The sequence below is a fragment of the Streptoalloteichus hindustanus genome, assembly GCF_900129375.1.
Classification (GTDB): domain Bacteria; phylum Actinomycetota; class Actinomycetes; order Mycobacteriales; family Pseudonocardiaceae; genus Streptoalloteichus; species Streptoalloteichus hindustanus.
In genome coordinates, this window is record NZ_FQVN01000003.1 from 403701 (window position 1) to 460488 (window position 56788).

Annotated in this window: 52 protein-coding genes and 1 riboswitch (2 of these 53 only partly in view); of the genes, 20 read left to right on the forward strand and 32 right to left on the reverse strand. The window is 74.5% G+C overall.

Annotated features, from left to right (window positions below; translation table 11 throughout):
* The 4 genes from BUE43_RS11025 to dut form a co-directional block, all read right to left on the reverse strand.
* Positions 1 to 1837, reverse strand: the 5' portion of a protein-coding gene (locus tag BUE43_RS11025) for a putative cobaltochelatase (protein ID WP_073481734.1). It extends 278 nt beyond the left edge of the window; only the first 1837 of its 2115 coding nucleotides appear in the window; it begins with the start codon at positions 1835 to 1837; the stop codon falls past the left edge of the window.
* 80 nt (positions 1838 to 1917) lie between these two features.
* Positions 1918 to 2043, reverse strand: a riboswitch (cobalamin riboswitch).
* A gap of 151 nt (positions 2044 to 2194) precedes the next feature.
* Complete coding sequence (locus BUE43_RS11030) at positions 2195 to 2833, reverse strand: LysE family translocator (protein ID WP_073481736.1); 639 nt, start codon at positions 2831 to 2833, stop codon at positions 2195 to 2197.
* Between the two features lie 189 nt (positions 2834 to 3022).
* Positions 3023 to 3670, reverse strand: a complete 648-nt coding sequence (locus BUE43_RS11035; RefSeq protein ID WP_073481739.1) for a DUF3710 domain-containing protein — start codon at positions 3668 to 3670, stop codon at positions 3023 to 3025.
* A gap of 5 nt (positions 3671 to 3675) precedes the next feature.
* A complete protein-coding gene (dut, locus tag BUE43_RS11040) occupies positions 3676 to 4182 on the reverse strand; it encodes a dUTP diphosphatase (RefSeq protein WP_143174083.1) in 507 nt (168 codons plus the stop codon).
* A 24-nt stretch (positions 4183 to 4206) separates the two neighbouring features.
* Here dut and BUE43_RS11045 point away from each other — a divergent pair, with 24 nt between their 5' ends.
* Positions 4207 to 4734 (forward strand): DUF3093 domain-containing protein, encoded by a 528-nt coding sequence (locus tag BUE43_RS11045; protein ID WP_407697112.1) that lies wholly within the window; start codon positions 4207 to 4209, stop codon positions 4732 to 4734.
* A gap of 315 nt (positions 4735 to 5049) precedes the next feature.
* Here BUE43_RS11045 and BUE43_RS11050 read toward each other — a convergent pair whose 3' ends face one another.
* Positions 5050 to 5349, reverse strand: a complete 300-nt coding sequence (locus BUE43_RS11050) for a DUF4193 domain-containing protein (protein ID WP_073481745.1) — start codon at positions 5347 to 5349, stop codon at positions 5050 to 5052.
* Positions 5350 to 5812: 463 nt separating this feature from the next.
* Between BUE43_RS11050 and cei the strand changes: the two genes are divergently transcribed.
* Positions 5813 to 6511: an envelope integrity protein Cei gene (gene cei, locus BUE43_RS11055; protein WP_234995656.1), complete on the forward strand. Its 699-nt coding sequence runs from the start codon at positions 5813 to 5815 to the stop codon at positions 6509 to 6511.
* 188 nt (positions 6512 to 6699) lie between these two features.
* On the opposite strand, the gene BUE43_RS11060 is transcribed toward cei, so the two are convergent.
* Positions 6700 to 7548 carry an inositol monophosphatase family protein gene (locus BUE43_RS11060; protein ID WP_234995657.1) on the reverse strand — a complete coding sequence of 283 codons (849 nt, stop codon included), beginning with the start codon at positions 7546 to 7548 and terminating at the stop codon, positions 6700 to 6702.
* A 112-nt stretch (positions 7549 to 7660) separates the two neighbouring features.
* Between BUE43_RS11060 and ppgK the strand changes: the two genes are divergently transcribed.
* Both ppgK and BUE43_RS11070 read left to right on the forward strand, forming a co-directional pair.
* Positions 7661 to 8422: a polyphosphate--glucose phosphotransferase gene (ppgK, locus tag BUE43_RS11065; protein WP_073481751.1), complete on the forward strand. Its 762-nt coding sequence runs from the start codon at positions 7661 to 7663 to the stop codon at positions 8420 to 8422.
* Positions 8423 to 8641: 219 nt separating this feature from the next.
* Complete coding sequence (locus tag BUE43_RS11070) at positions 8642 to 10024, forward strand: RNA polymerase sigma factor (protein WP_073481754.1); 1383 nt, start codon at positions 8642 to 8644, stop codon at positions 10022 to 10024.
* A gap of 128 nt (positions 10025 to 10152) precedes the next feature.
* Here BUE43_RS11070 and BUE43_RS11075 read toward each other — a convergent pair whose 3' ends face one another.
* Complete coding sequence (locus BUE43_RS11075) at positions 10153 to 10950, reverse strand: EamA family transporter (RefSeq protein ID WP_234995692.1); 798 nt, start codon at positions 10948 to 10950, stop codon at positions 10153 to 10155.
* A 287-nt stretch (positions 10951 to 11237) separates the two neighbouring features.
* On the opposite strand from BUE43_RS11075, the gene BUE43_RS11080 reads away from it, so the two are divergent.
* Positions 11238 to 11420 carry a DUF7455 domain-containing protein gene (locus BUE43_RS11080; RefSeq protein WP_073481760.1) on the forward strand — a complete coding sequence of 61 codons (183 nt, stop codon included), beginning with the start codon at positions 11238 to 11240 and terminating at the stop codon, positions 11418 to 11420.
* A 129-nt stretch (positions 11421 to 11549) separates the two neighbouring features.
* On the opposite strand, the gene BUE43_RS11085 is transcribed toward BUE43_RS11080, so the two are convergent.
* A complete protein-coding gene (locus tag BUE43_RS11085; RefSeq protein ID WP_073481764.1) occupies positions 11550 to 12725 on the reverse strand; it encodes an ROK family transcriptional regulator in 1176 nt (391 codons plus the stop codon).
* 89 nt (positions 12726 to 12814) lie between these two features.
* A complete protein-coding gene (locus BUE43_RS11090; RefSeq protein ID WP_234995658.1) occupies positions 12815 to 14551 on the reverse strand; it encodes a DEAD/DEAH box helicase in 1737 nt (578 codons plus the stop codon).
* Between the two features lie 234 nt (positions 14552 to 14785).
* On the opposite strand from BUE43_RS11090, the gene BUE43_RS11095 reads away from it, so the two are divergent.
* Together BUE43_RS11095 and BUE43_RS11100 are read left to right on the forward strand one after the other, a co-directional pair.
* Positions 14786 to 15907: a YihY/virulence factor BrkB family protein gene (locus BUE43_RS11095; RefSeq protein WP_073481769.1), complete on the forward strand. Its 1122-nt coding sequence runs from the start codon at positions 14786 to 14788 to the stop codon at positions 15905 to 15907.
* A 219-nt stretch (positions 15908 to 16126) separates the two neighbouring features.
* Complete coding sequence (locus BUE43_RS11100) at positions 16127 to 16402, forward strand: WhiB family transcriptional regulator (protein WP_073482637.1); 276 nt, start codon at positions 16127 to 16129, stop codon at positions 16400 to 16402.
* An 85-nt stretch (positions 16403 to 16487) separates the two neighbouring features.
* Here BUE43_RS11100 and BUE43_RS11105 read toward each other — a convergent pair whose 3' ends face one another.
* Positions 16488 to 18176: a hypothetical protein gene (locus tag BUE43_RS11105; protein ID WP_073481772.1), complete on the reverse strand. Its 1689-nt coding sequence runs from the start codon at positions 18174 to 18176 to the stop codon at positions 16488 to 16490.
* Between the two features lie 666 nt (positions 18177 to 18842).
* Positions 18843 to 19112, reverse strand: coding sequence for a DUF3039 domain-containing protein (locus tag BUE43_RS11110; RefSeq protein WP_073481775.1), 270 nt, complete (start codon positions 19110 to 19112; stop codon positions 18843 to 18845).
* A 29-nt stretch (positions 19113 to 19141) separates the two neighbouring features.
* Between BUE43_RS11110 and BUE43_RS11115 the strand changes: the two genes are divergently transcribed.
* Positions 19142 to 20056 (forward strand): pseudouridine-5'-phosphate glycosidase, encoded by a 915-nt coding sequence (locus BUE43_RS11115; protein ID WP_073481777.1) that lies wholly within the window; start codon positions 19142 to 19144, stop codon positions 20054 to 20056.
* Between the two features lie 59 nt (positions 20057 to 20115).
* Here the strand turns inward: BUE43_RS11115 and BUE43_RS11120 are convergent, their stop codons facing one another.
* The 3 genes from BUE43_RS11120 to BUE43_RS11130 all read right to left on the reverse strand — a co-directional run bounded on the left by BUE43_RS11120 (position 20116) and on the right by BUE43_RS11130 (position 22328).
* Positions 20116 to 20457, reverse strand: a complete 342-nt coding sequence (locus BUE43_RS11120; protein WP_073481780.1) for a DUF3099 domain-containing protein — start codon at positions 20455 to 20457, stop codon at positions 20116 to 20118.
* A 101-nt stretch (positions 20458 to 20558) separates the two neighbouring features.
* Positions 20559 to 21134: an HhH-GPD-type base excision DNA repair protein gene (locus BUE43_RS11125; protein ID WP_073481783.1), complete on the reverse strand. Its 576-nt coding sequence runs from the start codon at positions 21132 to 21134 to the stop codon at positions 20559 to 20561.
* A gap of 69 nt (positions 21135 to 21203) precedes the next feature.
* Complete coding sequence (locus tag BUE43_RS11130) at positions 21204 to 22328, reverse strand: nuclease-related domain-containing protein (RefSeq protein ID WP_073481786.1); 1125 nt, start codon at positions 22326 to 22328, stop codon at positions 21204 to 21206.
* A 395-nt stretch (positions 22329 to 22723) separates the two neighbouring features.
* On the opposite strand from BUE43_RS11130, the gene BUE43_RS11135 reads away from it, so the two are divergent.
* The 3 genes from BUE43_RS11135 to BUE43_RS11145 all read left to right on the forward strand — a co-directional run bounded on the left by BUE43_RS11135 (position 22724) and on the right by BUE43_RS11145 (position 24930).
* Complete coding sequence (locus BUE43_RS11135; protein ID WP_073481789.1) at positions 22724 to 23956, forward strand: macrolide family glycosyltransferase; 1233 nt, start codon at positions 22724 to 22726, stop codon at positions 23954 to 23956.
* An 87-nt stretch (positions 23957 to 24043) separates the two neighbouring features.
* Positions 24044 to 24526, forward strand: a complete 483-nt coding sequence (locus tag BUE43_RS11140) for a helix-turn-helix transcriptional regulator (RefSeq protein ID WP_073481792.1) — start codon at positions 24044 to 24046, stop codon at positions 24524 to 24526.
* On the forward strand, positions 24523 to 24930 hold the full coding sequence (locus BUE43_RS11145; protein ID WP_073481795.1) for a VOC family protein: 408 nt from the start codon (positions 24523 to 24525) through the stop codon (positions 24928 to 24930). The genes BUE43_RS11140 and BUE43_RS11145 overlap by 4 nt, the downstream gene beginning before the upstream one ends.
* A gap of 127 nt (positions 24931 to 25057) precedes the next feature.
* Here BUE43_RS11145 and BUE43_RS11150 read toward each other — a convergent pair whose 3' ends face one another.
* Positions 25058 to 25888 (reverse strand): polysaccharide lyase family protein, encoded by an 831-nt coding sequence (locus BUE43_RS11150; RefSeq protein WP_200797458.1) that lies wholly within the window; start codon positions 25886 to 25888, stop codon positions 25058 to 25060.
* A gap of 158 nt (positions 25889 to 26046) precedes the next feature.
* Here BUE43_RS11150 and BUE43_RS11155 point away from each other — a divergent pair, with 158 nt between their 5' ends.
* From BUE43_RS11155 to BUE43_RS11165, 3 genes are all read left to right on the forward strand, one after another.
* Positions 26047 to 27564: a DUF7782 domain-containing protein gene (locus BUE43_RS11155; RefSeq protein ID WP_073481798.1), complete on the forward strand. Its 1518-nt coding sequence runs from the start codon at positions 26047 to 26049 to the stop codon at positions 27562 to 27564.
* On the forward strand, positions 27561 to 27986 hold the full coding sequence (gene dtd, locus BUE43_RS11160; protein WP_073481800.1) for a D-aminoacyl-tRNA deacylase: 426 nt from the start codon (positions 27561 to 27563) through the stop codon (positions 27984 to 27986). The genes BUE43_RS11155 and dtd overlap by 4 nt, the downstream gene beginning before the upstream one ends.
* 227 nt (positions 27987 to 28213) lie before the next feature.
* A complete protein-coding gene (locus BUE43_RS11165; RefSeq protein ID WP_073481803.1) occupies positions 28214 to 29191 on the forward strand; it encodes a sigma-70 family RNA polymerase sigma factor in 978 nt (325 codons plus the stop codon).
* Positions 29192 to 29439: 248 nt separating this feature from the next.
* Here the strand turns inward: BUE43_RS11165 and BUE43_RS11170 are convergent, their stop codons facing one another.
* Positions 29440 to 30180 (reverse strand): tyrosine-protein phosphatase, encoded by a 741-nt coding sequence (locus BUE43_RS11170; RefSeq protein ID WP_073481806.1) that lies wholly within the window; start codon positions 30178 to 30180, stop codon positions 29440 to 29442.
* 114 nt (positions 30181 to 30294) lie between these two features.
* Between BUE43_RS11170 and BUE43_RS11175 the strand changes: the two genes are divergently transcribed.
* Entirely contained in the window at positions 30295 to 30888 is a 594-nt protein-coding gene (locus tag BUE43_RS11175; RefSeq protein ID WP_073481808.1) for a hypothetical protein, read from the forward strand.
* Positions 30889 to 30983: 95 nt separating this feature from the next.
* Complete coding sequence (locus tag BUE43_RS11180; protein WP_073481811.1) at positions 30984 to 32645, forward strand: fumarate hydratase; 1662 nt, start codon at positions 30984 to 30986, stop codon at positions 32643 to 32645.
* A 183-nt stretch (positions 32646 to 32828) separates the two neighbouring features.
* On the opposite strand, the gene BUE43_RS11185 is transcribed toward BUE43_RS11180, so the two are convergent.
* Complete coding sequence (locus BUE43_RS11185; RefSeq protein ID WP_200797459.1) at positions 32829 to 33293, reverse strand: hypothetical protein; 465 nt, start codon at positions 33291 to 33293, stop codon at positions 32829 to 32831.
* Positions 33294 to 33552: 259 nt separating this feature from the next.
* On the opposite strand from BUE43_RS11185, the gene BUE43_RS11190 reads away from it, so the two are divergent.
* Entirely contained in the window at positions 33553 to 34731 is a 1179-nt protein-coding gene (locus BUE43_RS11190; RefSeq protein ID WP_073481816.1) for an RtcB family protein, read from the forward strand.
* 124 nt (positions 34732 to 34855) lie between these two features.
* On the opposite strand, the gene BUE43_RS11195 is transcribed toward BUE43_RS11190, so the two are convergent.
* From BUE43_RS11195 to BUE43_RS11250, 12 genes are all read right to left on the reverse strand, one after another.
* Positions 34856 to 35368: a GNAT family N-acetyltransferase gene (locus tag BUE43_RS11195; protein WP_073481819.1), complete on the reverse strand. Its 513-nt coding sequence runs from the start codon at positions 35366 to 35368 to the stop codon at positions 34856 to 34858.
* Between the two features lie 47 nt (positions 35369 to 35415).
* The gene (locus BUE43_RS11200) at positions 35416 to 36213 is read right to left on the reverse strand and encodes an ABC transporter permease subunit (protein WP_073481822.1); all 798 of its coding nucleotides are present in this window, start codon (positions 36211 to 36213) and stop codon (positions 35416 to 35418) included.
* The gene (locus BUE43_RS11205; RefSeq protein ID WP_073481825.1) at positions 36191 to 37102 is read right to left on the reverse strand and encodes a 2-aminoethylphosphonate ABC transporter permease subunit; all 912 of its coding nucleotides are present in this window, start codon (positions 37100 to 37102) and stop codon (positions 36191 to 36193) included. Before BUE43_RS11205 ends, BUE43_RS11200 begins: the two co-directional genes overlap by 23 nt.
* Positions 37099 to 38205: an ABC transporter ATP-binding protein gene (locus BUE43_RS11210; protein ID WP_073481828.1), complete on the reverse strand. Its 1107-nt coding sequence runs from the start codon at positions 38203 to 38205 to the stop codon at positions 37099 to 37101. The genes BUE43_RS11205 and BUE43_RS11210 overlap by 4 nt, the downstream gene beginning before the upstream one ends.
* Positions 38202 to 39236 (reverse strand): 2-aminoethylphosphonate ABC transporter substrate-binding protein, encoded by a 1035-nt coding sequence (locus BUE43_RS11215; RefSeq protein ID WP_073481830.1) that lies wholly within the window; start codon positions 39234 to 39236, stop codon positions 38202 to 38204. The genes BUE43_RS11210 and BUE43_RS11215 overlap by 4 nt, the downstream gene beginning before the upstream one ends.
* A 56-nt stretch (positions 39237 to 39292) precedes the next feature.
* The gene (locus BUE43_RS11220) at positions 39293 to 39970 is read right to left on the reverse strand and encodes a phosphonatase-like hydrolase (protein ID WP_073481832.1); all 678 of its coding nucleotides are present in this window, start codon (positions 39968 to 39970) and stop codon (positions 39293 to 39295) included.
* Positions 39967 to 41085: a TIGR03364 family FAD-dependent oxidoreductase gene (locus BUE43_RS11225; RefSeq protein WP_073481835.1), complete on the reverse strand. Its 1119-nt coding sequence runs from the start codon at positions 41083 to 41085 to the stop codon at positions 39967 to 39969. The genes BUE43_RS11220 and BUE43_RS11225 overlap by 4 nt, the downstream gene beginning before the upstream one ends.
* Before the next feature lie 253 nt (positions 41086 to 41338).
* Positions 41339 to 42109 (reverse strand): GntR family transcriptional regulator, encoded by a 771-nt coding sequence (locus tag BUE43_RS11230; protein WP_073481838.1) that lies wholly within the window; start codon positions 42107 to 42109, stop codon positions 41339 to 41341.
* A gap of 35 nt (positions 42110 to 42144) precedes the next feature.
* Positions 42145 to 42831, reverse strand: coding sequence for a hypothetical protein (locus BUE43_RS11235; protein ID WP_143174084.1), 687 nt, complete (start codon positions 42829 to 42831; stop codon positions 42145 to 42147).
* Between the two features lie 4 nt (positions 42832 to 42835).
* Entirely contained in the window at positions 42836 to 45541 is a 2706-nt protein-coding gene (locus BUE43_RS11240) for a bifunctional acetate--CoA ligase family protein/GNAT family N-acetyltransferase (RefSeq protein WP_073482640.1), read from the reverse strand.
* A 36-nt stretch (positions 45542 to 45577) separates the two neighbouring features.
* A complete protein-coding gene (locus BUE43_RS11245) occupies positions 45578 to 46795 on the reverse strand; it encodes an acetoin utilization protein AcuC (RefSeq protein ID WP_073481843.1) in 1218 nt (405 codons plus the stop codon).
* Between the two features lie 94 nt (positions 46796 to 46889).
* Positions 46890 to 47747, reverse strand: coding sequence for a sulfurtransferase (locus BUE43_RS11250; RefSeq protein ID WP_143174085.1), 858 nt, complete (start codon positions 47745 to 47747; stop codon positions 46890 to 46892).
* 189 nt (positions 47748 to 47936) lie between these two features.
* Between BUE43_RS11250 and BUE43_RS11255 the strand changes: the two genes are divergently transcribed.
* The 3 genes from BUE43_RS11255 (at position 47937) to galE (ending at position 50908) form a co-directional block, all read left to right on the forward strand.
* Positions 47937 to 48632: an iron-dependent transcriptional repressor DtxR gene (locus tag BUE43_RS11255; RefSeq protein ID WP_073481848.1), complete on the forward strand. Its 696-nt coding sequence runs from the start codon at positions 47937 to 47939 to the stop codon at positions 48630 to 48632.
* Positions 48629 to 49825 carry a galactokinase gene (gene galK / locus BUE43_RS11260; protein ID WP_073481850.1) on the forward strand — a complete coding sequence of 399 codons (1197 nt, stop codon included), beginning with the start codon at positions 48629 to 48631 and terminating at the stop codon, positions 49823 to 49825. The genes BUE43_RS11255 and galK overlap by 4 nt, the downstream gene beginning before the upstream one ends.
* Before the next feature lie 120 nt (positions 49826 to 49945).
* Positions 49946 to 50908: a UDP-glucose 4-epimerase GalE gene (galE, locus tag BUE43_RS11265; protein ID WP_073481853.1), complete on the forward strand. Its 963-nt coding sequence runs from the start codon at positions 49946 to 49948 to the stop codon at positions 50906 to 50908.
* Positions 50909 to 51078: 170 nt separating this feature from the next.
* Here the strand turns inward: galE and BUE43_RS11270 are convergent, their stop codons facing one another.
* The 3 genes from BUE43_RS11270 to BUE43_RS11280 form a co-directional block, all read right to left on the reverse strand.
* Positions 51079 to 52131, reverse strand: coding sequence for a DUF4192 domain-containing protein (locus tag BUE43_RS11270; protein WP_073481855.1), 1053 nt, complete (start codon positions 52129 to 52131; stop codon positions 51079 to 51081).
* A gap of 232 nt (positions 52132 to 52363) precedes the next feature.
* Positions 52364 to 55720 (reverse strand): phosphodiester glycosidase family protein, encoded by a 3357-nt coding sequence (locus tag BUE43_RS11275; RefSeq protein WP_073481857.1) that lies wholly within the window; start codon positions 55718 to 55720, stop codon positions 52364 to 52366.
* 288 nt (positions 55721 to 56008) lie between these two features.
* Positions 56009 to 56788, reverse strand: the final stretch of a protein-coding gene (locus BUE43_RS11280) for a Xaa-Pro dipeptidyl-peptidase (protein WP_073481860.1). 1065 nt of this gene lie beyond the right edge of the window; 780 of the gene's 1845 nt are visible here — the last part of the coding sequence; its start codon lies beyond the right edge, outside the window; it ends in the stop codon at positions 56009 to 56011.

Consider the following 56788-nt stretch of genomic DNA (forward strand, 5'->3'; position numbering starts at 1 on the left):
GCCGCTCGATCGTCAGCACCTTGCGCGCGGTCAGCAGACCGTCGGCCAGCGGCGTGCGCCCGCCGGTGCGCAGGTGGCGCAGGCGGGCGACGGCGGCGTCGACCGACGGGGTGGGCGGGAGCGCGACCTCGGCGCTCCTGCCGCGGAAGGTGACCAGGCCGACCTTGTCCCGGCGCTGGTAGGCGTCCCGGAGCAGGGACAGCACGGCGCCGCTGACGGCGGACATGCGCTGGCGGGCGGCCATGGAGCCGGAGGCGTCGACGGCGAACAGCACGAGGTTGCCCTCGCGCCCCTCGCGCACGGCCAGCCGGAGGTCGGCGGGGCGCAGCACCAGGCCGGAGCCCCGGCGTCCCCTGGCCGCCTGGTGCGGCGCGGCGGCGGCCAGCGTGCCCACCAGGTGCAGCCCGGAACCGTCCACAGTGGAGGAACGCACCACGCGGCCGGTGCGGGACCGGGCCCGGGATCGCCGACCCGGCGCGCCCTCGCCCACGCCGGGCACCTCCAGCAGGCGGGCCCGGAACGCCGGCGCGGGAACGGCCGGCGGCCGGTCCGCCGGCGCGCGGCCGTTGTCCGAACCGGACTCGCCGGGTTCGGCGGATCCCTTTCCGGAGTCCGGGGCCGAACCCTCCGGGGCCTGCCCCGGCTCCGGCGCGCCGCCGCCGTCCGGACCGGGGTCCGGCTGGTCGGGACCGCCGTCAGGGCCGTCCGGGCCGTCGTCGGGCCCACCCGGCGGCTCCGGGTCCTCGTCCGGCCCGTCCACTGTGTCTGCCTCGGACGTCTCGGGCATCTCGGACCGGGCGTCGCGCAGCGCCTGGCTGAGCTGCTCCTCGTCCAGCCCCGGCTCGTCGAACGGGTCCCGCCGGCGGCGGTGCGGCAGCGCGAGCCGCGCGGCCACCTCGACGTCCACTTCGGACACCGCGTCCGCGCCGCGCCACGCGGCGTGCGCCATGGCCGTGCGGGCCACCACGAGGTCGGCGCGCATGCCGTCCACCTCGAACGCCGAGCACACCGAGGCGATGCGCCGCAGCTCCGCGTCCGGCAGCGCCACCGCGGCCAGCGCCCGGCGCGCGGCGGCGATCCGGCCGGCCAGCTCCGCGTCGGCCTCGGCCCACCCCGCGGCGAACCCCTCCGGGTCGGCCTCGTAGGCCAGCCGCCGGCGGATCACCTCGGTGCGGGTCGCGACGTCCCTGGACGCCGCCACGTGCACGGTGAGCCCGAACCGGTCGAGCAGCTGCGGCCGCAGCTCGCCCTCCTCCGGGTTCATCGTGCCCACCAACAGGAACGACGCGGCGTGCGAGACGGACACGCCCTCCCGCTCGACGTGCGCGCGGCCCATCGCGGCCGCGTCAAGCAACAGGTCGACCAGGTGGTCGTGCAGCAGGTTGACCTCGTCGACGTAGAGCACGCCGCGGTGCGCCGCGGCCAGCAGGCCGGGCTGGTAGGCCCGCACGCCCTCGGTCAGCGCGCGTTCCAGGTCCAGCGAGCCGACGAGGCGGTCCTCGGTCGCGCCCACCGGCAGCTCGACCAGCCGCGCCGGCCGGCGCTCGACGGCGTCGGCAGCGGCAGCGGCGTCGCCGTCGGCGAGCGCGTCCTCGGCGTGCGGGCCGTCCGGGCAGGCGGGGTCGGGACGGGCGGGGTCGCAGCCGAACCGGCAGCGGCGCACCACGGCGACACCGGGCAGCAGGGCGGCCAGCCCCCGCACGATCGTCGACTTGGCGGTGCCCTTCTCACCCCGGACGAGCACACCGCCGATCCCGGGGTGCACGGCGGTCAGCAGCAACGCCAGACGGAGGTCGTCGTGCCCGACGACGGCGGAGAACGGGTAGCGGGCCGTCACGCGCGCTCACGGCACGGGGTCATGCCATCTGTCCTTCCTCGGGTGTCCTCGCCCGGTGGAGGTCCTGGCACGAGGGACGGAGTGTCCTGGCTCCCGGATCACCGCTCCCCTCCGGCCTTCCCGGGGCCTTGGCCCCGGTGGCGCACTCGGGAGGATCGCTCCCCGGTCACAGTGGCGGGACCGCGCCGGACTCGCACCGGCTTCCTCGCACACCCCTCGTTCGGTCGGACCGGAATCGTCGCAGACGCCGACGGGCGCGACCAACCCCGACGACGGTCGCCCACGTCACCTCCGCTCCCCTGCGTGATCTCGTCCGGGGATCACAACTCCGGGGCCGGGTTCGGTGTCGCCTCCGGATCAGCCGGTCTCGGCCAGCGCCAGGGCGCCCCCGAGGCCGATCATGGTCAACCCGCTGGCGACGCGCTGGCGCACCCGCCACCGCGGGTCGCGGGCCATGCGCTGGCCGAGCGGGCCGGCGAAGGCGACCGCGAGGAGGTCGGCGAGCATGGCGGCGGCCACCACGACCACGCCGAGCACCGCGAAGACCAGCGGGGCCGGCCCGCGCTCCGGGTGCACGAAGTGCGGGATGAACGCGAGGAAGAACAGGGCGGTCTTCGGGTTGAGCACCTCGGTGAGCACACCCTGGAGGAAGGTGGCGCGGCCGCGCCGCCGCTCCCGCGCGTCGTCGAGCTCCGCCCGCGCGCCCTCGTCCCCGGCCAGCAACGCCCGCACGCCCAGGTAGAGGAGGTAGGCCGCCCCGACGAGCTTCACGACGGTGAACGCGGTGGCGGAGGTGGCGAGCAGCGCCGACAGGCCGGCGGCGGCCGCGACGACGTGGACGGTGGCGCCCACCGCGGTACCCACCACCGAGCGGACGCCCTCGCGCCACCCGCCGCTGAGCGCCCGGGCGATCACGTAGAGCATTCCCGGGCCGGGGACCGCGGCGAAGACCAGGGTCGCGCTGAGGAAGACCAACCACTCGGCGGAGTCGGGCATGGCGGCACGCTACCGATCAGCCGAAACCCCGTCATCTCCGTTCCGGTCGCCGGGAGCCCGGCTCCGGAAGCCCCGGCTCCGGGGAGTTCCAGGTTCAGGGAGTTCCGGCTGGGGGCACTGCCCCGGGAACGGCGACGGGCCCGCGCGACCGAGGTGCGCCCCGGCGCCGCGCGGACCCGCCACAAGTGATCAGCCCTGCTGCTGGGCCTGGTGCGCCTGCTGGATGTGGCGGGCGATGGGCTCCGGGAGCTCGATCGGCAACGGCGTGCGCACCGGCAGCGGCTCCTGGCCCCGCACCACGACCGTCCCCCGGACGACGTCGCGCAGCAGCTCGGTCAGCTCCTCGGCGTGGTCCACCGGCCCGGCCGCGACGCCGCGCAGCAGCCAGCGCGGGCCGTCGACGCCGACGAACCGCAGCGCCACCTCCGGCGAGGAGGCGACCAGCTCGTCGTCCCACTCGCCGCTGACCCGGGTCACCCGCGCGCCGTCCGACCGGAGCTGCTCGACCAGCTCCCGGCTGATCTCGCGCCACAGCCCGCTGCTGCGCGGCGCGGCGTAGGCGTTGACCGTCAACCGGCCGATCTCGGTGACCACGTGCACCGCCCGCACCGGGCCCGCCGGGTCGACCTCGACCTGGAGCTGCGCGCCGTCGGGCACCGGGATCCGCACCGAGCCGAGGTCGAGCCGCGACAGCTCGTCCTCCGGGGCCTCCGTCGCGTCGAACGGCCCGTCACCCGGCTCCCCGTTCCCGCCCGAAGCCGACCCACCCGCCGCGGCCGCCTCGGCGGAGCCGTCCCCGCCGTCCTCGCCACGCCGTCGACGCCGCCATCCGAACATGCCCTCTAGCCCTCCGTCGCTCCGCCGTCGGCCTCCGCCGCCGGCCCCAGCACCGCGTGCCCGCCGGTGGAGCCGTATCCGCCGGCTCCCCGCTGCGAGTCTGGCAGCTCGGCGACCTCCAGGAAGCACGCCCGCTCCACCCGTTGCACGACGAGCTGGGCGATCCGGTCGCCCCGGCGCAGCACGACCGGCTCCCGCGGGTCGTGGTTGACCAGGCAGATCTTGATCTCGCCGCGGTAGCCGGCGTCGATGGTGCCGGGCGTGTTGACCACGCTGAGGCCGACCCGCGCGGCGAGCCCCGATCGGGGGTGCACGAAGGCGGCGTAACCCATCGGCAGGGCGATCGCGACCCCGGTGCCGACCACGGCGCGTTCGCCCGGCGGCAGCACCAGGTCGCTGGTGGTCACCAGATCGGCGCCGGCGTCCCCGGGGCGGGCGTAGGCCGGCACCGGGACCTCGGGGTCGAGCCGGGTCAGCAGCACCTCGACACGGGACGGGGAAGCGTCGGACACGAGGCGCGAGACTACCCTGGCTCCGTGACCCAGAGCGTAGGCGCGGCGGCGGCCCGCGGAGGTGCCGGCGAGGTGAACGAGCGAGCGGGCCGGCGGCCCGACGGGAAGGTCCACTTCGAGCAGCGGCTGGCGGTCCCGCTGACCTGGTTCCCGCTGCCGCTGGTGGGCGCGGCGATCATGGCGGCCACCGTGCACCGGGGCTACCCCGGCGTCCGCTCGTGGCTGCCCTACGTGATCACCATCGGCGTGGTGCTCGCGTGGCTGCTGTGGATGGGCCGGGTGCGGGTGCGCGTGGTCGACGACGAGCTGTGGGTGGGCGAGGCCCACCTGCCGCTGCGGTTCGTCGGCGACGTCGAGGTCGTGCCGGCGGCGGAGAAGCGCAGGGCGCTGGGCCCCGAGCTCGACCCGGCGGCGTTCCTCGTGCACCGCGGCTGGGTGGGGCCGATGCTGCGGGTGCACCTGACCGACCCGGACGACCCCGCGCCGTACTGGATCTTCAGCGTGCGCGACCCCGAGCGGCTGGCCCAGATCCTGCGCGAGCGGGCCGCCTGACCGCGGTCCCGCCACAGCCGGCCGAACGGGCACCCGAGGCCGGGGAAGGCCGGAGCGAGGTACGGGCGAGAGCCCCGGCGGGAACCAGCCGGAGACGGAAACGGCGCGGGGCGCCTGCCGCGACGGCAGGCGCCCCGCGCCGTGTGGTCGTCCTTTCCGGGGCCGGAACGGGCCGGAACCGGTCGGGCCGCGCCCGAGACCCCGACGAGCCGCCGGTCGGCGGTCCGCCACCGGTCCTCGACCCGTCCGTCAGACGTCTCCGTCAGACGACACGGGCGGCGGGGGCCGGGTGGGCCCGGGCGGGATGAGGCAGGATCAGGCGCAGTCCCGGCAGATCATCTGCCCGTTGCGCTCCTCGGCGAGCCGGCTCCGGTGGTGTACCAGGAAGCAGCGCCCGCAGGTGAACTCGTCGTCCTGCTTCGGGAGCACCTTGACGGTGAGCTCCTCACCCGACAGGTCCGCGCCCGGCAGCTCGAAGTTCTCGTCCGGCGCGTCGGTGTCGACGTCGACCACACCGGACTGCGTCTCGTTACGCCGAGCCTTGAGCTCCTCCAACGAGTCCTCAGCCAGCTCCTCCTCCTGGCTGCGGCGCGGAGCGTCGTAGTCGGTGGCCATCGTGTTTCACCCCTGCGGTCAATGACTGTGGTTCGTGCCGCTGGACAACGTCCCAGCGCGCGAGTTTGTGCCCGCCGTCGTAGTGACGGAGGTCTCGGTTCTCCCCCTGGCCGCAACGCCCTGCGGAATCGATTCGCAACCCGTTGCCGGAGTCCCGGAGCGCGGAGAGGGTAGCCCACCGCGCAACCCCCCACTCACCCGGTCACTCATTTGTGGTGCGTTGCGCACAGCGACGGCCGGCGCACGCAACCGTGACCACCTTGTCCGCGTCTTGTCAGGGCGTTGTCGACATGGTGCGATTCACCCGTCGTGACACAGCGCTACTGATCAACTGCCGAGCGCTACGTCCGGGTGGCGAGCCGTGCGCGGGCACGCCCGCGCGGGGACCGAGAGCACGGATTAGGCTGATCAGCACGGGGTCCACGGGGCACGAGGGGCGCAGGCTCAGGGAGGACGGGAGGACGTGTCTGCCGCGAGCGCGCTGGGCAACAAGGTTCCGCGTTACCGGCGGCGTCGGCCGCTACCCGCCGTGGTGATGCTCGTCGTGCTCGGAGTGCTGTCGGTCTTCGTCTGGACGAAGGTGTTCCGGAGCACGTCCGACCTGGACGCCGCCACGAACTGCAACCCGCCGACCCCGCCCTCCACCGCGCCGGAGGCCCAGGCGCCCCCGAAGGCGGGACAGGTCCTCGGCCGCGACTCGCTGGACCGCACCGACCCCGCCGTGCCGCACCGGGTCCAGGTGCGGGTCCTCAACGCCAACGGCCAGCGCAACCAGGCGAGCCTGGTCGCCGAGGAGCTGTACTCGGCGGGCATCAACAAGGCCGCGGAGCCGGGCAACGACCCGGTCTACCCGAACTTCGACATGCACTGCCACGGCCAGATCCGCTTCGGGCCCAACGGGGCCGGCGCGGCGCGCACGGTGAGCCTGCTCGTGCCGTGCGCCCAGCTCGTCAGGGACGAGCGGCAGGACGCCACGGTGGACCTCGCGCTGGGCGGCAAGTTCGCCGACGTCAAGCCCAACCACGCGGCCAAGCGGGTCCTCGCCGACCTCAGGTCGTGGGGCGAGCGGCAGCCCACCCCCGAGGGCGGCCAGGTCGCCGAGGGCGGCCGGCCCCCGCTGGACGCGCGCCTGCTGGGTGAGGCCCGCGAGGTCCACTGCTGACCTCCCCCACCGACTCCACCGCCCCCACCGACGTCCGGGGATGTCGTGGACGCTCGCCGGCCCCCGTGTCGCGCCCCGGGGAGCACAGCCCGCGGATGCCGCCTGACCACCAACGACCTGACCACCAACGACGCGCCCTGACCGGCGCCCCTCCGACCGCGCATGGCCGGAGGGGCGCCGGTAGGAGGTCAGACAGCGGCGATGCCGGCCTCCCGCAGAACCGCGAGGAGGTCGTCGGCGATGCCGGGCGTCACCGCGAGCGTGAGGTCGCCCAGCTCGTCCCCTGGCGTTCCGGGCAGCCGCAGCAGGGCGCCCGCCTCCTCCGCGACCAGCGCGCCCGCCGCCCAGTCCCATGGCTTGAGGCCGTGCTCGAAGTAGGCGTCGAGCCACCCGGCGGCCACCCCGCACAGGTCGAGGGCCGCGGAGCCGCTCCGGCGGATGTCCCGCACCCTGCCGAGCAGGCCGTCCACCACCCCCGCCTGCCGGGACCGGCGCTCGGCCGCGTAGGCGAAGCCGGTCGCGACCAGCGACAGGTCGAGCCGGGTGGCGGCGGACACCCGCAGCCGCGCGTCGTCGCACCACGCCCCGTGCCCCCTGGCCGCGCTCCAGACCCGGCCGGTGGCCGGCTCGACCACGGCGCCCGCGACCGAGACGCCCCCGCGCCGCGCGGCGACCGACACGGCGTACCAGGGGTAGCCGTAGAGGTAGTTCACCGTGCCGTCGATGGGATCCACCACCCAGCGCACGCCGTCGTCGGCGTCGGCGTCAGCGGTGGGGCCGTCGGTGGGGCCGCCGCCCTCGCCCTCCTCCTCGCCGAGAACGGGCTCGCCGGGGCGCAGCTCGGCCAGCCGCGCGCGGATCAGCCGCTCGGCGGCGCGGTCACCGGCCGTGACGACGTCGGTCTCGCTGCTCTTCGTGTCGACCTCGGTGACGGCCGTCTCGCGCACCCGGCGCACCAGCTCGGCCGCCTCCGCGGCCACCCGGACCGCGACCGCGCGCAGGTCCTCCCCGTCCGTCACGTGCTCTGCGGTTGCCACGCCCCCCATCCGACCACATCGTCGGTCCGACGGCGCGAGGATGGTTGGGGTGGGCGGCGATGCCCTAAGGTCTGGCCAACTGTCGTCTGAATCGAGTAGGAAGGTCCACGGGATGGGCACTACCCGCGGGTTCGGCGTCGACATCGGCGGGTCCGGGATCAAGGGCTGCGTCGTCGACGTCGAGGCTGGCGCACTGGAGGGGGAGCGGCTGCGCATCCCCACCCCCCAACCGTCGACGCCCGACGCCGTCGCCGACGTGGTGGCCGAGGTCGTGGACAAGTTCGGGTGGGACGGCCCGCTGGGCGTGACCCTGCCCTGCGTGGTCAAGCGGGGCGTGGCGCACACCGCGGCGAACGTGGACAAGGCGTGGATCGGCACCGACGCCGCGGCGTTGTTCGCCCGCCGGCTGGGCCGCCAGCCGGGTGAGGTCGTCGTGTTCAACGACGCCGACGCGGCGGGCATGGCGGAGATGCGGTTCGGGGCCGGGGCCGGTCGCCCGGGCACGGTCGTGCTGCTGACCTTCGGCACCGGGATCGGCACCTCGGTGTTCCTCGACGGCCGGCTGGTGCCCAACACCGAGTTCGGGCACCTGGAGGTCGACGGCCACGACGCCGAGACCAGGGCCGCCGCCTCGGTGAAGGACGAGCTCGACCTGTCGTGGGAGGAGTGGACGGCCCGGGTCAGCCGGTACGTCCGCGCGCTGGAGAACCTGCTCTGGCCGGACCTGATCATCGCCGGCGGCGGGGTGAGCAAGAAGGCGCACAAGTGGCTTCCGCTACTCGACGTGCGCACCGAGGTCGTGCCCGCCACGCTGAAGAACGACGCCGGGATCGTGGGCGCCGCGACGGCGACGGCGGCGGGGGTGTTGCTCTGATCAGCGGACCCCTCGGGCCCCGCTGACGAGGGACGACGCCGGCGGGCCGGCGAATTCGCCGGCTCGCGGCGCAACCCCACCCAGCCGTCGTCGTTACAATGGAACGGTCCGTGACGATGGATCACGGTTCTCCCCCCGACCGCTGGCGGCCGAGGTTTCGCGCCCTCCGGCCCGCCCAGGAAGCAGTCGTTACCAGTCGACCGTCGCGAAAGGGCGTACGTGGCAGCCGCAGAAACCGCAACCCGACGCTCCAGCGCCGCCACCACGGGCGGCGCCACGTCGGCCAGGGCCGCTTCGAGCAGGAAGACGGCCGCCCCGGCCGACGTCGAGGAGACCCCGAAGACCACCTCGACCAGGAAGACGGCCGCCACCGCGGCGAAGTCGACCGGCGCCAAGGGCACTGCGAAGAAGCCGGCTGCCGGGCGGACCGCGACCAAGACCACCAGGGCGACCGCCGCCAAGAAGGGCGCCAAGGCCACCGCGGCCAAGGGCGGCAAGAAGGGCAAGGGCGACGCCGAGCTCGAGGAGTCGGTGGAGCTGGAGGAGGTCGACCTCAGCGACCTGGAGGCCGACCTCGCCGACGAGCCGGCCGCGGCGGAGGAGGAGGAGAAGGGCGACTTCGTCTGGGACGAGGAGGAGTCCGAGGCGCTGCGGCAGGCCCGCAAGGACGCCGAGCTCACCGCCTCCGCCGACTCGGTCCGCGCCTACCTCAAGCAGATCGGCAAGGTCGCGCTGCTCAACGCCGAGGAGGAGGTCGAGCTCGCCAAGCGGATCGAGGCCGGCCTCTACGCGGCGGAGCGGCTGCGCCGGGCCGAGGAGGAGAGCGAGAAGCTCTCCCCGCAGCTCCGGCGGGACCTGCGCTGGATCGTGCGGGACGGCGAGCGGGCCAAGAACCACCTGCTGGAGGCCAACCTCCGGCTCGTGGTCAGCCTCGCCAAGCGCTACACCGGCCGCGGCATGGCGTTCCTGGACCTGATCCAGGAGGGCAACCTCGGTCTGATCCGCGCGGTCGAGAAGTTCGACTACACCAAGGGCTACAAGTTCTCCACGTACGCCACGTGGTGGATCCGCCAGGCGATCACCCGCGCCATGGCCGACCAGGCCCGCACCATCCGGATCCCGGTGCACATGGTCGAGGTGATCAACAAGCTCGGCCGGATCCAGCGCGAGCTGCTCCAGGACCTGGGCCGCGAGCCCACCCCGGAGGAGCTGGCCAAGGAGATGGACATCACCCCGGAGAAGGTGCTGGAGATCCAGCAGTACGCCAGGGAGCCCATCTCGCTGGACCAGACGATCGGCGACGAGGGCGACAGCCAGCTCGGCGACTTCATCGAGGACTCCGAGGCGGTCGTGGCCGTCGACGCGGTGTCGTTCACGCTGCTGCAGGACCAGCTGCAGTCGGTGCTGGCGACGCTGTCGGAGCGGGAGGCCGGCGTGGTCCGGCTGCGCTTCGGCCTCACGGACGGCCAGCCGAGGACCCTGGACGAGATCGGCCAGGTCTACGGCGTGACCCGGGAGCGGATCCGGCAGATCGAGTCCAAGACGATGTCGAAGCTCCGGCACCCCTCGCGGTCGCAGGTGCTCCGCGACTACCTGGACTGAGCGTCCGGGGCAGCGCGCGTCCGACGGCCTCGTCGGCTCGGGAGACCGGGTCGACGAGGCCGTCGGCGTTCGGCGATGCGCCCGTCGGCGCGGCGGTCCGGGGACGCCCGGGTCGGCTCCCCGGCCGCTCACACCTCCTCGGGGGGTCGTTCGGCCTTCTCCCGGCTGCGCAACGCCACGCCGGCGACGACCGCGCCGATGCCCAGCGCCTCGCCGGGCGAGGGGATCTGCCAGAGCAGGACGACGCCCATCAGGGTGGCCGTGGCGGGCAGCAGGGCCAACAGCAACGCGAACCTCGCCTGTCCCACCCGCCGGAGCACGACCTGGTCCAGCGCGTAGGGGATGACGCTGGCCAGCACCCCGACGCCGACGCCCAGCCCGAGCAGGGACGGGGAGCTCCACGCCGGGCCGGTGGTCACGGCCAGCGGGCTGAGCAGCACGGTGGCCACCGCGAAGCCCACCGCGAGGTCGTCCAGCCCGTTGCCGCCGGTCGCCACCCGCTTGCCGAGCAGGATGTAGGCGGCCCACAACGCGGCCGCGGTGATCGCCAGCAGCACGCCGGTCGCGCTGCCCGACCACTGGACGTCCACGATGAGCCCGACGCCCAGCACCACGAGCGCCAGGGCGGCGAGGTCGCGCCGCGTGCGGGTCCCGAAGGCCGCGACCGCCATCGGGCCGGCGAACTCGACGGCCACCGCCGTGCCCAACGGCATCCGGGCGATCGCCTCGTAGAACACGACGTTCATCAACGCCGTGGTGAGGCCGAACACCCCGGCCAGGGCCAGCCGGCGGCCGCGCCACGCCGCCCGGCCCGGCCGTCGCCAGGCCAGCAGCAGCACGGCCGCGCCGAGCAGCCGGAGCCAGGCCACCCCCGAAGGGGTGAGCTGGTCGAAAAGGCGCACGGCGACGCCGGCGCCGAAGTACAAAGAACACCCGCCGACCAAGAACAACACCGGGGCCGGCAGCGTTTTCGCGGAGAGCGAACGAGGGGTCTCAGGCACCCGGTGATCCTCCATGACCTGCGAAGACTGCTGCATCCGAGTTGTTTCGACGTGACATGGCTCGCCACGTGGGACGGGAACACTGACGGCCGCCCCGGCGTCTGCAAGAGTGGAGCTAGCGATTACCGGGAACCCCACCTGTGGGACACCCAACGGGGTCGCAGCCGGATGAGGGCGTCGGCGGTGCCGGCGCCGGGACGGAGGGAGATCTCATGCCTGGAACGCTCACCCGCCCCGAGCTGACCGCTGCTGACCGCTGCGACCGCTGTGGGGCCGCCGCGCGCGTGCGCGCCGTGCTCCCCTCCGGGGGCGAGCTGTTGTTCTGCGGGCACCACGCCCGCGAGCACGAGCCGAAGCTGCGCGAGCTCGCCGCCGAGATCACCCATGGCGGCTGATCGGGTGGCGCGCAAGCGCCACGAGACAACCCGACGGGCGGGGACCGACCAGGTCCCCGCCCGTCGGCCGTTCCGGCCGGTCCGGGCGGGCTCGCTGGTCCGGACGGGTGCTGCCAGCGCGGCCGGGGCTCACACCGCGGCGAGCACCGGCTCGAAGGCCAGTTCGGCCGCGCCCAGCAGCGGCCCCTCCGCGCCGAGCACCGCGGGCGACACCCGGAGCTGACCGGAGGCGCGCGCCACCATGCTGCGGCGGCGGACCGCCTCCTCGACCCCGGCGACCACGGTGGGCGGCAGGGCCGCGAGCAGGCCGCCCAGCACCACGAGCTCGGGGGCGAGCACGTTGACCGCGTTGGCCAGGCCGAGCGCCAGCCAGTCCGCGACACCGCGCAACCGGTGCCCGGCCAGCTCCGGGTCCCCGGCCAGCGAGCGCAGCTCCGCCACGATCGCCGCGCGGTCCGCGTCGCCCGGCAGGCTCAGCGCCCGGCGCAGCGCGTCCTCGCCCACCTCGGTCTCCCAGCAGCCCCGGCACCCGCAGTAGCACTGCCGCCCGTCCGGCCGCACGACCATGTGCCCCAGTTCGCCGACGTAGCCGCCGGTCCCCCGCAGCAGGACGCCGCCGGAGATGACCCCGCCGCCGACGCCGACGTCGGCCGACAGGTAGACCGCGTCCGCGGTGTTCCGCGCCGCGCCCCGGGTGTGCTCCGCGAGCCCGCCCAGGTCGGCGTCGTTGCCCACCTGGACCGGCAGCCGCAGGGCGCGGGTCAGGTGGTCGCCCAGCGGCACGTCGCTCCAGTGCAGGTTCGGCGCCTCGTGCACCCAGCCGTCCGAGCGCCGCGCGGTGCCCGGCACGGACACCCCCACCGCCATGGCGTCGGCCCCGAGCCGCTCGGCGAGCTCGCGGCGGGCCTCGGCCACCCGGTCCACCACGTCCGCTGGCAGCACCCGGCCCCGTTCCAGCACCCAGCTCCGGCGGCCGAGCACGTCCCCGCCGATGCCCACGGCGGCGACGGTCAGCTGTTCGACGCCGACGTCCACCGCGAGCACCACCACCGCGGTCGACCGCGGCACCACCAGCAGCGAGGGGCGGCCGGCCCCCGCGCGCTGGCTGGGGACGCGCTCCAGCACCAGGCCGGCCTCCGCCAGGCCGTCGACCAGGGTCTTGATCGTGCTCCGGTTGAGCCCGAGCTCGGCGGCCAGCGCCGCGCGGGTGCACGGGCCGCCGACGTGCAGCCGGCGGAGGAGCGCGGCGCGGTTGTGCCGGCGCACGTCATCCGGTCGGGTGCCCGCGGTGGGTGGACTCGCCATCGCCCCCATCCTCCCGCCCCGGCCGCCTCGTCCCACTCCGGGTCACCGGCGCCGGGCTCGTCCCACGACCGGAGGCTACCGCCGTCGGATCACCAGGAGCGGAGCGTGGCGATGCGCTCCTCCAACTGCTCCACCGTGGCCATCGGTGTGGGCGGCCCGCCGCAGTAGCCGCGGAGCTCGGAGTGGATGCGGCCGTGCGGCTTGCCCGTCCGGTGGTGGTGCAGGGCCACCAGCGTGTTCAGCTCCCGCCGCAGGTGGGAGAGCCGCTCCTGCACCGTCTGCGGTTTGGCCACCGGCTCCGGGGCGGGCGGCGGCTCGGCCGCCCTGCGCCGGGTCGCCTCGGCCAGCTGCTTCTCCTGGCGCTGCCGCAGCAGCGCCCGCATCTGGTCGGGCGAGAGCAGACCGGGCAGGCCCAGGTAGTCCTGCTCCTCCTCGGTGCCGGCCAGCGCGGCGGTGCCGAACGAGGACCCGTCGTAGATCACCTGGTCCAGTTCGGCGGACGCGCCGAGGGCGGTGAAGGACCGCTCGTCCTCGCCCGGCTCGTCCTTGGTCCGGTTGGCGTCGGCGAGCAGTTCGTCGTCCCAGCCGTCCTTGGGCCGGTGCGGCTTGCCCAGCACGTGGTCGCGCTGCGCCTCCAGCTGGCTGGCCAGCTCCAGCAGCACGGGCACGCTGGGCAGGAACACGCTGGCCGTCTCGCCGGGGCGGCGGGCCCGCACGAACCGGCCGATCGCCTGCGCGAAGAACAGCGGGGTGGAGGCGCTGGTGGCGTAGACGCCGACCGCGAGCCGGGGCACGTCGACGCCCTCGGAGACCATCCGGACCGCGACCAGCCAGCGGTCGTCGGACTCGGCGAACTCGCCGATCCTGGCCGAGGCTCTCGGGTCGTCGGACAGCACCACGACCGGCTCGCGGCCGGTGGTGCGCTGCAGGATCTGGGCGTAGGCCTTGGCCGAGACGTGGTCCGAGGCGATGACCAGCCCGCCGGCGTCGGGCACGCCGTTGTTGCGGAGCTGGGTGAGCCGGGTGTCGGCGGCGGCGAGCACCGCGGGCATCCACTCGCCGGTCGGGTCCAGCGCGGTGCGCCACGCGCGGGCCGTCTGCTCCTGGGTCAGCGGCTCGCCCAGCCGCGCCGTGTACTCGTCGCCGGCGCTGGTCCGCCAGTGCGCCTCGCCCGAGTAGGCGAGGAAGACGACGGGGCGGACGACGCCGTCGCGCAACGCGTCGGAGTAGCCGTAGGAGTGGTCGGCCCGGCTGCGCTGGCTGCCGTCGGCGTCGGGCTCGTAGTTGACGAACGGGATCGGGTTGTCGTCGCTGCGGAACGGGGTTCCGGTCAGGGCGAGCCGGCGCACGGCGGGCGCGAACGCCTCGCGGGTCGCCTCGCCCCAGGACTTCGCGTCGCCGGCGTGGTGGATCTCGTCCAGGATCACCAGCGTCTTGCGGTTCTCGGTCCGCACCCGGTGCAGGGTGGGGTGCGCGGCGACCTGCGCGTAGGTCACGGCGACGCCCTGGAAGTCCCGGGAGGTGGCGCCCATGGCGTTGCGGAACTCGGGGTCGATCGCGATGCCCGCGGCGGCGGCCGCGGCCGCCCACTGGTGCTTGAGGTGCTCGGTGGGGGTGACCACCGTCACCTGCTCCACCGTCCGGTCGGCCAACAGCTCCGCGGCCACCCGCAGTCCGAACGTCGTCTTGCCCGCGCCCGGGGTCGCGACCGCGAGGAAGTCCCGCGGCCTGGTCGCCAGGTACCGGGTGAGCGCGCGGCGCTGCCACGCGCGCAGGGGCCGCGACGCGGCGGAGGGGGCCGAGGAGTCGGGCACAGGCTGGGCCACGGGACTTGCCGCTCCTTCCACTGGCGCACCGGCTCCACGACGTGCAAATGCCCCCACTGGCGCACGCGTCGGGGCGGGGTCCCGCCGCCGCCGCTCGCCCGAGGAGGGGGCACCGGCACTCTACCTGGCGGCCCCGTCACACCCGCCCAGCGACGCGGTCGGCGGGCGCGACACGCCGACGTGGCCGGGGGCGTGCTGTCCGGATCAGGGTGGATGCAGCATGCTTGTGCCGCGATGGGTCCGCGGTCGAACGACGACGGGCGCAGCGGCACCGCCTCCCGGCAGAGCCCGGTACCCCGTGGGCCGCTGCGTCTGTTCACGCGCACCCTGTCCCGGGCGTGGGACCACAACATCTTCTCCGAGTCGGCCGAGGCGGCGTTCTGGATCACGCTGTCGCTGCCGCCGCTGCTGCTCGGGTTGCTCGGCAGCCTGGGCTTCGTCGGGGACTGGTTCGGGCCGACGATCGTGGACGAGGTGCGGGGCAAGATCCTCGGGTTCTGTCGCACGGTGTTCACGCCCGACGTGGTCGACCGGATCATCGCGCCGACCGTGGCCGACATCCTGACCAGGGGGCGCAGCGAGATCGCGTCGATCGGCTTCGTGCTGTCGCTGTGGGCGGGGTCATCGGCCATGGCCTCGTTCGTCGACGCGATCACCGTGGCGCACGGCCAGTACAACGTCCGCAACGTCGTCTGGCAGCGGATCGTCGCGCTGCTGATGTACCTGGTCGGCCTGGTGGCGGCCGTGATCGTGCTGCCGCTGCTCGCGCTGGGGCCCGGTCTGCTGCCCAAGGTCTTCCCCGAGCCGTGGCAACCGACCGTGGTGGACCTGGTCGACCGGTTCTACTACCCGACGACGGGCGTGCTGCTGATGATCGCCCTGGCCACCCTCTACAAGGTCGCGTTGCCCAGGAAGCTGCCGTGGCACCGGGGCCTGCCGGGCGCGCTGCTGGCCATGGTCGTGTTCCTGGTGGCCAGCTCGGGCCTGCGGCTGTACATGAGCTGGATCACGGGGACCGGCTACACCTACGGGGCGCTGGCGACGCCGATCGCGTTCCTGCTGTTCGCGTTCTTCATCGGGTTCGCGATCGTCCTGGGCGCGCACTTCAACAACACGCTCCAGGAGATGTGGCCGGCCAGGATGTCCCGCAGGGAGCGGCGGCGCTGGCGGCGGCTGGAGATGGAGCGGGCGGCCGAGCGGCTGCGGCGGGAGCAGGCCGAGCAGGCCCGGCGGCAGCGCCGGCAGGCGGCCAGGATTAGGGCCGCCGAGCGGACGCACCAGGCGCCGTCGCCGGCCGACACCCACGACACGGTTCCGCTGCGCCGCGAGACCCGTCCGACTCCCACTGACGAGTGACCCCTGATCCGGGGTTGACGATCACTCTGTGGTCCAGAGCACGTCAGGTTTGACCCCCGAGTGGTGGGGCATCCCGACCGGGACGACAGCGCGGGACACCCGCTTCCGGGTGCCGCGGAAGACCCGCACGGGTTCGGCGCCCGGGACGGACTGCAGCCGCGTCCCCCGCCCGCGCCGCCACCACACCCGGTGCGACGGACCAGGCTCGAGGAGGCGGTCGTGGCCGACACTCGCAGGTTGCCGAAGCCGGTGAGCGACGTCTGGGACTGGCAGCTCCACGCCGCGTGTCGGGGGATGAACAGCGCGCTGTTCTTCCACCCGGAGCGGGAGCGGGGCGCGGCCCGGCAGGCCAGGGAGGAACGGGCCAAGGCGATCTGCCGGAGCTGCCCGGTGATGACCGAGTGCCGGCGGCACGCGCTGCGCGTGCACGAGACCTACGGCGTCTGGGGCGGGCTCGGCGAGTCCGAGCTGCGGACGATGATCCACGAGAGCTGACCGGCGGCGCGCACCCGCCACCCGACGGGCCCGGAACCCACCGCCAGGGGTTCCGGGCCCGTCGCCACCCGCTCCGCCAGCTGAGTCAGAGGGGCCGGCCGCCCTCGCCGGTGATCGGCGACGCGATCTGGCCCAGCAGGTCGTTGACCTGGGTGTTGCCCTGGAAGGCGTGGACGGGGATGCCGGGGTCGATGGTCGGCTTGCGCTTCGGCCTGCCCGGAGAGGTGGCGACGTCCGGCTTCTCCTCGGGCGCGCCGGCGGGCGCCGCTCCCCCACCCGTCGGCGCGGGCGCACCCGCGGTCGTGCCGGAGCCGGTGGCCGGGGCGGCCGCGGTCTGGACGGCCTCGGCGGCGTCGGTCGTCTCGGTGTCCTTCTCGGTGTCCTTCTCGTCGTCGTCCTCGTCCTGCACCGGCTTGGCCGCCGGCTTCGGCGCGCTCGGCTTGAGCCCGACGCTCTTGGTGATCGGTACCTGCCCCAGCGCGCTGGTCACCAGCTTCGTCACCGGGTTCGAGCCGTTGGTCAGCGCCTGGGTGCCGGGAGCCAGCTTGCCGGCCCTCGGGGTCAGCTCGGCCGAGGCCGGCTCGGCGGACCTCGGCGTCGGCTGGGCGGGCGGGGCGCTGACCGGCATGCCCATCATCGGGCCGAACGGGTTCGGCGACGACGACGAGTTCTTGGTGATCGGCATCAACATGCCCAGGGTGTTGGTCGACCCGGGGTTGAGGTCGGGCGCCGGGCGCGAGAGGGCCTGCAGCGCCTCCTTGCGGAGCAACGGCTCCAGCACGTCGACCTCGTCCAAAGTGGGCAGGGTGAGCGGCTTCGCGAACGGCTCGATGGTCTGGCCGTGCACCAGGTCGGCCTCGACGCCGTAGTCGCCGGCGGCCAGGGCCTGGGGCCGCTTCCTGTTGTAGGGCGCGAACTCCAGCTTCGCGAGGTGGTTGGCGTCCTGCAGCACGCCGACGTTCTCCAGCGCCCCGGTCACGCCGAACTTCGGTCGGCCGGGCGGTTCGGCCGGCGCCGCGGACCTGGGGCTGGCGGCGGGCGGCCGCCCCTGCAGCACGTCGAGCACCGCCTCCACCTGCCGCAGGTCGGTGAGCGGGCGCTCCTGCTGGACCTGGTGGGCGATGCCGGTCGCGGTGCCCCGCAGGGCGTGGCCGGTCCCGCTGAGGGTGGTGGCCGGCGACTGCGGGCGCTTCCTCAGCTCCTGGGCGAGGTGCTTGCTCGCCTTGTCGAGGGTGGTCTCCATGGTGTCGGCGGCCGCCATGCCGGCCTGGACGGGGGCGTTGGGGAGCGTGGCGTGCAGCGTGGTGTCCGCGCACGGGACCCGCTTGCTGCTGGGCGCCTGCTCGTAGGGGCCGTGGCAGGTGTCCAACGGCAGCTCCACCCTGACCTCCTCGGGGGTGGTGGAGACCGCGTTGGCGGTGCTCAACGCGTCGTGGTCCTTCTGGGCGTGGCCCTGGGGCCTGGCGCCAGCCCCGCCGCCGGGCTTCTTCCCGTCCGCCTTGGTGGCCTCGGGCTTCTGCGCGGCGGGCTTCTGCGCGTCAGGCTTCTTGGCCTCGGGCTTCTTCGCGTCGCCGATGGGGGCCTTGCTGGGCGTGGTGGCCTTGGCGGGCGCGGCGGGCTGCGCGGCGGTGGCCGACGCCGGGTGGGGAGCGGAGTGGTGACCGTCGGGGTCGGGCTTCGCGGACGCCTGCGTCGTGGCCATCGCCGTGGTCATCGCCGCGACTCCCGCGGCCAGCACCGCCGCGTGGAAGGTGCGCTTCGTCCAGGGACGCAAGATGTGTCTCCTCCGGTCTTGTGGATGTGCGCCTCCCCACGGCGGCGGCGTCCTGAGCGGGCGGTCGGGGTGGCCGCTGGCAGCCGGGGGCGCGTCTGTTCGCCGGCGACGAGCCGAAGATCACCACCGGTCGGCTGAGATCGGCATCGGGGCGCGGGCCGGGGTTCTTGAGGCCCTCCGGACCAGGACAACCGGTCGTGCGGGCCCGACGACCCGGAAGCCTCACGCGCCGATGCGGCCGGTGAACGCCGGTCCGGACGACGGTGGACCCGACATCACCCGGAGGGCGGCCCCGCCCCCGACCGGGGAAGAGGGGCGCTCGTCACCGCTGGCCCGGCGGCGGAACACGCAAAAGGGGCGGACCTTTGGTCCGCCCCTTGCTTCGTGCAGTGACTCGGGTCGTCGTTCATCACCGGAACGAGAGACACGGCGCCACGCGAGGGGGTGACGCTCTCTTCCCGGCCGACACCGGGACACGACGAGGCCCCCGGGAGCAGGGGTGTGTGAACGCCCTCGGCGGTCACCGCCGCCACTGCCCTGGGGGCCTCGTTCGTGCGAAGGCCAGCCCGCGCCTCAGGGGCCGTCAGGAAGACGAGCACCCGAGAACGCGGAACGGGTGCGGAGCGCCTCCCGGTCGCTCACCCCCGGTCGGGGTGTCAGCGCTGGTCACTCGCCGCCGTCGCCGCCGGACGGGAGCGACTCGTAGATCCGCTTGCACTCCGGGCACACGGGGGAGCCGGGCTTGGGCGAGCGGGTCACCGGGAACACCTCACCGCACAGCGCGACCACGTGCGTCCCCATGACCGCGCTCTCCGCGATCTTGGACTTGCGCACGTAGTGGAACATCTTCGGGGTGTCGTCCCCGGTCTGGTCGGTGCCCTCCGGACGGGTGTCGACGTCCGGACGGGTCTTGGTGGCAGTGCTCACGCCATCCATGATGCCTCACACGGGAAGCGGGTGGTGACGTGCTCCGAGTCGCGGACGAGGTGGCGGCGGCGCTGGCGGAGGCCCGGCCGGTCGTGGCGCTGGAGAGCACCCTGCTGGCGCACGGCCTGCCCGAGGGGCGCAACCGGGAGGTGGCCGACGAGCTGGAACGGGCGGTGCGCGCGGCCGGGGCGGTGCCGGCGACGATCGCCGTGCTGGACGGCGTGCCGCGCGTCGGGCTCTCCGGGGCGGAGCTGGACCGGGTGTGCGACCGCCGCGCGGGGCTGCTCAAGTTGTCGCGCCGGGACCTGGGGCCGGCGCTGGCCCTGGGCCGCAGCGGCGCGACGACGGTGGCGGGCACGGCGTCCCTCGCGCACCGCGCCGGCGTCGGCGTCTTCGCGACCGGCGGGCTGGGCGGCGTCCACCGCGACGCCTCGGTGACCTGGGACGTCTCGGCGGACCTGGACGTGCTCGCCGACACGCCGGTGCTGGTGGTCTGCTCGGGCGTGAAGTCCGTGCTGGACGTGCCGGCGACGCTGGAGCTGCTGGAGACCCGGTCGGTGCCGGTCCTCGGCTACCGCACCGAGCGCTTCCCCGCCTTCTACCTGCGCGATTCCGGGCTGGAGGTGCCGTGGCGGGTGGACAGCCCTGCCGAGGCGGCGTCGGTCGTCGCCGCGCACCGCGCGTCCGTGCCCGGCTCGGCGGGTGTGTTGTTGGTCAACCCGGTCCCCGCCGAGCACGAGATGGACCGGTACCTGCACGACCGCCTGCTCGCCGAAGGTGAGAAGGCGCTCCGCGAGCGCGGCGTGCGCGGCAAGGCCGTGACACCGGTGTTGCTGGCGCACTTCCACGAGCACAGCGGCGGCGCGAGCCTGGCCGCGAACGTCGCGCTGGTCCTGGCCAACGCGACGCTGGCGGCCGAGGTCGCCGTGGCGTTGGCCGCGCCCCCGAGCTGACCGGACGACAGCGCCGACCGAACCGGAGCCGCCGGAGCGGACCGGGCGGAACCGCCGGCTCAGCTGTTGATGACCGGGTGCTCGCGCCCCTCCAGCTGCCGGTCCGACCGCCGGCTCCGGAACCAGCTCGCCTTCTCCGCCTTGCGCGGCGGGCGGTCGTTGGCGATGAGCACCGCCATCCACGGCAGTGGCACGGAGAGCAGGATGAACAACAGCGCCAGCCACGGCACCTGGTAGCTGAGCCCGGCGGCGATCAGGCACGGGAAGCGCAGCGACATCATGATCGCGTACTTGCGGCGCCGCGCGGCGTGCTGGTCGTCGTAGGACGGAGCCGCCTCGGTGATGAGGACCGGGGTGTCGTCCCGCTGCGAACCCTTCACGACTCCACCTCCCTCCCCCATGGTCCCACCGGACGGGTCACCGCGAAACCCGGCCCCACTGACGTTCCGCGCACGACCGGCGTGCTACTGATCACCCGACCGAGGGGGCGGCGTCGACCGGGTCAGCCCTTCTTCGCCGCGGCCTTGGCCTGCTTCTTGACGGCCCGCACCTCCTGGAGGGTCCGCTCGTCGACCACGTCGGCGATCGAGCGCCGCGCGCCCTCCTCGCCGTAGGCCCCCGCGGCCTCCCGCCAGCCGGCCGGCCGCACGTCCCGCTGCTTGCCCAGCAGGGCCAGGAAGATCTTCGCCTTCTGCTCGCCGAATCCCGGCAGGTCCTTCAGGCGCCGCAGCACCTCGGCGCCGTCCGGCGACCCGTCCGACCACAGGGCGTCGACCCGGCCGTCGTAGCGCTCCACGAGGTACCGGCTCAACGCCTGCAACCGCTTGGCCATGGCGCCGGGGAAGCGGTGGACCGCCGGCGGACCGGCGCAGGCGGCGGCGAACTCGTCGGGGTCCATCTCCGCGACGCGGTGCACGTCGAGCCCGCCGAGCCGGTCGGCGAGCAGCCTCGGCCCCGCGAAGGCACGCTCCATCGGCACCTGCTGGTCGAGCAGCATGCCGGCGAGCAGGGCGAACGGGTCGTCGGACAGCAGCTTGTCGGCCTCGGCGTCGCCAGTCAGGCGCAGCGTCTTGGGCATGGTTCCATTCTCTCCGGGCGGTGGGGTGCGGGCAGGACCCGCCCGGTCCACGACCGGACCGGGCCGACGTCAGACCGGGGCCGGTTCGGACACGACCTGGTCGAGCACGGTGCGGAACACGTCGCGGTCCACGGTCGCCGGCTCGCGCGCCAGCCACTCGCCGACCTCGCGCACGAAGTGCTCCGGCGTCATCGGCGGGGCCGGGACGTCGGCCGGCTCGTCGGTGGTGACCTCCCCGGCCCGGCTGGGGTAGATCAGCAGGGCACCCCGCACCTCGACCTCGGGCAGGAGCTCCCGGTACCGGGCCACGGCCTCGGGCAGCCGGATGGCGCCGCCCCGGAAGAGGTGGCCGTTGCGGGTCAGCTCGCCGGCATCGTCGGCGCCGTAGTGCCCGGGCAGCCACAGCTTCGACTCGATCAGCACGAGCCGGCGGCCGCACAGGACGGCGTGGTCGACGTCGGCGAACACCGAGCCCGGCAGCGCGAGGCCGTGGAAGATCCGCACGCCGGGCAGCCGGGTGAGGTACCGGTTCAGCAGGGTCGCGGTGAGCCGCTCGCCCTGCTCGTCGCGTTCCCGGCCGGGCTGGCCGAACTCCCGGCGGCCGTCGTGCTCGGCGGCGAACGCCCGTTCGGCCCGGATGGCCGTGAGGTAGGCCCGGAGCAGGCGGTGCACCAGCGCCGCGGCGGCGACCAGGACCAGCAGCCAGAGGCCGAGCAGCAGCGGGGTGAGCTCGACCAGCAGCAGGACCGGTAACAACAGGACGGCGCCGCCGAGCGCGGCCACCATCGGGGCGTGCCCCGGCCCGGTGTGGGGCGTGTACCGGACCCGCTCCTCGGCGTTGACGCGACGCCACCAGGGGATCGCGTCCACGTCGACGTCCGGGGGGTCGGGCACGAAGTCGGGGTCCTCCCCGAACTCCCGCGCCCGTCCGCCGCTCGGCCGGCGAGGCCGGGTCCACCGGGTCCTCGGCGCGGCGGCCGGCTCCGGCGGGCGCTCGCCGCGCCGGTCGTACTCGGCGCGGCGCGCGGGGTCGGACAGGGTCTCGTACGCCTGCCGGAGCAGGCGGAAGGTGCCCGCCGTGCCGCCCGCGTCCGGGTGCATGACCTTGGCCAGGGACCGGTACGCCGACTTGATCTCCGCCGCCGACGCCGCCCGGTTGACGCCGAGCAACTCGTAGTAGTCGACCTCAGGCACTACTCCGCCTACCTCCCGCGCGTGCGCGGCAACCATAGGGGGTCGGGTTCGTCCGGGTTGGCGCGGGCGGCGGGTGGCGGGGACGGCCAGTCGCGGTAAAGGGAATGCGCACGGGAGCCGGCGCCGGCTAGCCTCCCCCGCATGGGTTCCCTCTACAGCCCGATCGCGGTTCTGTACCACTGACACCGCGTGGTCACGGCGTTCTCCGCGTCGCCTGAGCGCGACGCGTCATCGCCGTCCCCTCCTTCCTCCCGCTGCCGCCCGTTCCGGCGGTCGGTCCCGCCCGCTCCGGCGTGGCCGCCTCCGTCCGGTGACCAGGTCACTCACCTGGCTCCTCGGCATGCGGACTTCTGGGCAACCACGCGACATCCAGACGTGATCAGGAGAGTTCACCCATGGCTCGCACCGTGAGCACCAGTCCGACCACCTCGTCGCGCCGCGACGGCGTCCGCCCGGCGCACGTCCTCGTCTCGACGGCCCCGGCGCACGGGCACGTCAACCCGATGCTCGGGATCGTCACCGAGCTGGCCGCCAGGGGCCACCGCGTCAGCTACACGACCACCGAGGAGTTCGTGCCCCGGGTCGAGGCCGCCGGCGCGACGGCGGTGACCTACGACTCGGTCCTGCCGTCCGGTCCCCACGCGGAGTGGCCGGAGGACCTCCAGGAGGGGCAGTTGCTCTTCCTCAGGGAGACCGAGAACGTGCTGCCGCAGTTCGAGGCGGCGTTCCGTGACGACCGACCCGACGTGGTGCTGTCCGAGGACCCGACGGGCGCCGGCCGGTTGCTGGCGGAGAAGTGGGGCGTTCCCGCGATCCACATGTGGGAGTACCTCGCGATGAACGAGCACTGGACGATGCAGGACGAGATGGACTCGTACGACGCGGAGAACCCCGCGACGGTCGAGTACTTCACGCGCCTGACCGCGCTCCTGTCCTCTTTGGACATCGCCGCGTCGCCGGAGGAGCACTTCGGGAAGGTTCTGCGCGGCGGGATCGCGCTCTACCCCCGCTCCTTCCAGTACCGGGGCGAGACCTTCGGCGACGAGTTCGCGTTCGTCGGCCCCTGCCTCGGGGACCGGGACTTCCAGGGCGGGTGGCAGGCGCCCGGGGACGGCCGGCCGGTCGTCCTGGTGTCGCTCGGCTCGGCCTACAACCAGCGCCCGGAGTTCTACCGGACGTGCTTCCAGGCGTTCGGCGACCTGCCGTGGCACGTCGTGCTGTCCATTGGCCAGCGCCTCGACCCGGCGGCGCTCGGCCCGGCGCCGGCCAACGTCGAGGTGCACGCGCACGTCCCGCAGCTCGCGGTGCTGGCCGAGGCCAGCCTGTTCGTCACGCACGCGGGCATGGGCGGCACGATTGAAGCCCTCTACCACGGCGTGCCGATGGTGGCCATCCCGCAGATGCTGGAGCAGGAGTTCAACGCCAGGCGCGTCGAGGAGCTCGGCCTCGGGCGGATGCTGCGGCCCGAGGACGTCACCGTCGAGTCGCTGCGCACGGCCGCCCTGACGGTCGCGGCCAGCGGCCCGGTGCGGGAACGGGTCCTGGCGATGCGGGACGAGACGCGGCGGGCCGGCGGCGCGGCCGCCGCCGCGGACGTCGTCGAGGCCCGGTTGGCCGCCAGGAAGTGACGGGTCAGTGATTGGGCGAGGTGGGGCCGCTCTGCGCTCCCACCTCGCCCGCCGTCCGGTGTCGGTGCGGGTGCCGATACTCCTCGCGTGTCACGCGTCCACCCCGCACTTCTGCCCCACCTGCGCCGCGCCAAAGATCTCGCGGACCGCTGTTACGCCGAACCGCTGGACCTGGCGGCGTTCGCGGCGGCCGCGGGCTGCTCGCGCCACCACTTCCTCCGCTGTTTCCAGGCGGCGTACGGGGAGACGCCCGGCCGGTACCTCACCCGCCGGCGGATCGAGCGGGCCAGGGATTTGTTGCGGCACACCAACCTGAGCGTGACCGAGATCTGCCACCTGGTCGGCTTCAGCAGTCTGGGGTCCTTCAGCGCGCGTTTCTCCGGTCTGGTGGGCATCTCGCCCTCGCGGTACCGGGAGGAGGCGACGCGCTCCGGCCCCGCGCCGATTCCCGGCTGCTTCGTCCTGATGTGGACCAGGCCGCACGACAACAGCTCAATCGCGGAGAAGCGCACCGCCCCGGCCCGCTCCTACGGTCGTCCTGTCGATCACGAGGAAAGGGAAGGCACATGATCACTCGGCTGTCGCACGCGCCGGTGTGGGTCCTGGACCAGGACTCCGCGAAGCGGTTCTACACGAAGGTCCTGGGCTTCGAGGTGCGGCACGACGCGACGATGGACGGCCTGCGCTGGCTCACCGTCGGCCCGAAGGGGCAGCCGGACCTGGAGCTCATCCTGGCCAAGCCGGCGCCGCCGATGGTGGACGAGGCGACCGCCGAGCAGATGCGGACGCTGGTGGGCAAGGGCGTGCTCGGCGCGGGCGCTTTCAGCACGGAGGACTGCCGCGCCGCCGTGGAGGAGTTGCGGGCCAAGGGGGTGACGATCCTCCAGGAGCCGGCAGAGCGTCCGTACGGCGTCGAGGCCGTCTTCCGGGACGATTCCGGGAACTGGTTCAGCCTCACCGAGGCCAGGCGCTGACATCGCCGGCGACTTCGGCGCGGCCCCGCCTGTTGTTGGCGGGGACACGTTCCCCGTTGTCACGGATTTCGTTGGCAGGACAACACTTTCGGCCGGCCGCCGATAACTCGACGGCCGGCCGGATGCCTCACTTTCGTTGGTACGCCCGGAGATTCCGGATCAGCAGGTGGCAGTCGCGGAGCGCGCCGGTGGTGTCGCGCACCGAGCGGTAGATGCCCCACTTCGGTCGGACGCGGTCGCCCAACCACAGGTCCACACCGGTCGTCCGCTCGTCGAGCACCGTGCGGCCACCGTCCCGGACGACCCACCGCACCTGCCCCTCGCGGCCGTCGCCGACGCGCAGCTCGAACTCGGTGTCGATCCACTTGTCCTGCAACGGCGCGAGATCGGTCATCCCGACGAGCGTGTCGCTCTCGAACACCTTCATCTCGATCTTGGGCACGCCGCTGTGCTGGCGCAGGGACATGACGAGGATCGGCGAGGTGCCCGGCCCAGGCTTCTTCATCTGCATGACGTGCGTGAAGGTTCTGGTGGCGCGCAGGGACTTCGGGATGAACATCGAGTAGGTGAAGCGCCACGTCTCGCCGCGCAGCATCGCGAGGTTCTCGTCGTCGACGCGCATTCCCTTGACCTCGCTGCGTTGCCGGTCTTCCCCGTCCCGGTCGCGGGTGTGCATGTCGAAGCGGTAGCTGTTTCCCTGGACGTAGATGTGCCGCACACCGGGGTGCGACTTCTTGCGGTCGTCCTCCACGCCCTCGAACGCGTCCAGCCCGTCCTCGGCGGGCTCGGGCTTCCAGCGCAGGGTCCAGGGCGAGGCCGCGGCCGCCAGCGGGTCGGTCGAGTCCGGTCCGGCCGCGCCGGCCACTCCGGCCCGCAGGAACGGCAGGGCCACAACGCCGCCGAGGGCCGAGGTGAGCAGTGCCCGGCGGCCCAGCCCGCCGGAGGATCGTGCCGTCACGGTGTCTCCGTTCCTCGTCGGGACGGGATGCGGTCGGAAGCGGTCCCGACAGCGCGACGATCAGACCAACGGCCCGGAACGGTGTCAACGGAGGCGTTCCCCCGCCGCGGCCGGCCGCGCTGACGGCGCCCTCGCCGGGCCCGTGTGAGGATCACGGCATGCTGCCCCAACTCACCGGTGAGCGCTGCGACCGGTTGCGCGACGCGTTCGAGAACACCGGCTACGACGCCGACGGCGTGCTGGACCTGCTCGGCCCGGCGAACCAGGCCGCCCTCAGCCGGGGCGAGCCCGAGCCGGTGCGCAGGGCCTCCCGGGACGCCGGCGCGCTGGGCACCCTCGTGCGGCTGTTCCTGCTCGGCGACACCGAACCGGAGAGCGCCGTGCGCGCCGCGCTGGTCCCGCTCGGCGTCGACGACGCCGTGAGCGCCGGCCTGCTCGTCCCGGCGAACGGCGGGCTGCGGGCGGGCCTGGACGTGCGGCCGTACGGCGACGCCGACGGCTCGTGGTGGGTCGTGTCGGACCTGGACAGCGAGGTGCGGGGCGGGCCGGTGCCGGCCGAGCACGTGCTGGGCATCGGGCAGGCGTCGCTGAGCCTGGTGCGGGCCACCGCGCGCCGCCCGGTCGGCACCCTGCTCGACCTGGGCACCGGCTGCGGCGTGCAGGCGCTGCACGCGAGCCGGCACGCGGCCAGGGTCACCGCCACCGACGTCTCCGAGCGCGCCCTCGCCCTGGCCGCCGCGACGTTCCGGCTGAACCGGCTCGACGTGGAGCTGCTGCGGGGCGAGTGGTTCGGCCCGGTCCGCGGCCGGCGGTTCGACCAGGTCGTGTGCAACCCGCCGTTCGTGGTGGGGCCGGCGCGGGTGGACTACGTCTACCGCGACTCCGGGCTGGGCGGCGACGACGCCAGCGCGCTGGTGGTGCGGCAGCTCCCGGCCTACCTCGACGACGGCGGGCACGGCCAGCTGCTGGCCTCGTGGCTGCACGTGCGGGGCCGGGACTGGGGCGAGCGGGTGGCCTCCTGGGTTCCCGACGGCGTCGACGCGTGGTTCGTGCAACGGGACGTGGCCGACCCCGCGCTCTACGTGGGCACCTGGCTGCGGGACGCGGGCGTGGACCCGCGGTCGCCGGAGGGGGTGGCGAGGACCGCCGCCTGGCTGGACTGGTTCGCCGAGCACGACGTGGAGGGCGTCGGGTTCGGGTTCGTCACGCTGCGGCGCACCGGCGGCGCGACCGGCGAGGTGCTCTGCGAGGACCTGCGGCACGCCTTCGACGACCCGCTGGGCCCGGAGACGGTGGCCTGGCTGGACCGGGTGAGCTGGTTGCGGGAGCACGACGACGACGCGCTGCTGGCCGCCCGGCTGGCGGTGCCGCCGACGGTGGCGCTGGAGGAGGTGTCGACGCCGTCGGACGACGGCTGGTCGACGGTGGTGCGCCGCCTGCACCGCGCGGACGGGCCGGGCTGGCAGCAGGAGGTCGACGAACTCGCCGCGGCGTTGCTGGCGGGGTGCCGCGGGGCGTTCCCGCTCGCCGACCTCGTGGGGCTGCTCGCGGTGGCCCACGGCCAGCCCGTGGACGCGCTCGCCGCGGCGGCGGTGACGGCGGTGCGGGACCTGGTGCGGCACGGCATGGTGGTGCCCGCCGAGTGGCTGGAGGCGACCTCGGGGGAACCGCGGTGAGGGCGGTGGTCGCGCGCGTGACGCGCGCGAGAGTGACGGTGGACGACGAGGTGGTGGGCGCGATTGACGAACCCGGACTTCTCGTTCTCCTCGGCGTCACTCACTCGGACACCAAAGAAAACGCGAACACCATGGCGCGCAAGTTGCACGAGTTGCGCGTGCTGCGCGACGAGGGTTCCTGTGCCACCACCGGCGCGCCACTCCTGGTGGTCAGCCAGTTCACGCTCTACGGGGAGACCAGGAAGGGCCGCCGTCCATCGTGGACGGCGGCCGCCCGGCCGGAGGAGGCGGAACCGCTGGTCGAGGCGGTGGTGGCGGAGCTCCGGCTGCGCGGCGCGCGGGTGGAGACCGGGCGGTTCGGCGCGATGATGGCGGTGGAGAGCGTGAACGACGGCCCGTTCACGGTGCTGGTGGAGGTCTGAGTCACTCCGGCCCGACTCTCAGGTTTTCTTCAGCTTGGTGGGGCAACCCGTGTGATGGCTGCGACGTCCTGCAAAAAGAGAGTCGGGAACGAAACCGCGATCGCGGTCGTTCCCCCTGATGACCAGCCGAACAGCGTTGAGCGTCGCCTGAAGCTCACCGCGCAGCGAAGCGCCGGTGTGCGACGCCCGCTCGCACACCTACCGCCCGCACTCGGGGAGGGAGCTCGATGACCGTCCCGCACACCGCCTTCGACCCGGACTACCCCGCCGCCGAGGTCGACCTCGACGCCCAGGGACCCGCCGCCGACCTGGTGCGGGTTTACCTCAACGGTATCGGCCGCACCAAGCTGCTGTCCGCCGAGGAGGAGGTCGAGCTGGCCAAGCGGATCGAGGCGGGTGTGTTCGCCCAGCACATGCTGGAGACCGCGCGGAAGCTGCCGCCGAAGCGGCAGGCCGAGCTCGAGGAGCTCGTCCGGGACGGTCGCGTCGCGAAGAACCACCTGCTGGAGGCCAACCTCCGGCTCGTGGTCAGCCTCGCCAAGCGCTACACCGGCCGCGGCATGCCCCTGCTGGACCTCATCCAGGAGGGCAACCTCGGCCTGATCCGCGCGGTCGAGAAGTTCGACTACACCAAGGGCTACAAGTTCTCCACGTACGCCACGTGGTGGATCCGCCAGGCCATCACCAGGGGGATGGCCGACCAGGGCCGCACCATCCGCCTGCCGGTCCACCTGGTGGAGCAGGTGAACAAGCTCGCCCGCATCAAGCGCGAGCTGCACCAGCAGCTCGGCAGGGAGGCCACCCACGAGGAGCTGGCCAGGGAGTCGGGCATCGCGGTGGAGAAGGTCTCCGACCTGCTCGACCACGCCAGGGACCCGGTGAGCCTGGACATGCCGGTCGGCGCCGAGGAGGACGCCCCGCTGGGCGACTTCATCGAGGACGCCGAGGCCACCGACGCCGAGAACGCGGTGATCTCCGGCCTGCTCCAGGACGACCTGCGCCGGGTGCTGGCCACGCTCGACGAGCGCGAGCAGCACGTGATCCGCATGCGGTACGGCCTGGACGACGGCCAGCCCAAGACGCTGGACCAGATCGGCAAGCGGTTCGGGCTCTCCCGCGAGCGGGTGCGCCAGATCGAGCGCGAGGTCATGGCCAAGCTGCGCCAGGGCGACCGCGCCGAGCGGCTGCGGGCCTACGCGAGCTGACCGGCCGGCGAACTCACCCGAACGGCCGCGTTGACTTGTGACTGCGGTCACGGCAGGTTGGCCTGGAGACAGACGACGCGACGCGGGCGGTGCACCACCCTCCGCGGTCGCTTCCCCCGGGAGGTCGGGACGGTCGGGGGCCGGCCCGGCCTTCCGACCTTTTCGGGGTCGCCCCGGGGTGGCGTCGCCGGTGTGACCGGCCGCCGCCCGGGGCGGAACTCCGCTCCCCCGTTCCTCGCCGAGGGTGCTCAGCCGAGGATGCGGGCGGTCCACCGGGCCAGGTCGGCCTCGTCCGCGCCGTGGTCCACCAACCATCCGCGCACACCGCCCCGGTGCTGGTCGACGTGGTCGAGCACGGTCTCGATCGCGACCGCGGGGGCGGACATGAGCTCGCGCACCGCCTCCGGGTCGACCCCGGGCGGCAGCATCGGGTTGTCGACCATCCGCCGCATCACCAACGGCATGTTCGCGTCGGTGCGCACGTAGTCCGCCACGACGGCGTCCCGCCGCACCCCGGCGGCGCGCAGGAGCAACGCCACGGACACGCCCGTGCGGTCCTTGCCCGCCGAGCAGTGGACGAGGGCGGGCCCTTCGGCGGCGGCCACGACGCGCAACACCTTCGCCAGATCGGCCCCCGAGCCGTGCAACAGATGGGCGTAGATCTGGGTCAACGTCGGCAGCGTCACCGGGAGCGTCGGCGGCGTGGCCGCCAGGTCGTCGAGCAGCGGGACGCGGTGCACCCGCACCGACTCCCGGTCCATCGGGTGGGGAACGCCGTCGTACTCCACCCGGGCCCTCAGGTCCACGACCACGCGGGGCGGCCACTCCGGGAGGTGGTCGGGGGCCGCGTCGCCGGCGTGGGGCGCGTCACTGCGGTACAGCACGCCGGGCCGGGTGCGTCCGCCGTCCTCGGTCGGCAGGTCGCCGAGGTCACGCAGGTTCACCAGGCGGTCGGGGCGCTGGACGGGGTGGGCGTCGGTGGCGGTCATGCGGGCCCTTCCGGTGCGGTGTCACGGGTCAGGCGACGATAACCGCGTGCCTTCCGGCCGGGATTCCGGTTTGCTGGCCCTGGGCCGCGTCCCGCACGACAGGGGGATCACAGCGTGGGCAGGTACGTCGCCGTCAGGGGCTGGCTGGAATGTGACGACCGCCAGCTCGAACGGATCAGGGAGATCGTCGCCGATCCCCACGACGACCGGAACGGGGCGGGCTGGGCGTTCCCCGACGTCCCCTACGGCTGGACCAGTTACGCGTTCTTCGGCGCGGACGTCCGGGCGGAGGACATCGGCCGGTTCCTCGACCAGCTCCGGGCCATCGCGGCGCTGCCCGCCTCCCTCCCCGACGACGGGGAGGACGGCGCTGATCCCGAGGACGGCGCGGGCTTCGAGGACGGCACTGGCTTCGAGGACAACGCCGGCTTCGGGGGCGCTCCCGCCGCCCGGCGCGGACTGTTCGCGGACGACCACGAGCTGACCGACCCCGACGAGGACCACGGCGACGACCCGGACCCGGCGGAGCACGACGAGGACGAGGACCCCGACGAGGACGAGGACGCCGAGGATCACGGCGACCGGGTCGTCGGGTTCTTCCTGGCCACGCCGGAGGACGACGTGACCGGGGCCGTCGAGTGGCGCGTCCGGGACGGCGGCGTCCAGTCCGCCCCGGCCGGCGACCGGTACCGCTACCTCGACGAGTAGCCCCGACGCGGATCACACCGGACACCGGTCGGTCGCGTCGGGAGGCCGGGGTACGGTCCAGCAGGTACCCGAACGCGCGCAAGGGAGCCCGCGACGTGACCGCCACCACCACCACGTTCCAGCACACCGACGTGCTGCCGCTCGGCCAGGACGAGACCGAGTACCGCCTCGTGACCACCGAGGGCCTGCGCCTGGTCGAGGCCGCCGGCCGCCGTTTCCTCGAGGTGGAGCCGGAGGTGCTCACCCTGCTGGCGCGGGAGGCGGTGCGGGACATCCAGCACCTGCTGCGGCCCTCGCACCTCGGCCAGCTCCGGGCGATCGTGGACGACCCGGAGGCCAGCCCGAACGACCGGTTCGTGGCGATGGACCTGCTGCGCAACGCCTGCATCTCCGCCGGCGGCGTCCTGCCGATGTGCCAGGACACCGGCACCGCGATCGTGATCGGCAAGCGCAGCGAGACCGTGCTCACCGGCGGCGCGGACGAGGAAGCGCTGTCGCGCGGCGTGTTCGACGCCTACCAGCAGCTCAACCTGCGCTACTCGCAGATGGCTCCGGTGACCTTCTGGGATGAGCGCAACACCGGCACGAACCTGCCGGCCCAGGTGGAGCTCTACAGCGCCCCCGGCACGGCGCCGAAGTACGAGTTCCTGTTCATGGCCAAGGGCGGCGGCAGCGCCAACAAGACGTTCCTGTACCAGGAGACCAAGGCCCTGCTGAACCCGACGCGGCTGGCCCGGTTCCTGGACGAGAAGCTGCGGAGCCTGGGCACCGCCGCCTGCCCGCCCTACCACCTGGCGATCGTCGTGGGCGGGTTGTCCGCCGAGCAGAACCTCAAGGTCGCCAAGCTGGCCTCCGCGCGGTACCTGGACGCGCTGCCGACCGAGGGCTCGCCGCTGGGCCACGCGTTCCGGGACCTGGACCTGGAGCAGCAGGTGCTGGAGATGACGCGCCAGTTCGGGATCGGCGCGCAGTTCGGCGGCAAGTACTTCTGCCACGACGTGCGGGTGATCCGGCTGCCCCGGCACGGCGCGTCCTGCCCGGTCGGGATCGCGGTGTCCTGCTCGGCCGACCGCCAGGCCAAGGCGAAGATCACGCCGGACGGGGTGTTCCTGGAGCAGCTGGAGCGCGACCCGGCCCGGTTCCTGCCGGACGTGCGGGACGACCAGCTCTCCGACGAGGTCGTGCGGATCGACCTGACCCGGCCGATGGCCGAGATCCGGCAGACGCTGTCCCAGCTCCCGGTCAAGACCCGGGTGTCGCTGACCGGCCCGCTGGTGGTGGCCAGGGACATCGCGCACGCCAAGATCAAGGAGCGGCTGGACGCCGGCGAGCCCATGCCGCAGTACATGAAGGACCACCCGGTGTACTACGCCGGTCCGGCCAAGACGCCGGAGGGCTTCGCCTCCGGCTCGTTCGGCCCGACCACGGCCGGCCGGATGGACTCCTACGTGGAGCAGTTCCAGGCCGCCGGCGGCTCGATGGTGATGCTGGCCAAGGGCAACCGCTCCCGCCAGGTCACCGACGCCTGCCAGCGGCACGGCGGCTTCTACCTCGGCTCGATCGGCGGTCCGGCGGCCCGGCTGGCCCAGGACTGCATCAGGAAGGTCGAGGTCCTGGAGTACGCCGAGCTGGGCATGGAGGCGGTCTGGCGGATCGAGGTCGAGGACTTCCCCGCGTTCGTCGTCGTGGACGACAAGGGCAACGACTTCTTCGCCGGCACCAGCCAGCCCACGCTGCAGATCTCGTTCCGCCGCTGAGGTCCCGGCCCCGCCGCTGACCTCCCCGACACCGGGGCGTCGTCCGAACAGGGCGACGCCCCGGTGGCGCGAGGGCTGGCCACCGGGGCGTCCCCGCCACGGCCGCGCGGACCGGGAGGAGGGCTCGCGGTCGGCACGCCGTGGCTCCTCCCCGTCCGCGCCCTGCTCGCGGCCGGGTGGGGCCTACTTCTCGGTCCGCTGCTCCTGCAGCACGACCGCGCGGTCACCCAGCGGCGCGTCCAGCGTCACGGTCTTCGGCGGGTACCGCAGGTCCATGGTGCACTGCTGGGCGCCGGTGGGCGTGGTCTCGGTGAACAGGATGCGGACCCGCTGCGCGGTCTGCTCGGTGACCTTGGCCTCCACCCTGCCACAACCACCCTCCTGGCCGTAGGCGCCGAGGGTTCTGCCGTCCGCGTCCTGGAACCACACCAGGCGGGGGTAGCCCTCGGGCAGCCCCGAGGCGTCGACCCGGTCCGGGGGGAGGGCCCGCGCGCCGTTGGGGGGTTTCGGGGTCGTCTCGTCCTCGGTCGGCGCGGGCGTCACGCTCGCCGACGACGAGCCGACGGCGGGGGGCGCCCCGCCGAAACCGATCTTCGGTTGCTCCTGGCCGCAGGCGCCCACGAGCACCAACGCGGCCCCGACACTCACCGCACTCGCTAGCCGTCTCATACCCGGGAGACGGGACGGCGCCCGATCGGGGTTGCACGGGTCGGTTCCCGCGCGTGGATCAGCGGCGCCAGCCCCGGGCCGCCCGCGCCACCCGGCCCGGCCTCGCGGCGGGCGGCGTCGGGTCGGTCGCGGGGGTCGGCAGATCAGTCACGCGCCGTGTTTACCGCACCCAACCCAGATGGACGAAGTGACTTTCCGGCCCGGCATTTCGATCGACAGCGCGCCTACTCTGGGTGACATGGCGATCGAGACCGTCCCTGGTGAGCACGTGGACATCCGGCTGTGGACCCGCGCCGGTGACGTCGAGTCCCAGGCGATGCAGCAGCTCCGCAACATCGCGGCGTTGCCGTGGGTGGTCAAGCACGTCGCCGTCATGCCCGACGTGCACTACGGCAAGGGCGCGACCGTCGGTTCGGTCATCGCGATGCGGGACGCGGTGTCCCCCGCGGCGGTCGGCGTCGACATCGGCTGCGGCATGAGCGCGGTCCGCACCTCGCTGCGGGCCGAGGACCTGCCCGACGACCTGCGCCGGCTGCGCTCCGCCGTCGAGCGGGCGGTGCCGGTGGGGTTCGGTCAGCACCGCGACCTGGCGTTCGACACCCGGGACGCGGCGGACTGGGACCAGTTCTGGTCCCGGTTCAAGGAGCTGACCACCAGCGTGCGGAACGAGCGGGACCGGGCGCTGCACCAGATGGGCACGCTCGGCGGCGGCAATCACTTCATCGAGGTCTGCCTCGACGAGGGCGGCCAGGTGTGGCTGATGCTGCACTCCGGGTCGCGCGGCATCGGGAACCTGCTCGCGCAGCACCACATGGCGGTGGCGCGCGGCCTCGCGCACAACGCGGAGCTGCCCGACCCCGACCTCGCCGTGTTCCTCGCGCGGACCCCGCAGATGGCGGCGTACCGGCACGACCTGTACTGGGCGCAGGAGTACGCGCGGCGCAACCGGGCCGTCATGATGCGGCTGCTCTGCGACGTGCTGCGCCAGCACTTCCCGCAGGTGCGCTTCGAGGAGCCGATCTCCTGCCACCACAACTACGTGGCGGAGGAGGAGCACTTCGGCGAGGAGCTGCTCGTGACGCGGAAGGGCGCGATCCGGGCCGGCTGGGGCGAGCTGGGCATCATCCCGGGCTCGATGGGCACCGGCTCGTACATCGTGCGCGGGCTGGGCAACCCGGAGTCGTTCTGCTCGGCCTCGCACGGCGCCGGGCGGCGGATGTCGCGGAACGCGGCGCGGAAGCGGTTCACCGCCGAGGACCTCGCCCAGCAGACCGCGGGCGTGGAGTGCCGCAAGGACGCCGGGGTGGTCGACGAGATCCCGGCCGCGTACAAGGACCTGGAGCAGGTCATCGCGAACCAGTCCGACCTCGTCGAGGTGGTCGCGAAGCTGCGGCAGATCATCTGCGTGAAGGGCTGACCGCGCAGGACTGACAGCGCAGGACTGACAGCGCAGGACTGACAGCGCACGACTGATCGTGCACGACTGACGACGGGGCGCCCGGTCGGTGGACCGGGCGCCCCGTTCGGTGGCTCGTCAGTTGTCAGTCGTCGCCGGACCGGGCGAAGAGGATGTGCGGGCCGCCGTAGTAGGTGCCCCGCGACTCCTCGACGAACCCGAGCCGCCGGGCGATCCGCACCGAGGGCTCGTTCTCCTCGTGCACCAGCGCGATCACCTGGTCCACCCCGACCGTGCCGTAGGCGTGGTCGAGCACCGCGCGGGCGGCCTCGGTGGCCAGGCCCCGCCCCTGGCGCGCGCTCAGCAGGTACCAGCCCATCTCCACCCGGCCGTCGCCGGTCTCCTCGCACGGCCGCAGGTCGCCGTGGCCGACGAACTCGCCGGTTTCCCGGTCCTCCCACGAGTAGGAGCCCAGCCCGTCCGGGTTGTCCGCGGCGAGCAGCTCCTCGACGTGGTCGCGCACCAGCTCCCTGGTCACCGGGAACGGCAGGAACCGGGCGGCGTCCGGGTGCCGGAGCAGCTCGTACAGCGGGTCGGCGTCGGCCGGGGTGAGCGGGCGCAGGCGCAGGCGCGGGGTCAGCAACTCGGGGACGGGCATGGGGCGACGCTAGCCATTCCTCGGGGACGGAACCGAACGGATAACGCTCACCGCTCCGCGGCCCTTCCCCTGGCGGCGCCCAGCGTGAGCAGGCCGACCAGCGTGAGCCCGAGGAGCACCGCGGTGCTGGCCGAGGCGAGGAACACCTCGCCCCGGTCGGTCTGGGCGAAGACCGAGACCGGCAGCGTCCGCCAGTCCGGCGGGTAGAGCATGATCGTGGCCCCGACCTCCCCCATGGACAGCGCGAGGGCCAGGCTGGCCGCCGCGGACAGGGCGGGCAGCAGCAGGGGCAGTCGCACCCGCAGCAGCACCCTGGCCGGCGACGCGCCCAGGCTCGCCGCCACGTCGGCCAGCACGGGGTCGGCCCGGTCCAGCGCGGCCGAGACCACGCCGTAGCCGAACGGCAGCACGATGACCAGGTGCGCCACCAGCACGATCCACCGCGTGCCGTTCAGGAGGAACGGGGGCTGGCTGAACGCCACCAGCAACGACAGCCCGACGACGACCGACGGCACCGCGACGGGCAGGTGCAGCACGGTGTCGACGACGCGGCGCACCGGCGCGGGCGCCGACCGCGCGGCCAGGGCCGCCCATGCCCCGCAGACCACCGCGGCCAGCGAGGCGATCAGCCCGGTCTGCACGCTGACCAGGGCGCTGGCGAGGGCGTCGCCGCTGACCGCGTCGGCCAGGTGCCCCGTGGTGTACTCGGCGGGCAGCACCCCGTTCCACGTGCCGGCGACGGCGGCCAGGCCGACCATCGCCAGCGGAGCGGCGATGACCACGCCGAACAGCACGCCGAACGCGAGCCACAGCAGCAGACGGCTACGCCGGGTCCAGACCAGCACCGGCCCTCCCCTCCCCCGCGCGGTTCGTGCCCAGGACGCGGAACACCCACCGGTGGACGGTGTAGAGCGCCACCGACAGCACGACGTTGACGACGGCGACCACACAGGCCGCCGGGTAGTCGAAGGTCACGATCCCCTTGGTGTGCACGAGCATCGGCAGCGTGATCACGTCCTTGGCGCCGACGAACAGCACGATGCCGAACTCGTTCATCGTCATCAGCAGGGTCAGGCAGGTCCCGGAGGCCAGCGCCGGCCACGCCTCGGGCAGCACGACCTGGCGCAGCACCCGCCATGGCCGGGCGCCCAGGCTGGCCGCGACGTCCAGCTGCGCCGACGGGACCTGGGCGAACGCGGCCAGCACCGGGCGCATCACGAACGGCGTGTAGAAGGTGACCTCGGCGAGCAGCACGCCCCACGGGCCGTAGAGGAAGTCGACCGGCCCGCCGGCCCCGCCGCCGAGCGCCGCGTTGAGGACGCCCGCGCTGCCGTAGAGGAACGTGAAGGACAACGCGATCAGGAACGAGGGGAAGGCGAGGACCGCGTCGACCACCCGGGAGACGACCCTGGCGCCGGGGAACGGGGTGAACGCGAGCACCAGAGCCAAAAAGGTGCCGAGCAGCACGCACCCCGCCGTGGCGCCGACCGACAGCAGCACGGTGCGGCCGAGGGCTGCGGTGAACTCCGGCGAGGTCACCACGTGGCGCCAGACCGCGAGCCCGACCTCGCCGGACTCGCTCACCAGCGACTGCCGGACCACCAGCGCGAGCGGGTAGCAGAAGAAGCCGAGCACCACGAGCATCGGCGGCGCCAGCCACAGCAGGGGCGCCCAGCGGCGGCGTTCCCGCTCCCGCGGCGCGGTGGCGGCCACGGGCGCGGCGACGGCCGTCATGCGCCCGCTCCCGCCGGCACGAGCGGGCAACCGTCCGGAATGGACACTCCCACCCGCTCGCCGACCGCGGGGAGGCCGTCCACTGTGGACACATCGGCGCGCAGGCGCGACCCGTCGTCCAGCTCCAGCTCCAGGCGGAAGCCGGTGCCCCGCCACTGCACCCCGAGCAGCCGGGCCGGCAGGCCCGCGTCCGCCCGCACCTCGACCCGGTGCGGGCGGACGCCGAGGGCGACCGGCGTGCCGGCGGGCAGCGGGCCGGTGGGCTCGGCCCGCAGCTCCGCGCCGGCCAGCCGCACGGTGGCCAAACCATCGGCACGGACAGTGCCGTCGCTGCCGTCACTGCCCTCGGGCGCGGCCGCGACCAGCTCGACCGGCAACAGGTTGGCCGCGCCCAGGAACGACGCGGTGAACTCGGCACGCGGCCGGTGGTAGAGCTGGGCCGTGGGGCCGACCTCCACCAGCCGCGCGTCCCGCATCACCGCGACCCGGTCGGCCAGCGCCAACGCCTCGCCCTGGTCGTGCGTCACGTACACCATGGCGGTGTCGGGCAGCTCCCGCCGCAGCCGCAGCAGCTCGGCCAGCATCTCCTCGCGCAACGCGGCGTCGAGCGCGGACAGCGGCTCGTCGAGCAGCAACACGGGCGGGCGGATCGCCAGCGCCCTGGCGATCGCGACCCGTTGCTGCTGACCACCGGACAACTCGCGCGGGTAGCGGCGCCGGTAGTCGGCCATGCCGACCATCGCCAGCACCTCGGTCACCCGCTGCTCCACCTCGCGCCGGGGCATCCGGCGGGCGCGCAGGCCGAACGCGACGTTGTCGGCCACCCGCATGTGCGGGAAGAGCGCGTAGTTCTGCACCACGACCCCGAGGCCACGCCGGTGCGGTGGCGCGTCGGTGACGTCCACACCGGACAGCAGCACGCGCCCCGAGTGCGGCCGCACGAACCCGGCGACCGCCTTCAACGCGGTGGACTTGCCCGAGCCGGAGGGGCCGAGCAGGGCGAGCGCCTCGCCCCGCCCGACCACCAGGTCCAGCTCGCGCAGGGCCACCGTCCGTCCGAAGTGGACGGACACCCCGCGCAGCTCGACGGCGGGCGCGGTCACCGGCCGACCGCCTTGGCGTAGGCCGCCAGGTCGGCGTCCAGCCGGCCAAGCACCCGGTCCCAGTCCGGCTGCCAGATCTCCACGTCGCGCAGCACCTCGTCGAGCTGGCCGGCGATCTCGCCCTCCGGCCTGACGTCGGCGCGGGCCGGCCGGCCGTACGCCTCGGCCACCGTCTTCTGCACCTCGGCGGAGAACAGGAAGTCCAGCAGCTTCCGCCCGTTGTCCGCGTGCGGGGCGTTGCCGGCCAGGCCGGCGACGTACGGCAGCGCGAACGTGGAGCGCTTCCCGGCCGCGTCGGCCGGGAAGAAGATCCGGAAGTTCGACCGGTCCCGGTTGATCGTGGCCAGGTTCATCTGGACGTCGCCGTTGGCCACCAGGATCTCGCCCTTGGCCACCTTCGGCTGGAGCTTGCCGGTGGACGAGGACGGCCCGACGTTGTTGGCCTCCAGCTTCGCCAGGTAGTCCAGCGCGCCCTGCTCGCCGAGCACGTGCTGGAGCTGGAGCAGCACCGCGGTGCCGTCCCCCGCCTGGCCCGGCGTGGAGTACTGGACCTTCTTGCGGAACCGGGGGTCGAGCAGGTCGTCCCAGGTCCGCGGCGCCGGGTTCGCCAGCTCGGGGTTGTGGATGAACGCGAGGTAGTTGTTGACCACGGCGGCGTAGCGGCCCTGCGGGTCCCTGAGCGCGACGTGCTCGACGCCCGGGGGCCGGTACTCGGCCAGCAGCCCCTGCTGGGCGGCGCGCTGGACGAACGGCGGCAACGTGACGACCACGTCCGCCTGGGGGTTCGCCCGCTCCTTCTCCAGCCGGGAGACGACCTCGCCCGAGCCGGCCTCCACGACCTGCACGGTGATCCCGGTCCGCTCGCGGAACTCGGCGAACCGCTTGCCGTACCAGTCGGCCAGGCCGTCGGCGGTGTAGAGCACGACCTTCCGCTCGTCCCCGCCGCCGCCCGCGGTGCCCCCGCACCCGGCGACGAGCGAGACGACGGCGGTGAGCGCGGCGGCGACGGCGATGCGCGACCAACGTCGCATGGGAGTCCTTTCCGCGGAGTCTGACTGTTCGGTCTGTTCGGTCTGATCGGTGGCGGTCAGCGCTGGCGCTGGTCGAGCAGGGCGGGCAGGTCCCGGACCGAGTCCAGGACGTGGGTGGCGCCGGCGGCGGTCAGCTCCGCCTCGACGCCCGCGCCGGTGAGCACCCCGACCGCGAGCGACGCGCCGGCGCGCAGGGCGCTGAGCACGTCCGACGGGGTGTCCCCGACGACGGCGACGGCGCGCACGTCGCTGACGCCCAGCCGCAGCACGGCGGTGAGCACCAGGTCGGGGTGGGGTCGGCCGCGGCCGGCGTCGGCCGGGGTGAGCGCGAGGTCGGCGAGGTCCCGCCAGCCCAGCGCGGCCAGAATCGCGTCCTGGGTGGGCCGGGCGAACCCGGTGGTGAGGGCGACCTTCAGCCCGCGACCGCGCAGGGCCCTGATCGTCTCGGCCGCCCCCGGCACCTCGGCGCAGTGCCCGGCGGTCACGAGCTCCGCGTAGGCGGCCTCGAACACCGTGTTGGCGCGCTGCGCGGCGGCCTCGTCGGGCAGCACCGCGCGGAACACCTCGATCTTGGACTGGCCCATGGTGCGGCGGACATAGTCCAGCGCGGCGTCGAGGTCGGCCGCGCCGGCCTCGGTCAGCGCGCGCGACGCCGCCCGCTCGACCAGGCCGTCGTCCAGCACGGTGGTGCCCGCCATGTCCAGCACGACGAGCTCGACGGGTGGGGTGCTCACAGTCCGACCTCCTCGGCGGTCCGCTCGGCGATCGCGGGCGAGCAGGTCATGCCCCGCCCGCCGGGTCCGGTGACGAGCCAGGCGTTGTCCGCGACGCGCTCGCGGTGCACGACCTCACCGGTGTCCAGGCACTGCGCGTAGACCCCGGCCCAGCGGTGGCGGACCGGCGGCAGCGGGCGGCCGAGCACGTCCTCGGCGACCCGCCGGAGGTGCTCGTAGGGCTCCTCGACCACGTCGAACGGGAACGGCTCGGCGTAGCCGTGGGTGTCGCCCACGGTCAGGCCGCCGTCGGCGCGCTGCACCATCAGCAGCTGCATCGCGTGCTCGGCTGCGACGGCCGGCTGGGGCTGGGACGCGGCGAGGGCGTCCAGCTCGACCCCGCGGTAGGCGGGGTAGTAGCGGAGGCTGTCGCCGTCGGCGACGGACGTGGTCAGCCGCTCGCCCAGCGGCTCGGTCTGCATCATCTGGAGGCGGACCCGCCGCACCGGCACCTCGCCGGCGATCTCGCGGACGAGGCCGGACAGCGTCGCGCCGGTGCACAGCACGACGAGGTCGGCGCCGTGGTGGTCGCCGTGGTCATCCCGCACTCCGCGGCCGTCCACGGCCCGCGCCTCGCGGCCGGGCAGCCACGTGTAGCGCCCGCTCTCCGCCAGGTGCGCCCGCAACGCCGGCTGCGCCACCCTGGGCTCCACCGCGGCGTCGCGCTCGCACCACAGCGCGCCGAGGAAGTCGCCGCGCAGCGCCGGGTTCAGCACCCGGGCCCCGCCCGCGTCGACCAGCCGGGTCCCCCGGGCCGCCGCGTCCGGCCGGGCCGCGAACGCCTCGGCGACCGCCAGCTCCGCCGGGGTCCGCAGCACGGTCAGCGACCCGTTCGCGCGGAACCCGAGCCCGGGGACCCGCTCGCCGAGCTGGGACCACAGCTCGCGCGCCCGCAGAGCCGTGTCCAGTTCGGGCCCGGTCGCCCGGCCGCTGACCCAGACCAGGCCGAAGTTGCGCACCGACGCGCCGCGCGCCTCGGGCTCCCGTTCCAGGTGGATGACCTCGTGGCCCCGCAGGACCGCCTGCCAGGCGTGCATGGTGCCGAGGACACCGCCGCCCACTACCGCTACTCGCACGCCGGGAACGCTCGTCGGGCGCGGCGACGGCCCCGTGTCCGCCACCGGAACGCCAGGTGAACCGGCGCGAAAAGTTGGACTAGACGTGTTATGTACTCGTAACAAATCGGACCGTAATCACCGCACGTCATCGACCGGTTCTACTCAGTGACCCAATATCTCTCAGCGTTCGTTCGTTCGACGTTGAGGTAGCACCGGCAACGCCCCGGACCCACCCGGGTCCGGGGAGTGAGCCCGTCAGGTGACGCCCCGTTCAGCTGTCGGCGCGCAGGCGGGTGACGAAACTGAAGCGGTCACCGCGGTAGAGGGAGCGCACCCGCTCGATGGGGACTCCGTGCGGGTCGAACGACACCCGGTGCAGCAGCAGCATCGGCAACGCCGGGTTCGTGCCGATCAACAACGCCTCCCTGGGCGTGGCGAGCACGGTCTCCAGGCGCTCCTCGGCCTCGGCGAACACCACCCCCCGCCGTTCCCGCAGGTACGCGTAGAGCGACGTGGTCGGGTCGAACTCCTCGACCAGCCCGGGGAACCGCCGCTCCGGCAGGTAGGTCGACTCCAGGCCGACGCGGGCGCCGTCGGCGAGCAGCACCCGCTCCAGGTGCGCCACGGTGTCCCCGCGCTCGATCCGCAGCTCCTCGGCCAGGCCGTCGTCGGCCGCGAGGCGCTCGATCGTGATCGCCGTGCGCCCGGGGGCCACGCCCTGTCGACGCATGCCCTCGGTGTAGCTGACCAGCGCCAGCGGCTGCACGAGCTTGGGCGGCGCGACGAAGGTTCCGCTGCCCTGCCGGCGGCGCAGCCGGCCCTCCAGCACCAGCTCGCCCACCGCCTGCCGCAGGGTCACCCGCGACACCCCGAACCGTTCGGCGAGCTCCCGCTCCGCCGGCAGCGCCGCGCCCTCCCCCAGCTCCGCCACCAGGTCCAGCAGTCGCGCCTTGACGGCGTAGTAGCGCGGAATCCGCCCGTGTTCGGGAATCCCCGCGCGCACCGGCTCGCCCGCGCGGTGCCGCGAAGGTCGCTCGTCCACAGCGCGCACAGTAGGCACCCGACGTGACTCCATGATCACCACCCCCGAGGGCCGTCGGCCACCAGACGGCGGCGACGGGGTTCACCGGTCAGCCCAGCGGCCACGACCAACAGCACCAACGCCCCCGCCGACCATCGGAGGACGTGCCGTTCCCCCGCGTCGTCCGTCAGGTCGGACACCCTCCGCGGCGCGAGGACGCCGCCCGGGTCCTCCACCACTTCCACGCGGTCCCCCGGCGCGTGGCGGGCTCCGCCGGGTGGGGACAGCGGTCGGGGGAGCTCGCTGCCGTCCGGCCGCCGCACGCGGTAGTGCGGCGCGCACTTCGCGCGGCCCGGCTCGCAACTCGACTCCACGACGGTCACGGTGACCCGCGCGCCGTGGTCCCGCAGGCGCGCGTGGGCGACCTCGGGGCAGACGACGAGCAGGGCGACTCCGGCCAGCAGCACCGGGAGCACCGGCCAGCGCCGTTCCGCCATCGCCATCGACGCGAGCGCGGCGCCGACCGGCGTGACGACACCGAGCAGACCCGCCGCCGCCCACCAGCCGGAGCCGCCGAGCGCGAACCCGAACCCGACCGCGACGTAGAGCGCGGTCAGCGCCCCGAGCAGGCCGACGACCCGCACCGCGACCCACGCCCATCCCGTCCGGCGCAGCATCGGGCGGGGCGCGCGGGCCGCCACCGCCCGCGCCCGGCGTCGCCGGGCCTTCCGCGCACGGCCCACGACGTCACCGCAGCCGGCGGGGTCCGGTGTCCGGACGCGAGGGCGGGTGGCCGAGCGTGACGCGGGCGCTGGTCACGGCGGCGCCGGCCGGCGAGGCCAGCACCGGCTCCAGCGCCAGCGACCGGACCTCGGGCAGGTCCTCGGCCAACGTCGCCACCCGCAGCACCAGGTCCTCCAACGCGGCCAGGTCGGCCGGCTCCGCGCCCCGGTACCCGGTCAGCAGCGGCGCGGCCTTGGGCGCGCGGACCAGCGCGGCGGCGTCCACGTCGGACAGCGGGACCGCGCGGTAGGCGCGGTCGCCCAACAGGTCGCTGACCACCCCGGAGAGCCCGAACGAGACCAGCGTGCCGAACGAGGGGTCGTCCTGGAGGCCGATCAGGCAGGACAGGCCCTTGGGGGCCATGGTCTGCACGTAGACCTCGTCCACACCGGACACCTCGCGCAGCGCGGAGTAGGCGGCGCGGACGGCGTCCGGCGAGTTCAGGTCCAGCCGCACGCCGACGAGGTCGCTGCGGTGCCGCAGCCGGGCGCTGGTGGACTTCACCGCGACCGGGTAGCCCAGCTCGCCGGCCGCGGCCAGCGCGTCGTCCACAGTGGACACCACGCGGAACGGGACGACGTCGATGCCGTAGCAGGCCAGCAGCCGCACCGTCGCGTCGTCGGTGAGCCGCCGCTCACCCCGCACCCCGGTCATCCACTCGTCCACCAGGGCGCGCGCCTCGGCCTCGCGGATGCCGCCGTCCGGCCGCACGAAGTGCCCCTGCGGCGCGGAGCGCCAGCGGGCGTAGCGGGTCACCCTCGCCAGGGCCAGCACCGCCCGCTCCGGGCTCGGGTAGGACGGGACCGAGCCCGGGCCGGGCGAGCCGTCCGGGCCGGGCACCGCCAGCTCGGCGGGCACGCCCTCGGCGGCGAGGAACGTCGAGACCACCGGCTTGTGCGCGACGGTGGAGCCGCCGCGCGACGCCTCGCGCAGGGCGCGCGCGTACGCCTTGCCCGGCACGGCCAGCGGCGGCACGAACACGACGACGAGCGCGTCGACGTCGTCCCGGCTGGCGACCCTGCGCACGGCGGCGGCGAACTCCTCGGGCCCGGCGGAGGAGCCGACGTCGACCGGGTCGCAGGCCAGCTCCAGGTCGGCGGCCAACGCGGCGTCGGCGGCCAGCACGCCCAACGCGGTGGAGTTGCCCACGATCGCCACCCTCGGACCGGCCGGCAGCGGCTGGTGGGCCAACAGCAGCGCGGTGTCGAACAACTGCGCCAGCGACTCCACCCTGATCACGCCGGCCTGCTCGAACAACGCCTGCACGCTGGCCTCGTCGACCGGCACGCCGGTCGCGGCGAGCGCCGGGCTGATCGCGTGCCGGCCCGACTTGACCGCCACGATCGGCTTGCTGCGGCCCAGCCGCCTGGCCAGCCGGGCGAACTTGCGCGGGTTGCCGAAGGACTCCAGGTAGAGCAGCACCACGTCGGTCGCCGGGTCGGTCTCCCAGTACTGCAACAGGTCGTTGCCGGAGACGTCGGCCCGGTTGCCGGCCGAGACGAACGTGGACAGGCCGAGGCCGCGCTCGGCGGCGGCGGCCAGGATCGCGATGCCCAGCGCGCCGGACTGCGAGAAGAAGCCCACCCGCCCGCGCCCCGGCAGCACCGGCGCCAACGTGGCGTTGAGCCGGACCTCCGGGTCGGTGTTGGCCACCCCCAACGCGTTCGGCCCCACCACCCGCATGCCGTGCGCCCTGGCCTCGGCGACCATCCGGCGCTCCGCGGACAGCCCGCCGGGGCCGGTCTCCCCGAACCCGGAGGTGACCACGACCAACGCCTTGACCCCCTTGGCCAGGCAGGCGTCCATGACCTCGTCCACCCCGGCCGCCGGCACGGCGACCACCGCCAGGTCCACCGCGTCCGGGATGTCCAGCACCGACGGGTAGGCCCGCACGCCGCGCACCGACCGGTGTTCGGCGTTGACCGGGTAGACCGGCCCGGCGAAGTTGGCGCCCAGCAGGTTGCGCAGCACCGCGTGGCCGATCTTGGACTGGTCGGTCGAGGCGCCGATCACCGCGACCGAGCGCGGGTGCAGCAGGTTGTGCACGCTGCGCGCCTCGGCCGCCTGCTCCCTGGCCCTGGCCACCGCCAGCGACTCCTCGGTGGGGTCGATGGCGAACTCCAGGTGCACCACGCCCTCCTCCATGGCCCGGCTGACCTGGTAGCCCGCGTCCCGGAACACCCGCACCATCTGGGTGTTCTCCGCCAGCACCTCGGCCACGAACCGGCCGAGCCCGCGCTCCCGCGCCGCCGCGGCCAGGTGCTCCAGCAGGATCGACCCGAGGCCCCGCCCCTGGTGGGTGTCCTCCACCACGAACGCGACCTCGGCCGAGTCGCCGCCGCCGAGCCGGTCGAACCGCCCCACCGCGACGATCTCGTCGCCCAGCAGGGCCACCAGCGCGACCCGGTCGCGGTGGTCGACGGTGGTGAACCGCCGCACGTCCCGCTGGGGCATGCGCGGGTACGGGCCGAAGTACCGCAGGTAGCGCGTGCGCTCGCTGAGCCGCCCGTGGAAGGCCACCAGCCGCTCGGCGTCGTCCGGGGTGATCGGCCGCACGTGGGCGGTGCCGCCGTCGGACAGCACGACGTCGGCCACCCAGTGCCTCGGGTAGTCGTACGGGTCGGGCCGCGGCGCCGGCGGCGCCGCGGCGTCCGTGACGTTGTCGGTCACACCGTCCACACCGGACTCCAGGTCTGCGCGCGGCGCTCAGTCGCGCGGGTCGTCGGGGTCGAGGCCGTGCAGCGGGAACACCGCCCGCCGCGTCTGCCGGACGGCGTTGTCCAGCGGCGTGCCGGTGCTCCCGTCCCACGGTTGGAACCCGGGGTCCCCGTCCGTGCCGGCACTGCCCGTGCTGGCACTGCCCGCGCCCACCCTGTCGGTCATGGCGGACGGCAGCGGCACGTGCGGCGCCAGCGGCGCGGCGTGCGCCATCCAGTCCGCCGGAACCGGCCGGTTCGGGTCCAGGTCCCGGCCCAGCACCGTGGCCAGCAGGTGGGTCCACGACCTCGGGACCACCCGGAACAGGGAGTATCCGCCACCGCCCAGCACCAGCCAGCGCCCGTCGGCGTGGGTGTCGGCCAGCTCACGCAGCGCCCGGTAGATCGCCCGGTGTCCGTCGACCGACAGGGCGAGGTCGGCCAGCGGGTCGTCACGGTGGGTGTCCGCTCCGCACTGCGTGACCAGCACCTGCGGCCGGAACGCGGCCAGCAGCGAGGGCACGACGGCGTGGAAGGCGCGGAGCCAGCCGGCGTCGCCCGTGCCGGGGGGCAGCGCCAGGTTGACCGCGGTGCCCTCCGCGCCCTCGGCGCCCAGCTCGGTCGGGTAGCCGGTGCCCGGCCAGAGCGTCATCGGGTGCTGGTGGAGCGAGACGGTGAGGACCCTTGGATCGGCGAAGAACGCCGCCTGCACGCCGTCGCCGTGGTGCACGTCGACGTCGACGTAGGCGACCCGCTCCACGCCCTGGTCGAGCAGCCAGGCGATGGCCACGGCGCAGTCGTTGTAGACGCAGAACCCGGCGGCGTGGTCGGCCATGGCGTGGTGCAGGCCGCCGGCCAGGTTCACCGCGCGCCGCGTCGCCCCGGAGACGATCTGCCGAGCCGCGGCGATCGAGCCGCCGGCGATCAACGCGGACGCCTCGTGCATCCGGTCGAATACGGGGTTGTCCCCCGTGCCCAGCCCGTGCCCGGGGTCCCAGCCCGCCGTGGGCGCCGCCCGCACCGCGGCCAGGTAGCCGGGGGTGTGGACGCGTTCCAGCTCGTCGTCGGTCGCCGGCCGCGGCGACACCGGCTCCACGTCGTCCAGCAGGCCGAACGCCGTGGCCATCCGCATGGTCAGGTCCAGCCGGACCGGGTCGAGCGGGTGGTCCCCGCCCAGGTCGTAGTCGAGGAACGCCGCGTCCCACACGATCGCCGCCCGAGCACCCATGGCGAGAACCTACCCGCGCGCCGCCGGACCACGGGGCACTTTCGGACTTCGGCGCAGGTGACGGGACCCGGCGTCGGGGACGGGACCGCGGGGGTCAGCCGGGTTGGTCCCCGGTGGCGGCGGGGCGGTCCGGGTCGGCGGACCAGTGCGACCACGACCCGGCGTAGAGCGCGGCCGGCCGCTCCGGTGTGGACAGCCCGGCCACCTCCAACGCCAGCAGGACCGAGCAGGCCGTCACGCCAGAGCCGCAGTACGCGCCGACCTCGTCGCCGTCACCGACGCCCAGCGCCGTGAACCGCTCCCGCAGCTCCTCGGCGGACCGCCACCGCCCGGTCTCCCCGTCCACGTGCTGCCCGAACGGGGCGTTGCGGGCGCCGGGCACGTGCCCGGCGCGCGGGTCGACCGGCTCGACGTCGCCCCGGTAGCGCTCGGGGGCGCGGGCGTCGAGCAGAACGCCCCGCCTGGCCAGCTCGGCCGCCTGGTCGGCGTCGAGCACGGGCAGGGCTCCCGGCCGGACCACGAGGTCGCCCGGCTCCGGACGCGGCTCGTCCGTGGTCACCGGCCACCCCTCGGCCACCCACGCGGTGTAGCCGCCGTCGAGGACCGCCACCGGCTCGTGGCCCGCCCACCGCAGCAGCCACCACGCCCTGGCGGCCACCGAGCCGTCAGCCGTGTCGTAGATCACGACCGGATGGTTCTCGCGCACCCCGGCCCGGCGCAGCACCGCCTGGAGGTCGGCGGGGTCGGGCAGCGGGTGGCGACCGGAGCGCGGTCCCGGCGGCGCGGCCAGCTCGGTGTCCAGGTCGACGAACACCGCGCCCGGCAGGTGCCCGCGCTCGTAGTCCTCCCGCCCGGGCGGACCGCCCAGTCGCCAACGCACGTCCAGCAGCACGGGGGGACGCCCGGCGGCCAGCGCCTCGGCCAGCTCGGCGGGAGTGATCAGGGCAGCCACGCGGGCCATCCTGCCGGCTCGCGCCGCCGCCCCCAACCCCTGTCACCCCCTTGTCGCCGACCCGTCGGCGAGTGACGTTCCCCGCACCGCCACCGACCTGCCCACCAGCGTTGCGCCGCTGGTCACGCGGTGCGCGTCACGCTGTCGGCGGAGGCGACTAACATCGCAGGTGACGAAGGGGAACCGGTTGTGAACGACCTCATCGACACCACTGAGATGTACCTCAAGACGATCTACGAGCTTGAGGAGGAAGGCGTCGTCCCGCTGCGCGCCCGGATCGCCGAGCGACTGGGCCAGAGCGGGCCGACCGTGAGCCAGACCGTGGCGCGCATGGAGCGGGACGGGCTGCTCGTGGTCGCCGACGACCGGCACCTGGAGCTGAGCGAGTCGGGCCGGGCCCGAGCGGTCGCGGTGATGCGCAAGCACCGGCTGGCCGAGCGCCTGCTGGTGGATGTCATCGGACTGGAGTGGGAACACGTGCACACCGAGGCGTGTCGGTGGGAGCACGTGATGAGCGAGGCGGTCGAGCGCAAGCTCGTCCAGCTCCTCGGCCATCCCACGACCTCGCCGTACGGCAACCCCATCCCGGGGCTGGACGAACTGGGCGTCGGCGAGCCGGCTCCGCCGCTGGACGCCGAGCTGCGCCGGCTGGACGAGGTGGCGCGGGGCGGTGGCGGCCCGGTGGAGATCTGCCGGATCGCCGAGCACGTGCAGCTCGACCCCGAGCTGATGGCCCAGCTCAGGCAGGCCGGCGTGGTGCCGGGCGGGCGGGTCACCGTCGCCGGCAACGGCGACCCGGCGAGCGCGGTCGACGTCCGGGGCGAGGAGAACGACGCGCGGATTCCTCCCGACATCGCGCACGCCGTCCTGGTGCGCGCCCGGTGAGGCCGGGCCAGCGGGCCGCGGCGGCCTTCGCCGCGGAGCACGGCCACGCGCCCGACGGCGTGTGGTCGGCCCCGGGCCGGGTGAACCTCATCGGTGAGCACACCGACTACAACGACGGGTTCGTGCTGCCGTTCGCGTTGCCGCACCGGACCGCCGCGGCGGTCCGCCGGCGGGACGACGGGACGCTGACGGTGGCCACCCTGGGCGAGGACGGTCAGCTCCGGCGGGCCGAGCCGCTCGCGCTGGCCGAGGTGGCGCCCGGCGGGGTGAGCGGCTGGGCCGCCTACCCGGCGGGCGTGGCCTGGGCGCTGCGCGCCGCCGGCGTGCCGGTGCCCGGCGCGGACGTCGTGATCGCCAGCGACGTGCCCACCGGCGCGGGCCTGTCCTCCTCGCACGCGCTGGAATGCGCGGTCGCGCTGGCGCTGCTCGGCCTGGCCGGGCTCTCGCCGGGCGGGACGGACTCGGCGGGCACAGCGGACGCGCCCGACCTGGACCAGGTCGCGCGTTGGGTGCAGCGCGCGGAGAACGACTTCGTCGGCGCGCCGACCGGCCTGCTGGACCAGACCGCGTCGCTGCGGTGCGCCAGCGACCACGTGCTGTTCCTGGACGTGCGGTCCGGGCACGGCGACCAGGTCCCGTTCGACGCCGCGCGCGACGAGCTGGCGGTGCTGGTGATCGACACCAGGGCGAGCCACTCGCTCAGCGAGTCCGGCTACGGCGACCGCCGGCGGGGCTGCGAGCGGGCGGCCGAGCTGCTCGGCGTGCCGGCCCTGCGGGACGTCAGCGTCGAGGCGCTGCCGGCCGCGACGGACCGGCTGCCCGAGGAGCTGCGCCCGCTCGTGCGGCACGTCGTGACCGAGAACGAGCGGGTGCTGACCACCGTCGCCGCGCTGCGCGCCGGCCGACTGGCCGAGGTGGGCCCGCTGCTCACCGCCTCGCACGCGAGCCTGCGGGACGACTACCGCGTCTCGTGCCCGGAGCTGGACCTGGCGGTCGAGACCGCCCTGAGCACGGGCGCGCTGGGCGCGCGGATGACCGGCGGCGGGTTCGGCGGCTCGGCGATCGCGCTGGTGTCCACCGCCAAGCTCGACGCCGTCGAGCAGGCCGTGACCGAGGCGTACGCGGCGCGGGGGTTCACCGCGCCCCGGCTGTTCACCGCGGCGCCCTCGGCGGGCGCCGGCCGGGACGAGTGACGCCCGGGGGCGCGTGAGCCCCGCCGACGGCGCAGGGGAACAATCCCGTCGGCCCACCGACGCGGTGGGGTCGACAGGGTCTCGACAGGGAACCAGGACAGGGGAAGGCGGGAATCGGGCGTGAAGCTGCTCGTGACGGGCGGGGCGGGCTACGTCGGCAGTGTGTGCGCGGCGCGGCTGCTGGAAGCCGGGCACGAGGTGGTCGTGCTGGACGACCTGTCCACCGGCCACGCCGACGCGGTGCCCGAGGGGTGCCGCTTCGTGCAGGGCGACGTCGGCGACGTGGCCGGGCCGCTGCTGGCGGAGGGCTTCGACGGCGTGCTGCACTTCGCCGCCAAGTCCCTGGTGGGCGAGTCCATGCAGGACCCCGCCAAGTACTGGCAGGGCAACGTGGTGACGTCGCTGCGGCTGCTCGACGCCATGCACGAGAACGGCGTGCACCGGCTGGTGTTCTCCTCGACGGCGGCGACCTACGGCGAGCCGGAGCAGTCGCCGGTCAGGGAGACCGCGCCGACCCGGCCGACGAACACCTACGGCGCCACCAAGCTGGCCATCGACCAGGCGATCACCTCCTACGCGGCGGCGCACGGCCTGGCCGCGACGAGTCTGCGGTACTTCAACGTGGCCGGCGCGTACGGCCGGTTCGGCGAGCGGCACACGGTGGAGACCCACCTGATCCCGATCGTCCTGCAGGTCGCGCTGGGCCAGCGCGAGCAGGTGCAGATCTACGGCGAGGACTGGCCGACCGAGGACGGCACCTGCGTGCGGGACTACATCCACGTGCTCGACCTGGCCGAGGCGCACCTGCTCGCGCTGGAGACCTCGGTGCCCGGCCGGCACCGGATCTACAACCTGGGCAACGGCACCGGCTTCTCGGTCCGGCAGGTGATCGAGACCTGCCGGGCGGTCACCGGCCACCCGGTGCCGGCCGCCGTCGCCCCGCGCCGGGCCGGGGACCCCGCGGTGCTGGTCGCCTCCAGCGAGCAGGTCCAGCAGGACCTCGGCTGGAAGCCGCAGCGCCCGGACCTGACCGACATCGTGCGCGACGCCTGGGAGTTCACCCGCGCCCGACAGGGCGCCTGAGCGCCGCGCGGACGTCCGGCACGTCGCGGGCCTTCTCGTCCCCCGGGGCGGGAGAGGCCCGCGACGCGTGTCGGCCTCCGGCCGAAGCGCTCACGGACTTCGGGACCGGGCACGACGTCGGGCTGGTCGCACGCTGGTGAGCAGTGGTTCTCCGCTGCGGCGCGGTGAAGTCACCACGAGTCGTCCTCCTCGATCAGGGTTCGGGCGTCGGTCGCGGCGTCCGCGGCCAGGACGGCGACCCTGGCCGGCGGCACGCCGATCTGCAGCGCCGTCCGCAGCAGCGTGGCGACCCGGTGGCCGGGGCACGCCTCCTCGGCGACCTCGACCGCGATCCCGGCCAACGCGCCGTCCCCGCGCACGTACGAGGAGATCGCGAGCAGGCTCGCCGGCTCGGCCCGTTCCGGCGGTGGGGTCGCCCTGACCAGCCCGAGCCAGAGCCGTTCGGCGGCCAGGCCCTCGTCGCCGGCGCCCCAGGACAGGCAGGCGTCGCGGACCCTCGGGTCGGACAGGGCCACGGCCAGGCGCACCACGGTCTCGTCGTCGAGCGCCAGCCGCCCGTCGGCGAACGCGCGCACGGCCTGGCGCACGGTCGTGAGGTCCCGGCGCGACGCCGCCGAGCCCGAGAGCGCCCGGTCCTGTTCGGCCCGCTCGCCGGCGGCCGTGAGCAGCGCCGAGCGCCGGGCCATCGTCTCGGCGTCCTCGGGGACGAGCTGGGCGGCGAGCTCCTCCCTCGTGCCGAAGGTGACCCAGCCGGCCACCGCCGCAGCGGCCGCGGTCGCGGTGGTGGCCGGGTCGGGCACCGTGCCGGCGCAGGCCGGCTCGTGGTAGCAGCACCACGGCGCGCCCGCGTTGATCTCCGGGGTCCACAGGGAGTGCAGGACGGGCACGCCGCCGCCGTCGAGGACCCGGTCGACCACCGCGACCAGTTCCCGACCCGGCAGGTGGACCGGCGGGTCGGCGCTGCCACCCCCGACGACGAGGAGGAACACCGCCCGGGTGCGGTGGCTGAGCAGGGGCTGGAGCAGTTGCTCCGCGAGGTCGCGGTGGTGCTCGGCGGGGACGAGGTCGGTACGCAGGCAGACGCCGAGGCGTTTCGGCTCGTCCCCGCCGATCGTGACCAGCACGAGTGATTCCTCGGGGTGGAACCCGAGCAGGTGGGGCACGGCGGCGACGAGTTCGCCGGGGTCGCGGAGCTGGATGCGGGAGTGCGGCGGCGTGGTCATGGCACGACGATCGCGGTCCTCGCCGGCGGGGCCAAGCCGGCGGCGTCGGGCCTGTGGACAACTCGGGAGCGCCGGCCGGATCGCGGTAGCCCGGTCAGGCGATGTGGACAACTGGCCCGCTTCCGGGGCCGCGAACCGCGTTCCTGTCCGCCCCCGCTGCTACAGTGCCGCGCCCCGTGCCGCGCCCCGTGCGGTGCCGCCGGCCGTCAGCGCACCCCGCCAGCCAGCCCCGTCAGCGCACCTCGACCGGAGCCGTGGCCCGCGCGCCGTTCACCTCGACGGTGAGCTCGGCCCTGCCGTGGCGCAGGGCCACCAGCCGGCCGGTCGCCGGGTCGAACGCGGCGACGTGGCGGGGCGTGGCCCCGGTGGCCGGGCCGACGTGCAGCTCGGGTGACCCGGACCAGCGCGCGGCCACCGGGTAGGCGACCGGCACCCGCCGCCCGCCCTGCGTCACCACCGCCCGCGCGTGGCCGCCCTCCCCGACCGCCATGCGACCGGGCGCGGTCAGCTCCAGCCGGTCGACGTGCGGGCGCTGCTCGACCCGGACGCCGTCCGCCGGGTCGACGCGCAGCAGCGACCAGCCGGTGAACCCGCCGTCCTCGGGAGCCGCCGCCGGCGCCTTCCCGGAGTTGCCGTTGATCAGGTGCGGGACGCCGTCGACGCGGCTGGCGTGGAAGAGCCCGGCGTGCGCCGCGACCAGCGCCGTCGGCTTCCCCGTCGCGGCCCGGAACTCCGCCAGCCACCGGGTGAGCAGCTCCCCCTCCTTCGGGTCGCTCAGCTCCGAGGAGTCCGCCGGCCCGGGGTCGTCGACCGGGTGGTGCATGGCCACGACGAGCCCCCGCACGCCCGGGTCCGTGCGCGCGCGGTCCAGGGCGTCCCGGAGCATGCGGACCTGGTCGAACCCGCCCGCGCGGAGGGAGCCGAGCGAGGAGTCCAGCAGCACCAGCCGGGTGCCGCGCAGGTCGACGACCCGGTGCGTGTCGCCGAACTTCGCGCGGAACTCCGAGGTGTCGCCGGGGCCGTAGGTCTCGTGGTTGCCGGGCAGGTAGTGCCACGGCACCCGGTCGCCCAGTTCCTCGTCGATCACCCGCCTGGCCAGGGCGAAGTCGGCGGCGGTGCCCCGGTCCACCAGGTCCCCGTTGATCAGCACGACGTCCGGCCGGGCGGCGAGCGCCTCCCGGAAGGTGCGGCGGGCCTGGGCCACGAGCGGGCCGTCGGGGGCGTCCGCGGTGAACTGGGCGTCGCTGACCACGGCGACCCGCAGCGCCTCCGGCCGGGGCGGCAGGTCGCCGTTGGTGACGACCGCGGCGTCGCGGGGCGCGGGGTCGGTCGGGACGTCCAGCGGCGGCGCCGTGTGGGCCGTCAGGTCGTCCAGGACGATCCGGCCCTCGTACTGCCGGTTCCGGTCGGTCTCGACGACGTAGACGCGCTGGAGCCGCGGAGCGCCGGCGAGCCCGGTGGGGACGGGGGCGTCGACGTACCGCCAGCCCGTCCAGTCGACGGCGCGCGCGAGGTCGACGGTGGCGGTGGTGCCGGTGGCGTCGACCAGGGTCGTCCGGAGCCAGGCCCCGCGCCCGTCGCCGTTCACCCACACCCCGATCCGCTGGGTTCCGGCCGGGAGGGCCAGCGCGGGTTCGGCGTTGACGTAGGCGGCCCTGGTCGCCGTGGTTCCGGTCAGCCGGTAGTCGAGGGCGAGCCCGCCGCCGTCCCGTCCGTCCGCAGTGGACAGTCGGGCGCCGACGACCGACGGGTAGACGCTGGCCCGCCACTCCGCGAGTTTGTCCATTGTGGACACAACCTGTCGCCGGGTGCCCACGGTGACGCCGAACCGCGTGACCAGACCGCCGACCCTGGCCGTCACCACCGTCGCGCCGGACTCCGCCGCCGCGTCCACGACGAAGCCGTCGCGGTCCGGGCTGATCCGCACCACCTTCTGGTCGTAGTCGAGTTCGACGTCGGCGGGCTCGACCCAGGTGCCGAACCCGTCCGCGTCGTGCCCGAGCACGCGGAACCGGCCCCGCGCCCCCGGCCCGGACAGCGCCACGCGCCCGGTGTCGACACCGATCCTGGCCGGCGGCCCCAACACCGTCAGCTCGGCGCGCCCCTCGGTGCGGCCCCGCCCCGCCACGACCGCCGACCGGCCGGGCTTACCGGCGCGGAACACCGCGGTCTCGTGGTGGGGCTCCACCGTCGACGTCGCGGGGACGACCCGCCAGCGCGGCTCCGTCACCACCGGCCCGCCGACCTCGTCGTGGCCGTGCGCCACCATCCGACGCGTCAGGCCGGCGAGCACCCGCTCGGAGTCCGGGCCGGGCACGGCCGGCGCCACCCGGAACCCAGCGAGGCGCCCGCTGCCGCTCGCGGTGATCCCCAACCCGTTCGGGACCGGCCGTTCCCCTCCGTCCGACGGCGCGTTGTGGACGGTCACCGCGCTGTCGCCCGGCTGCCGCGCCAACAGGGTGGACGAGCCGCCGCCGTCGAGGTTCAACGCGGTCGCCGCACCGAGGGACCGCATCAGGCGGGCCAGCTCCAGCAGGGTCATCCCCCGGCTGTCCGCCTGCCGCCCGTCGACGGTCACCATCGTCATCCGCCGGCCGTCCGCCGAGAAGCCCACGGCGGTTCGGGGGTGCATCGCGGTGTCGTCCAGCCGCTGCACCACCCCGTCGCGCAGGAGGACCTGTCTGCCGCCCACGGCCACGTCGGTCGCCGCGTCGGTCCGGGGCTGGTACCGCACCCGCACGCGGTCGCCCTCCCGGACGGCCGCCAGCGCCTCGGCTCCGGCGTCCCGCGCGAGGACCAGCGTTCGCCCGGCGGCGACCGGCCCCTCCGCCGGCCGCCGGCGCACCGCGACCACCACGTCGTCCTGGAGTTCGAGCTCCACTGTGGACTGCGCGTCGCCCACGCTGGTCCGCCGGGACGCGCTCCCCCACAGCGCCGTGTAGAGGCCGACGCCGTTCTCCGCCACCACCGGAGAGTTGAGGTTGGTCGCGGTCACCTCACGACCGTCGGGCAGGGTGATCGCGCCCTGGAGGAACACCTCGGCCAGCCGGCCGAGCCGCTTGTGGTCGTCCACCGCGACAACCGCGTTGTGTCCCTGCGCGGGCCCGTGCACCATGCGGCCGTCCGCGACGCCGACGCCCAACGGCGCGCCGGTCGCGTTGATGTCGAAGAAGTCGCCGTTCACCCCGGCGATCGCGCCCGACGCCGCCGCCTGCTCCGACAGCGGGGCCCGCGCGGAGACCGCGGCCGGGCCGAGGTAGCGGGCGTGCAGCGCGGGCTGACCCAGGTCGACGGCCAGCGCGTCGCCGCGCACCCAGCCCCGGGGCGCGAACTGGTCGAACTGGGTGAGGGTGAGCCCGGGCGCGACGGCCGACTCGGTGCGGCCGGTCTCGATGCCGTCCTGGGCGACCGCGGCGGCCCGGAGCCGGGTCGGCGCGCTGAGCACCGACGCGCGCTCGCCGGAGGACCCCTCAGGGGCGTCCTCGACCGGACGGGGCCCCAGCGGCGCGTCGGCGGCCCGCGCCGGCGCGGCGACCAGCGCCGACGCCGTGAGGGCGGTGAGCAGGAGTGTGGCGAGCCGGCCCGACATCAGCGCCTCCCCGAGACGAGGTCGACCTCCCGAAAACGGCTGACCCGATCAGACCGCCTCCGGGTGACGACTGACCAGCCGGGAAGGTGAACGGCACCCGAACGGTCCCGCGCCAGCACGCGTCGCGCCCCGACCGAACGACCGGACCCGAACAACCGCGCTCGAACAACCGGGCTCGAACAACCGGGCCCGGACAACGAGACCCGGGCACGACCGCGCCCGCGTCGCGGGGAAGGGGCGACGCGGGCGCGGTGGCCTGTCCGGGAACAGGCGGGGATCAGGCGGGGATCAGCCGACGGAGCGGAACAGCTTCCAGGGCCCGCCGACGACCGGCAGCACCAGGCGCGTGCTGGAGACGTCCACGGTCACGCCCGCGCCCGGCTTCGGCCGCAGCGTGAAGTCGTGGTCGCTGGACAGCACGACCAGGCCGAGCCGGTGGCCGGCCTTCAGCACGTAGTCGTCGGGCTGCATCTCGACCCCGACGCGGTACCACTGGCCGGGGCGGATCGGCTGCGTGTGACCGGCGTCGTGCCGGTTCTGCGGGTCGGCCCAGCCCCGCGTGATCACGTGGGTCGAGCCGTCCGGCGCGCGGTCCACGAGCAGGGCGGTGACGTTGGCCGCCGGCCGGTCGAAGGACAACCGGGCGTCGACCTTGGTGGTGCCGCTGACCCGCAGGTCGGCCCTGGCCGGCTCGGAGAGGTAGGCCAGCCGGTGGTCCGAGTTCGCCGCCGAGGCCAGGTCCTCGGCGCGCTTCGTGGCGTCGTCGGTGAGCTTCTCGGAGACCGGAGCGCCGGGGTGCCGGCCGTACGGGCTCAGCCCACCGGTGCCGGAGCCGCCCGGACGCAGGCGCAGCTCGGCGTCGAAGGTGCCGGGGGCGGGCCACTCGGGCTCGTTGACCCAGGACTTGTCCTCGCGCTGGAGGGTGGCCTTCGGCTCGGACTCCACGCCGTTGTGCTGGCCGTGCAGGTACCGGGTGAACCACCGGTTCACGGTGCGCAGCCACTCCTCCCGCCGCAGGCTCAGCGGGTCGACGTGGCCGGACTGGTGCAGCCAGATCTTGTGCGGGAC

What these genes read in the sequence shown, in the direction of transcription:
- BUE43_RS11110 (WP_073481775.1), bottom strand. Translation starts at nt 19,112, where the DNA reads ATGGATGGCGTGAGCACTGCCACCAAGACCCGTCCGGACGTCGACACC.
- BUE43_RS11170 (WP_073481806.1), bottom strand. Translation starts at nt 30,180, where the DNA reads ATGACCGCCACCGACGCCCACCCCGTCCAGCGCCCCGACCGCCTGGTG.
- BUE43_RS11165 (WP_073481803.1), top strand. Translation starts at nt 28,214, where the DNA reads ATGACCGTCCCGCACACCGCCTTCGACCCGGACTACCCCGCCGCCGAG.
- BUE43_RS11135 (WP_073481789.1), top strand. Translation starts at nt 22,724, where the DNA reads ATGGCTCGCACCGTGAGCACCAGTCCGACCACCTCGTCGCGCCGCGAC.
- BUE43_RS11095 (WP_073481769.1), top strand. Translation starts at nt 14,786, where the DNA reads ATGGGTCCGCGGTCGAACGACGACGGGCGCAGCGGCACCGCCTCCCGG.
- BUE43_RS11080 (WP_073481760.1), top strand. Translation starts at nt 11,238, where the DNA reads ATGCCTGGAACGCTCACCCGCCCCGAGCTGACCGCTGCTGACCGCTGC.
- BUE43_RS11155 (WP_073481798.1), top strand. Translation starts at nt 26,047, where the DNA reads ATGCTGCCCCAACTCACCGGTGAGCGCTGCGACCGGTTGCGCGACGCG.
- BUE43_RS11205 (WP_073481825.1), bottom strand. Translation starts at nt 37,102, where the DNA reads ATGACGGCCGTCGCCGCGCCCGTGGCCGCCACCGCGCCGCGGGAGCGG.
- BUE43_RS11085 (WP_073481764.1), bottom strand. Translation starts at nt 12,725, where the DNA reads ATGGCGAGTCCACCCACCGCGGGCACCCGACCGGATGACGTGCGCCGG.
- BUE43_RS11035 (WP_073481739.1), bottom strand. Translation starts at nt 3,670, where the DNA reads ATGTTCGGATGGCGGCGTCGACGGCGTGGCGAGGACGGCGGGGACGGC.
- ppgK (WP_073481751.1), top strand. Translation starts at nt 7,661, where the DNA reads ATGGGCACTACCCGCGGGTTCGGCGTCGACATCGGCGGGTCCGGGATC.
- BUE43_RS11270 (WP_073481855.1), bottom strand. Translation starts at nt 52,131, where the DNA reads ATGACCACGCCGCCGCACTCCCGCATCCAGCTCCGCGACCCCGGCGAA.
- BUE43_RS11190 (WP_073481816.1), top strand. Translation starts at nt 33,553, where the DNA reads ATGGCGATCGAGACCGTCCCTGGTGAGCACGTGGACATCCGGCTGTGG.
- BUE43_RS11050 (WP_073481745.1), bottom strand. Translation starts at nt 5,349, where the DNA reads ATGGCCACCGACTACGACGCTCCGCGCCGCAGCCAGGAGGAGGAGCTG.
- BUE43_RS11030 (WP_073481736.1), bottom strand. Translation starts at nt 2,833, where the DNA reads ATGCCCGACTCCGCCGAGTGGTTGGTCTTCCTCAGCGCGACCCTGGTC.
- BUE43_RS11215 (WP_073481830.1), bottom strand. Translation starts at nt 39,236, where the DNA reads ATGCGACGTTGGTCGCGCATCGCCGTCGCCGCCGCGCTCACCGCCGTC.
- BUE43_RS11275 (WP_073481857.1), bottom strand. Translation starts at nt 55,720, where the DNA reads ATGTCGGGCCGGCTCGCCACACTCCTGCTCACCGCCCTCACGGCGTCG.
- BUE43_RS11120 (WP_073481780.1), bottom strand. Translation starts at nt 20,457, where the DNA reads ATGGGGGAGGGAGGTGGAGTCGTGAAGGGTTCGCAGCGGGACGACACC.
- BUE43_RS11125 (WP_073481783.1), bottom strand. Translation starts at nt 21,134, where the DNA reads ATGCCCAAGACGCTGCGCCTGACTGGCGACGCCGAGGCCGACAAGCTG.
- BUE43_RS11145 (WP_073481795.1), top strand. Translation starts at nt 24,523, where the DNA reads ATGATCACTCGGCTGTCGCACGCGCCGGTGTGGGTCCTGGACCAGGAC.
- BUE43_RS11195 (WP_073481819.1), bottom strand. Translation starts at nt 35,368, where the DNA reads ATGCCCGTCCCCGAGTTGCTGACCCCGCGCCTGCGCCTGCGCCCGCTC.
- BUE43_RS11245 (WP_073481843.1), bottom strand. Translation starts at nt 46,795, where the DNA reads ATGGGTGCTCGGGCGGCGATCGTGTGGGACGCGGCGTTCCTCGACTAC.